Source organism: Actinoplanes solisilvae (assembly GCF_003999975.1).
In the GTDB taxonomy this organism is placed as follows: domain Bacteria; phylum Actinomycetota; class Actinomycetes; order Mycobacteriales; family Micromonosporaceae; genus Actinoplanes; species Actinoplanes solisilvae.
This window is the reverse complement of sequence record NZ_RJAC01000037.1, coordinates 1-57,671: the sequence shown is the minus strand read 5'-3', so window position 1 is coordinate 57,671 and position 57,671 is coordinate 1. Positions and strand designations below refer to the sequence as shown.

Below are 57,671 nucleotides of genomic sequence, written 5' to 3'. Positions count from 1 at the left end.
AATTTGTCCGCTCCGGGAAGGACTGCCTCAAGCCAGCCGAGTCGCGCCGTCGCGTCGGCAAGGATCTCCGTGGCAACCGCGGCACTCATGCCGTCGAGGACGAGCAGAAGCACCGGAACCTTACGGGCGAGCGGCATGACCGCACCGGGCAGCACCTGCTCCAGGTACCAGAGGGTGCCTCCATCGGACGGCAACCCGCGGCCGGAGGGCGTGGGTGCCGACGTAAGCGCCTGCGCGAAGCGCCGTTCCTGCGCGCGCCGCCGGGTTTGGGCCGTCGTGACGACGGCATGCAGGGCGCTCGACAGAGTCGGATCGTCGATGCCACCGAACGCGTCGTTGATCGCCGCGTCGGCCCATGCCGCGTTGTCGAGGTAGTCACGGGCGTGTACCGCGAGCGAGCCGGCGTCGGGCTCAGGATGAGCGTCGGAGAGCCAGCGGACGAGTCGTACTGCGGCCTCGAAGGGAACCCGCAGCGGCGTTGTTGCGCCGAGTCGATGGGACCGGACGGCCGCCCACGCGCTCTCGACCACGTCCGGGTTGTCGACCCGTCCAGATGGAGACACTGTTCGGCGGAGGGCATCGGCAAGGGCGTCAAGACGTGCCCGTAGGCCGCCGGTCAGCAGTTCGGAGTAGCGGGCCAGCGGTTCGGCCTGCAGCTGGGTGAGGATCGCATCGGCCCGGTCGAGGCAGCGTGCGACATCCTCGTCGGCGCGCCGATCGTGGACCAGGTCGGACAGCAGGGAATCGGCTGCCTGTCCGAGCGCGGCCAGCGCGATAGGCGACGGGGTCAGGTCACCCCACCGCGGTTCGAGGCGAACCAGAGCCAGTTGCGCCTGGTGTGCCGTCGCCGACTCATATCCGTCTGACGTCAAGAGGCGCAAAACAAGCCCTAGCGGTACGACGTCGGCAAGTTCACCCCGGGAGAGCAACGCCCGTACCGGTCCGGCGGCGGGCCCCGAGCGCTGAGCAATCCAGTCCAGTGTCGTGTCCGCGAGAAGATCTCCGATGCCACGCCGGAGAGCGCCCAAGGCACCGACGCTCTGGGAGGCGATCGACCAGCGGAGGACGCCGAGGACATCGGCGGTGTCGGTATCGAAGCCGAGATGGATGGCGGCGACGGCGCCGAGCGCGTGGTTGCGGGTCAGCACCCCAGCCGGAGCAGCCGGCCATCCCGCCGCAGGGGTGGCCGCGACCAGGGCGGTGGCCAGTTCCCGGTTGTCCGGACGGCTGGTCAACGCCGGATCGATCCCGGTGGCGGCGAACCGGGTCCGCACCGCTTCCCACGGGTCGGGGCTGCGCAACCGCTGCCAGATGAAGTGGGCGAGGACACCCGCACCCAAGTCCTCGTCGTCGCGATCGGTGACGACGACGAGCCAGTCACCGTCGCGGTGGTCTCCGAGCAGTTCCCGGGCGGCCAACGCCGACTCGGCGGCCCGGATCCGCACCGTCTGGCCCTGGTGCGGCAGGTCCGCAGTGATCGCCTGGTCGGGGATGCCGCGGATGCCGATGACACCGGTGCGGTAGTTCTTGGCGCGGGCCTCGTCCACGATGGCGAGCACCATCGAGGCGCTCACCTGCGTTGCGGCCATGGCGACAGTCACGGCAGCGCTTTCCACGTTATTTCGACGACGGCGTCGGGGTTCTCCTCCAGAAACGCGGTCAGCTGCTTGATGACGCTGCTGTTCTCGGCGCCTCGCAGCCGGTTGGCCTGCCCTTCCTTGATGCCGGGTTTCGCCTTCGGGTCCTGGGGTTGAGGACGAGGAGGCGGAGTGCCGGCGGCCAGCCACGTGAAAATCCCGTTCTCGCAGGCGGCTAGTGCTCGCGCGATGGGGGCGGGCAGCTCGTCCTGCTCCAGGGCCGAGCGCAAGTCGTTGACGATGGCGGCGGCCTCCGTCGCGCGGTTCCCTTCACCCTTCATCGCATCACGCAGTGGTTCCAGCCGGTCCCAATGGAACGCGGTGAGCGCCCGTTCCACCGTCTCGGCCGAGGCCAGCGACTTGCCGGCGGCGACCGGTGTGGCATCCCCCAGGCTCGCCTTGGCCAGCGCCTGGACCAGCTTGACGCCGTCGAGGTGACGCAGTTGCTGGATCAAGGCGGAACTGCCCTTCGCGGTCCGCAGCCGGTTGCCGTCGGCGATCTCCAAGCGGCGGTACGCGGTTTCGACCGCGGCGACCAGGCCCGGCGCCGTCTTGGACAGTTCCGACGCCTTGGTGGTGACCTGAGCCATGAAGTCGGCCACGGCAGGCGCGGTCAGGTAGGTCGCGGCCGTGACACCGAGCATCGCGCCGGCCACGGTTCGCGCCGCTTCCCACTCGTCGGCGGAGGGAAGCTCCTGCGTACGCAGCTCCATCACCGGGCTGAGTGAACCCGGTTCCGGCACGACCGGCAGGGCGATCCCCTGCTGGAACCACGCCCGCTGCCGCAGCGCCGCCCACGCGATGATCACCAGGTCGGCCGCTTCGTCGCGCAAGCCGTGGGCCGGCGAGACGTCCCGGATCCAGCGTCGCAGTTCCGCGACGGTTACCGGCCCGTCGGCTGGCTTGCCTTCCTCGAGCGCCCGGCGACCGAGAGCGCGCTCGATCTCCTGGCCCCACGGCGTGAACCGGTCGTCGCCCAGCAGGTAGTGCATCTCGGTGGCCTTGCCGACGCCGAGCGGCTCCGCGATCCGTCGCACCACCGCCGCGTCGGCCTCAAGCTCCACCCGCTTCTCGCTGTCCGCCACCGTCAGCGCGACGTAGCGGGCGACCGCCTTGAGGTCACGGACCTTCACTTCCACGTCGCCCGGCTCGAACGCCGGATGCGCCGGATACACCGCCTTGAAGGCCTGGTCGAGCAGGTTGCCGAAGGCCTGACCGAGAGTGGCACCGACCGGGTTGGCCGGGGCAAAACGACGCTCGAACGAGAACAGTGTGCGCTCGTGCGACGCATCCTCCAGCAGAACACCCGGGCGCGGCGAAGCAGCACCGTACGCCTGCTGAACGGCGTCCTCCAGGCTGCGCCGCAGCGTGTTGCGCTGTGATTCCAGGATGGACCGGGCCAGGGCGCGATCGGCCTCGTTGAGGTGGTCGGCGTGACCCTGCCAACGCTCGGTGCTGCCGTCGAGCAGCCAGTTGAGGATGACCAGCCGCCGCAACTCGCGGATCTTGTCGTCGGACAGGAACCGCGGCAGCCACACGACCGTGCGCTCCTGCACGCCGCGGGCCACCATCTCGTCCAGCCGCTGCAGATCCTCGGCCGTGGAATGGCCCGGATCGTCGAACGGGTGGTCGACGACGATGCGCCACGTGTCCGGGGCCGCCCGGAAGTGGTCGTCGGACAGCCAGCTGCGGTCGCGGACGTTGCCGAAGAGCACATCGACCTTGCGCTTCGAACCGCGCCAGATGAAGTCGTACGGGTAGGCGCCCTGCAGGTCCTGCGACGCCAGCGTAACCCCGAGGCTCTCACTGACCAGGTCCTTCAGCAGCTCACGGCGCCGGCCCTCGTTGTCCTCGGCCTTGGCCCGTTCCACGATCGACTCGTAGTCGACGTCGGACAGCTGCACCCGGATCGTCGGGTTCCGGTCGTCGCCGTCCAGGTGAATCTCCGGAATGTCCCGGGCCCAGGTTCGCACCTTGGACAGCACCACCGATGCCTCGCCACCGGGCAGCGGCGACACGATCGACCCGTGATTCAACGACGCCAGCCGGGCCGCGGTCAACGCCATCAGAGCCGGCACCTTCGGCGCGACGGCCGACAGCAGAAGGGTCTTGGCCAGCCGGTCGTCCGTACGGAATCCCGGCGGAACCTTCGCCGGCTCCTCCCGCAACGTCCGCTCGTCAATGCCGTGCATCCCGAGCAGCAACGGCCGCAGCTTGTCCGTGTACAGCTTGTTGGCCGACCGGAAAAGAGCCGCCGCCTCGGCGTCCAACGCCTGACCGGTCTGGCCCTGAACAATCAGATCGAACGAGTCCCCGACCGGAATGATCTGGTCGGTCGTCAAGGTGTCCCGCCGGTCCACGAGCATCTGCTGCATGACCTTGAGCGCGGTCCGCTCCCGCTGCATGACACTGGCCAGGCTGCGCAGCGTCGACACCAAGGCTGGCGAGAACGGGTAGGTCAGCCGGAACGCCTTCTCATCGGACCCGCGATGCCGCTCGTCGGTGTTCACCCCGTCGAGCAACACGTCCCAGACCGCCGGCCGCCGATCGATCGCACCGAACGCACCCTCAAGCACCGCAGCCGCGGCCGCGTCCTTCGGTTGCAGCAGACGACGATTCGCGACGTACGGCAGGTTGTCGTCGCCGAGCGGGATGACCCCGAACCGGCCCTCCTGGTGCCGGAAGGCACGATCCAACGCGTCCTGCTCGGCGCCACTCGCCCCGGAATCCGCGAACCAGCGCCGCAGATCCATCTGCCGGGCCACGAACGAGATCAGCGGGATGGGCCGCCCGCCGATGGAGGACTCGACCAGCTTGGTCAGCTTCTGCGACTCCCGGCGGAAGAACTCACGGTCCTGCACCGAGAACGCCAGCCACAGCACCAATTCATCGAGGAACAGAACCACAGCGTCGTACCCGAGGCTCTTGGCATGCGTCGAGATCGCCGCCAGGCCGGTGTCCAGGTCCACGTACTCGGCCTGCTGCGTGTAGGACCGGAAGTACGTGTCGACGAGCGCCGACACCAGCTTCTGCCGGCTCGGACTCGCCGCCGACGCCGCCCGCGCCTCGGCGAACCGCAGAGCATCCCACTCCCCCGCACCCAGCACCGCCGCCCATGGGTCGGCCGCGCCGCCGCCCTCACCTTTGGACTCGCCGTTGAGGCCGGCGAAGAACTGCTGGTCACCGAGCTGCTCCCGGTAACGCTCGGCGTCGTCGAGAAGAGCATCAGACTTGTGTACGGCGGGAAGCGGCGCGCCCGGATGACGTTCGGCGACCTGACGGATGTACCCCTGGAAAAGCGCCTCCTCCATCGTGCGCGCACCGAGCAGGTGGAACGCGAGCGGCAGGATCTTCCGATCGGCCAGCACGGGGTCATGCCGTCCGACCACCGAGTGCAGCTCAGGTTTGTCCCGGGCCGCGGGCTCATGCTGGAGGAGGGCGTGCAGCACGGCCATGAAGTGCGACTTACCCGAACCGAACGAGCCGGTCAGGAACGATCCACGACTCGTACCGGAAGTGATGCCCTCGGCTACCAGCCCCATGGCCGCGTCGAACGCCTCGACCAGCGCATCGGTGACGACGTACTCGTCGAGCGTGCGCTGAACCGCGCTGTGCCCGACCGAGTCGGTGAGGCGCAGAACGTAATCCTCGGCGCCGGCACGCTCGGGGATACGGATGACGTCGCGAAGCGGGGTACTCACGCCTTCTCCTCAAACTGCGTCAACATGACGGTCACGCCTTCGGCCGACGTCCGCGCCCCGCCGGCGGCGGCTTCCAGGCACCAAGCTGTTCGGACGTCATCCCCACCTGGTGAGCACGACTGCGCAACTGCTCGTCAAGGTAGTCCGCCAGGTTGAGCTGATAGGTGTCGTCGGTTTCGTCGTGCCACTGCCGCACCCAGGGTTGAAGCTCGGCGAGGCCGGCAACCAGCGGGACAAGCCTATCGTCAGCCCAGCCTTCAGCCTCGCGCTCGGCGATGACAACATTCAGCGCGAGTGCCTGCTGTGCGTGATCCCAGCCGGCCCACCCGAGCAACTGAGTCGGGTCGGTCTCCCGTCCGGCACCCGGATAGAGGATGAACCGCTCCTTGGGCACGTCCAGCTTGCCCCGATGCTGCCACCAAGAGTGCTTTTGGAAGTCAGCAGACGTGTACTTCGGAGGCACCGGAAGATCCTTAACCTCTTCACCCTTGTCCTCGCGGCGCTGCAGCTCCCAGGTGCGCAACCAAGCCTCACGCTTTCGAAGACCAGAGTCCTTCAGCCGATACGCCGCCAGGAAAGGCTCAACCTCTATCTCCAGCAGCGCAGAAAGCTGCTGCGTGACCGACCGATCTTTACGACCGTCCCAGAGTTGCAATACCGAGACGGTGTCAGCGTCGCGGCTCACCATATCGGCCAACTGGGCAACCGATCGTGCGGTTGGCCGGCCCTGTCCATCGAACCAGTAAGAGCGAGACTCCAACCGGTCGAGCAGCCACGACCGCAACGCCTTATCGACCTGCTTCTCCCACGGCTCGGCAGCCCACCGCCGCTTGTTCTCCGGGCGCTCAAGCAAGTTGATGAACTTGTTCGCCTCAATTAGATTAAGGCGCCGCTGCACCAGATCTCGATAGGGTTGGGGCCAATGCGTAGGAATTTCCGTCACCGGGTTCGACCCGTGACGAGCAAACCATGCGGTTGACTCCGTACCCGCCGCGACCCGGCGCGCAAGGGCGATCTCGAAGGCTCGCTCACCTAGCCGCAGTTCCGGCAAATTTTCTGATGAGAAAGTCAGATCCTCATCCATCAGCCCATAAAGCCGGTAGGTGTGCCAGTCCAGCTCCTCCTGCACCGCGATCATCCGGGCCTTGGTCGCGCCGATTGCCGCGCCCGCCTCGTCGACTCGCTGCGATGTTGGCACGACCGAGTCCGTACTGAACGTCGCGTGAAACTTCACGGCGACACCACGGGCCAATTGATCGAGCAAACGAGCTCGGCCCAATTCGAGGGAACTCGGCAAGGGAAATTCTTGAAGAGTGGTGCCAGTGAAATCATACCGCTCGACCCACGGCTCAGCTGACCACCGATTACCACCACCACTGGTATTGTCAGCGCCGCCCTTGGCTTGGCTTTGCTGCTTGAGCCAGAAGCAGGCCGTCGAAGAGTTCAGCACTCCGAGAAGCGCGAGGTGATCGTCCTCCGCCGCTCCCTCCGGCAACTTAATCACCGGCGCCGACTGTTTGAAAACTTTCCCACCCCGATCCAACACAAAATGGTTATGTGTCGCCACACTAGCAAACGCAATGGAAAGGGGCCGCCGAAAACGCTGCGGGAAGAACATGGAGTGGTCGAACCAGCGTAGACCACGCTCTACCTTGGTCTGACCGAAGTCGAGCTGAGTTTCGAGCGAACGTCTAGTCCGCCAAAGGTGCCTCATCGCCGGAAAACTTAGGCCTTTGGCGATTCCCGCCTCATCATTGGGGAGAATCGTAACGTTCGCAGGCGTTAATCCATAATCGCGAACCTCCTCCCCGAGGACAACTGGAACCACATCGGATTCCAGCCGCAGAACCCTTACCGACTCGATGGGTACAAAAAACGCCTCATCGTTTCCGGTATGAGTCGTGCGACCGATCGCCTCCACCCTCGCGGCTAGACTTGCCCGCGAGGATTTCTCGATTTGAGCCGACAAAGCCGCAGCAGCACCGCCACTCAGGCTCCACGGATGCCTTGCAAATACTTTACGTTGCAAGCCCGCAACGGATACGAAGTCCCCGTCAAATTCCGACTTGCCTATGTTCAACACAATCTCTCGCCAGACAAGGCCGTCCGCTGGAACGTCCGGCTGCCCCGGCTCGCCACGAACTCCGAGCACGGCCTTGATCGTGTCGGTGGCCGGAGTCTGCCGTCTACCGACCAGGATGACCGTTGGTGTCCCGTGACCGGGAATGAAGGCGCCGGAGGTGTCAACTACCAGCCGTAGGTCCTGGCGGCTTAGAAACTCCTCAATCAATCGAGATCCGAACTCACGCTTCATGAAAGAGTTCGATGTGATCTGACCGCTCCAGCCGGCTGGGCGATCGCCGGCGGCGGACTTCGCGAGCTGGAAGAACCGCTCCATGAACGGGACCGTCAGGGCATAGGTTCCCTTGCAGGTCGGGTAGCGGTCGCGATAGGCCGCATTCAGCTTCGTATCCTTGACGGTGATGTATGGCGGGTTCCCCACCACGACGTCGTACCTGCCCGGCTCCAGAATCGAACGCAGCGCCGATAGGTCTTCCGAAGAATAGGCGAAGCCACTCAGACCTGCGTCGTAGTCCTCCACGCCGGGCAGCTCCAGTGCTAGCTGCGACCGGCCATGCAGCAACGAGTCACCAGCCGCGAGGTGGAACTCGAATGCGGGTGCCTGCTCCAGAGATTGCAAATCGGCTGCCTGGATCACGGCGAGCATGAGGCGGAAGCGGGCGATAGCGACGGCGAACGGGTTGAGGTCGACGCCGTGGATGGCGTTCAGTGCCTCCTGCACTCGCGCCTGCACCTCCATGCCCGGCGCGTGCACAGCCCAGCGGTCGTTTAGCCGCTTGAAGGCGCCCAACAGGAAGTGGCCCGACCCGCAGGTGGGGTCGATGAGCTTGAAGCCTTCGAGTGGCCGTTCGGCGAGCGCCGGCTCCATCGTCTGGTCGAGGATGAACTCCTCGACGAACTCCGGCGTCTGCAGCAGCGCGAACGTCTTCTTGGCGTACTCAGAAAGGTCTTGATACAGGTCACCAAGGAATCGGGTCGACAGGTCGGGATCTGCGAGGTCCCAGACGAGGTCGCCGTCGGCGGTGCGCTCGCGCCAGAAGGCAACCAGCTTCTTGGCGGCCTGGCCCGACGGCGACACCGTCCACAGCGGCGAGTGCGATTCGACCAGGTCCCGGGTCGCTTTAGTTTTTCGCAGATACTCGACTGCCTGGAGAACCCATTCCCGGTCGGTGTCCTCGGGGTGGGCGCGGAAGTAGGCGAGCTCCGCGTCCAGCGCCTCCTGTCGGCGGTCGGCCGGGCCGGCGATCCATACCGGCTTAAGCAGCCGGTTGTCTTCGCAGAAGCGCACGAAGACTGTGGTCAGCACCCACGCGACCGCGGCCTGCGTCACCCGGTCGTCGCGCCACTCCTGCCACGACATGGCCGTCCGCTCGCGGCCTACCGCGCTCTTCCACTCGAGGTCCCACGCCTTCGCGACGTCCGGCTGCGAGGCGACGCGTTCGCGGAGGTCGTCCTCCAGGTCAAGGACCACCTTCTTGAGCGCTGCCGTCAACCCCGTCGAGACCGCCATTGCCTACTGCTCCTTCTCGGTGGCTGCGCTGAGGGCAGCCGTACTGTCGATCCACTCGTTGTCGAGGTTGACGAACTGGTTAGGTGCGGCAAGCGGGACCGGCCGGCCGTCGACCACCGGGCCGTGGTTGCCGTTGAGCTGTGGCACCAGCAACCACACCGCACGCCGGCGCGGGGCGGCCAGGTCGGTCCAGCGGGTGAGCAGCGCCATGTTGTCGTACCGGGCCAGCGGTGAGGCTTCGGTGAGCAGCACCGGCGCGTCCTCCCGGCCTGCGGCGAGCGCCCGTTCGACGGCGGCCTCGACCTCGGACCACGACCGGCGGACCAGCTCCTCCAAGCCACGGCGGGGACGGCTCGACTCCCGTTCGGCGTCGGCCGCCCGTACCAGGTCCCACGGCATGTTGGCCGCGGCCGCCACCGAGCGCAGCGCGTCCAGCAGTGCGCCGGTCAGGTCGACCGCCGTCCCTCCGAAGTGGGCCTCGACGGCGTCCAGCAGTCGGCCTTGGCGGTCGGCTCGGACACCGAGCGCCAGGAACGACCGGCTACTGATCGAGGTTTCCAACCGGGCCCCCAACGCGCCCGTGGCACCCACCGGGGAGGTGGTCGCCGCAAGGCTGGTGGCCGAGCGGGACTCCAGCCCGGTGGTGGCCGCACCGGTCTGCAGGGCCCGATAGACACGCAGCCGATCGTCGAACGTGAGGCCGAGACCCGCGTCGTTGACCAAGCGGTCGAGGGCCGGCCGCTGCGGGAGGCCCGGCACGGCGGGGAAACGGACTCGTACGCGTTCGCGAATCTCGTCCGGGGTCAGTTGCTGCCCGCCGAAGTCCGCGAATGTCTGGGCCAACGCCGCGATCGTCGTGAGATCGCGATGGTGCAGGTCACCGGCGCCGGACGCGGCCGCATGGGTGGAGGCAGCTGCGGCCAGGGTGACGCGGCGCAGGGGTTCGCGCAGCACTGCCGGCCAACCTTCTTCGATGGGCACGGCGGCGTCGAGCCGGGCCCGCACCCGCTGAGCCGGGATGATCGCGTTCGCCGGGTCCCCGGTCGCGCTGACCAGGCGGTCGGCCTCGGCGGCCAGCGACTCGGCGACGTCGCAGAACGTCTGATCCTCGGCCAGCAGCGTGACCACGCCGCCGCGCCGGCGGAGCCAGACAGCCGACTGGGATCCGTCGGCCTTGTTCATGGCTTTGCGGCGCTCGAGCGCGAAGCGGAGCAGGCCGCGAGCCCGGCGTTCGTCCGGGTGGTCGTCGGGCGCGAGCGTTTCCAGGATCGTACGGGTCAGTTCGGCGACGGTGGCGACGGAGCCGAGCTCGGTCAGGCGGGCGGAGACCGCCGCGGCCAGTCGGTCGAGCAGGGCACGCGCTTCCTGGTCGCCGGCCCACCGTTCCTGCAGGGCCGCGAGGACCTGCGTGACGCGGGCCTGTTGCACCGGCTCGTCGAGGTTCGCGCCGAGCTGGGCATGGGTCGCAAAAGCGTCGAGCCGCGTGTCGACCCCGAGGATTAGGCGGACGACGCCGCCGCGCGACGGCGAACGCGGTGTGGCGACGACACTCAGTAGGAGGTCTGCGGCTGCGCCGGGAGTCAGCGCGGGACCGGTCCGCACCGTCGGGCGGACGTCCGGGCCGAGCCGGGCTTTCCACTCCTTGATGCGCGACGTGATCTGCAGACGGGTGGAGTTCTTGACACCCTGTAAGCGGGACAGTCGGACCGGGTCGACGGTGAGCAGCTCGCCGACGGTGTCGACGGCGTACGGTTCCAGCGCCGACAACGCACGGCCGGTCAGACCGGAGGTACGCAACGGCGTGGTCAGCGTCGCTTGCGCCGCCAGCTGGTCGTACGTCTCATCCGGCTCTGTCGTGGCGTCCTGCGAGAAGATCGTCAGCCAGGCGGTCCGCATGCCCTCAGCGGTGTGGTGCCGCGCCCCGGCGTCGCTGGCCAGCGCCTTGCGGAAGAAGGCGACGAGGTCGTCGGCCAGCGAAGGGTCGAACATCTCCGGCGTGATGGTCGCCTCGTCCGGAATGCTTCCCGGATCGCCTTGGCCGTCGCCGTAGACCGGCACGCTTCCGGTCGCCATCTCGAACAGGACGACGGCGGCGGCATACCGCTCGGCGGCCGAGTCGTACCGGTCTCGCGTGCCGGTGAGAAACGGGTCGAGGTACGGCGGGGTGCCTGCGTGAGTGGCGGAGGCTGCGGCGCGCGTCAGGGAGAAGTCGAACAGGATCAGGTGCTTGGTACGGTCGCCGCGGCTCTCCCGTACGCCCAGGTTGGAAGGTTTGATGTCGCGGTGATCGATGCCGGCCTTGTCCAGGGCGACGAGGCTGTCGAGCAGGTCGGTGCCGTACCGGTCCAGAAGGTCGATCGACAGCCGCGAGCGTGCTCGCAGCGCCGCAGTAAGAGTCTCCGGGCCGGCGCTTTCGAGCAGCAGCGACTGCCGTCCCCCGACGACGAGCCGTCCCGGTGGAAGAACCTTGACGATGCGGGGGGCGTCGAGTCGCCGCAGCGCCTCCACCTCGTCGTCGAGCCGGGCAGCGGCGGAATCGTTGAGGGCGACCTTGAGGACGCACTCCGTCTCGCCGTCGGCGAGCAGGTCCTGCACGAGCAGACCCACCGCGGTCGAGCCTTGTCCGAGACGCTGGATCAGCTTGAACCGTCCGTCGAAGACGGTGCCGGGGGCGGTGGCCTCGAGCGGGTCGGTCTCGTCGCTCGCGGTCGCCGCGTCACGTTCGGCCGCGGCGAGCTGGGACAGGAAGGTGGTGACGTCGGCCGTCCGCCGGCTGGGCGCCGGATCGGTTGCCTTGAGGACCAGCGACCGCAGCGTCGACGGGACCTGCGGCAGCTCGATGGCCAGGTCGAGACCCTGCTGCTCGCGCAGACGCTGTTTCAGGGCTCCTCGGCTCGACGCCGGCGACAGGCCGGTCAACAGATAGAAGGTGAGAGCACCCAGACCGAACACATCCAGTCGTACGCGGTCGGCGCCCGCGCTCCAGGTGCCCTCCGGCGCGCCGAACACCTCGGTCGCTCCCTGATCAGCCAGGGCAACACCGACCAAGGAGGTCACGCCCTCGACGGTGCCGCCGGAAGCCGAAGCGCTCTGGACGCTGCCGGAACTCTGCCAGTCACCGACCCGAACCTTCACGTCGCTTTGCGTCCCAGGAACCGGACGCACCCAGACCGCCGGAGGGGTCAGACCACGGTGGACGACCCGGTTGTTGTGGGCGTACTGCAAAGCCTCGCCGATCTGCCGGATCATCGACAGCTGCGTGGCCAGCGAAACGCCCTGTTCCTGACCGGCCAGCCACAGGTCGAGCCGCTGCCACTGCTGGTCGTACGGGTAGACCAGGCCGATGCCGAGCTCGGATTCGACCAGGTCCCGAGGGCGCAGCAGCCCGTCGTGCTGCAACCGGGACATGACACGGAACTCGTGTTCGGCGATCTGCCGGGCCGCGCCGCGCTCGTGCTGACTGGCGGTCGGCGGCAGCACACGGAACCGGATCCGGGCCCGGTCCTGCTGGACCACCCGGTGGTAGGCGAGCCAGTCCTGCCAGCCCTCATCGGAGTCGATGGCCTGGTCCTCGATGACCCACGAGCCGGCTTCCCGTTCGCGTCGCTGCACGAGGCCGATGCGTTCCAGCAGCTTGACCAGGATGTGCTCCTGGTTCGGGCCGATCGCCCGCCGTCCCGCGGGTTCCCCGACGAGCTCGGAGATGCCGGTGAGATGGCTCTCCGCTACCCGGTTGTCGAGACCGTACAGGTTGATGGCGCTCGACGAGCTGAGCAGGCACCTCAGGTCGGGGTGGTGGAGAAACACCGCTTCCTGGACGAAGGGAACGACGTCCCGGTCGTCGGCGATCTGGACACCCTGTTCCTGTGCCCACAGCCGCAGCTCGTCCCTCAACTTGCTGGCGAAGTACTGCGCTTTACGCCGAGCCAGCTTGAGCGGCGAGTCCTCTGACCGTCGGCCGTCACGGGCCCAGCGCTGATCGTCGCCTCGAAGCGTGCCGGAGTAGTACTTGAGCTCGATGAGGTGCAGCTGCTTACGGCCGAGCAGAAGGAGGTCGACCTCGTGCCACCGGCCGCGCGAGTCGCGGAACTCGAAGTTCGACCAGGCCCGATACGGCGTCTCGTCCGGCATGATCGCTCGGACCAGAGCCAGGCCCTCGGCCTCGTGCGTGAACTGTGACGGCGAGACCTCGATCCACCGGTCCTGCCCGTCCGCTACCACCGTTCGCCCCCTAGCCGCCGCGCCGGGTTTGTCCCCGAACCTACCGCTCCGGCCGCAGCAGCATAGCCGCCCGGCTGCCAGAGGTTGTCGTGTCTTCTCAGTAAGTCGCTGCAACTGTAAGAGATGTACCTTCGGTGGCCTGCTCTCAGCCGATCAGCCTTGGCGAACCAAACGCTTGGCCGAGCGCCCAAGCGCGCATTCTAGAAGCGCTTGCCCTTGGCCGGAGCCGGCCGGTGGAACCTGATCGAGGACTTACTTCTGTTTGGTCGGAAACCGGCACGCCGAACGACCATGCCTGCCGGAGGACTGACGCTGGTACAGTCGAGGTGCGGAAGGCCCACGGGCTGCCCGCACTGCCTTAGGGCCCGCTAGCCAATGCGGGCCCTTCGTGCGTCTACGTTATGTCGCGCCCCCAAGACTCCTGCTGCCCGTTCACGGCGGGAAACCAGCAGAGCTGGTGCGCCACTCGTGACTCCAGCCGCTTCCACATGCCGATCTTGACCTTTCGCGCCCGCGCGTCGGTTTCCTGATGCGTGAACGTTCGGCGATAGAGGAAGGCCACCACGTCGACCGCCTGGACGAGCCTGCTCGCGTTGCTGGGAGCGAAGTGCAACGTATCGACAATGCGGGTGAGCCGTCGGTTTCGGTAACCGTTCGTGCCGGCCTCCCGGTACGTGAAGAAGTCGGCACGGTGCTTCGCTTGGCCATCCACCTCGTCTGCGATCACAAGCGCGTAGTCGTCAACCGCGGTGGCGCATTCATCGACCCGCTCCAAGAGGTGCTTCAACACCACGGAGTGGGGGGCATCAGGGACCGGGTAGCGGGCTTTCTGGCCGATCACGTCCATGCCGCGAGCGATGATGTGAACCGGCTGGGCCGCCACTGCCTCCACTACGTCGTCGAAGACGCCGATCCGCGCCCGGGGCGGAACTCCCTTCCACGACTTCGCCGCGTGGAAGATTTCATGTCCATGTAGTTCGACCTCGGGACCTGTAGGCAGCCCGTAGGCACGTGCGGCGTCCGCTGCAACCTGATCCAGCTGCGCGGTCAGCGCCGCCGCGGCCGGGCCGTCAAGCAGCAGAGCCGCCATCGTGTACCAGTCATCAGTGAAGGACTCATCGACGTATGTGAGAAGCAATGCGTCTCTACCCCCGCAGGAGAACTGACGCGGATCGAGCGTTATGCACTCTTCCTCCAAGGACGCCGCCGGAGCAGACGACAGCCGAGTCCAATGTCGAGCCCCACCGTAGACCGAAGCCATCGGGATGGACCACCCGTGGCAAGACTTGACCCGCGGCCCTTTTCTCGAATGGACCAGCCGACACGAACCGTCAGCAGCCGACTTTCGTCGCACTTGCGAGGTGGTCAAGTACGGCGAGCGCAAAAGTAGACCAACGGACATAAGGTCACGACTGAGAACCGTTATGCCTGCTTAACGGGCTTTCGATGTGACCATGGCAAGCCGCGGCCGTGACCGCGCCTGTGACCACAAGATCCACTAGAGCGATCTTGGTCATGCGACGTTCGTCCATTGAAAAAGCCGTTGACCAGGACTTTCGTCCTCGTCAACGGCTTGAAAAAGCTGGTCGGGCTGACAGGATTTGAACCTGCGACCCCTTGACCCCCAGTCAAGTGCGCTACCAAGCTGCGCTACAGCCCGCCGCCGCCCGGTTTTGCACCGCGCGGCAACTCGTACAGCCTAGCAAGACCTAACCGTGGGCCTTGCCCCGACCCCCCGGTCCTACCTTCTTGCGGGGCTTGACCGAGACCTCGATGGGGGAACCCTCGAAGCCGAACTCTTCGCGGAGTTTGCGCTCGATGAAGCGCAGGTACCCGGCGTCCAGCGGCTGGGTCGTGAAGAGGACGAAGCGTGGCGGGGCGACCCCGGCCTGGGTGGCGAAGAGGATGCGTGGCGCGCGCCCCCCTCGTACGGGGTGGGGGGTGGCCTGGGTCAGGGCGGTGAGCCACTGGTTCAGGGCGCCGGTGGGGATGCGCTGTTCCCAGGAGTTGAGGGCTCGACGCAGGGCGGGGGCCAGCTTGTCGACGGCTCGGCCGGTTTTGGCGGAGATGTTGACTCGGATGGCCCACGGGATGCGCTTGAGCTCGCGGTCGATCTCTTTGTCGAGATGGAGCCTGCGGTCCTCGTCGACCAGGTCCCACTTGTTGAAGGCGATCACCAGGCCGCGGCCGGCTTCGGTGACCTGGCTCAGGACGCGCTGGTCCTGCTCGGAGATGACCTCGGACGCGTCGAGGAGAACCACGGCGACCTCGGCCGCTTCGACCGCGCCCGCCGTACGCAGCGACGCGTAGTACTCCGTACCGGAGGCCTGGTTCACTCTTTTGCGCAGGCCGGCCGTGTCTACGAACTGCCAGGTGTCGCCGTCCATCTGGACGAGGCTGTCGACCGGGTCGACGGTGGTGCCGGCGACGGAGTCGACGACGGCGCGTTCTTCCTTGGACACCCGGTTGAGCAGGGACGACTTGCCTACGTTGGGGCGGCCGACGAGGGCTACCCGGCGGGGGCCGCGCGGGCCGTCCTCGATGATCGGCGGGGGTTCGGGCAGGGCCGACAGGATGTCGTCGAGCAGGTCGCCGGAGCCGCGGCCGTGCAGGGCCGAGATGGGGTGGGGCTCGCCCAGGCCGAGGGACCAGAGCGACACTGCTTCCATCTCGAGGGTCTGGTTGTCGGCCTTGTTGGCGACCAGGATGACCGGTTTGTGCGAGCGGCGCAGCATTTTGACCGCGGCCTCGTCGACGTCGGTGGCGCCTACGGACACGTCGACGACGAAGATGACCACGTCGGCGGTCTGTACGGCGATCTCGGCCTGGTTGGCGATGGCGGCGGCGCGGTCCTTGGCGTCCGGCTCCCAGCCGCCGGTGTCGACGACCGTGAAGCGCCGGCCGTTCCATTGAGCGTCGTAGGGAACCCGGTCGCGGGTCACCCCGGGCACGTCCTCAACCACCGCCTGGCGACGGCCGATGATGCGGTTGACCAGGGTTGATTTGCCGACGTTGGGGCGGCCGACGACGGCCACGACGGGCGCCGGACCGGCGTCCGGGTCCGCGGCGGACAGGAGGTCCGCGGACAGGAGGTCCGCGGGGAGCTCACTCACGATTTCACCTTGCTGTTCAGAAGATTCAAGAGGTAGGCGACGACCTCGTCGATGCCGATTCCGGTCGTGTCGACCTCGACGGCGTCGGAGGCCTGGCGCAGCGGGTCGACCGCGCGTGACGAGTCAAGCTTGTCACGCCGGGCCAGGTCGGCCTCGGTCGCGGCGACGTCGACGGCGTCCTCGGCGCTGCGGCGCTGGGCGCGGGCGGCCGACGACGCGGTCAGATAGACCTTGAGGTCGGCGCCGGGCGCGACGACGGAGGCGATGTCGCGGCCTTCGACGATGATGCGCGGGTGGGCGGCGATGATCGCCTGCTGGAGCGCGACCAGGTGTTTCCGCACGGAGGGCACGGCTGCGACGGCCGACACCGCCTGGGTGATCTCGGCGCCGCGGATGGGGGCGTCGACGTTCACGCCGTTGGCCGCGAAGTGGGGACCCGTGGGGTCGGTGCCGATCGACAGCTCGGTCTCCAGCGCGATCTTGGCGATCGCGGCGGGGTCGGTGAGGTCGACCTCGGCCTGGAGAACGGCCCAGGTCACGGCGCGGTACATCGCGCCGGTGTCGAGGTAGACGCCGTCGATCCTGGTGGCGAGCCGCCGGGACACGGTGGACTTGCCGGACCCGGAGGGGCCGTCGACCGCGACCACACACTTCTCCGGCCGTACTTCTTCCGCCACCGTTCCTCCTGAGTTTGCCCGCCCGACCAACCCTCCCATTGTGCCCGTCTCCCCGAACAGCGGCGAACTAGGGTATGTTACCGGTCAGTAGCCACGGAGGGAGTCGTCCATGCCCACCCTCGAGCGCCACGACGCCGTGTTCGTCCTCGATCTCGGCGACGGCGAGAACCGCTTCCACCCCGACTGGCTCACCGAGATCGAATCGCTGATCGACGAGATCCAGCTCAAGGACGAGCCGCGCGCACTGGTCACCAAGGCGACCGGCAAGTTCTGGTCGAACGGGCTCGATCTCGAATGGCTCTTCGCTCATCCCGAGCAGTACACCGCGTACGGCGTACGCGTGCAGGCTCTTCTCTCTCGCGTGCTGACCCTGCCGTTCGTGACCGTCGCCGCACTTCAGGGGCATACGTTCGCCGCCGGCGCCATGCTGTCGCTCGCCCACGACCTGCGAATAATGCGCGTCGACCGCGGATTCTGGTGCCTGCCCGAGGCCGACATCAACATCCCGTTCACGCCCGGAATGTCGGCCCTGATCCAGTCGCGACTGACCCCGCAGACCGCGCACGAAGCCATGATCACGGCCCGTCGCTTCGGCGGCGAAGAGGCGCGATCCCGGCAGATCGTCGATCAGGACGTCCCCGAAGCCGACGTCCTCAGCACGGCGATCGCCCTGGCCGCGGCCCACGTCGCCAAGGCCGGCCCCACCCTCGAAACGATCAAGAGCCGCCTCTACGCCCCGGTCATCGAAGCGTTGACCAGTCTCGATTGAACAGCGAACGTACGCCTCGTCGGGCCGGACAACCGCAATGGCGCGAACTCCGCCTTCGGCGGCTGCCGCGGCGACCCGGGTGCGACACCGGGCCGTAGCGCCCGACCGGCCCGGATCGTGGTCAGACCGCCGGGGACGGATGCGCCAGCGGGTGGGCACCCTCGGGCCGCAGGCCGTCGAAGATGATGCCCAGATAGCGGCGCCACAGATCCGGGTCGGCGTCGGGGACGAAGCTGACGACGTGGTTCGGCGCGCACATCAGCAGGATCACGTCCATGCCGGCGACGTCCTGGCGTACGGCTCCGGCCGCTTTCGCGCGATCGACCAGGGCGATGATGGCCGTGAAGAGCTCGGACCGCGCGCCGTCGAGCCGCTCGTTCACGCCGGCGGCGTCGCGCAGGAATGACAGGTCGAGTTGCTGCTGGTGACCGGCGGCCGCGTCCATGAACTCGAGCAGCGCCAGCCCGGGGTCGTCCGCGTCGAGCAGCGAGACGGCGAGCGCGGCCAGGCCTTCGACGCGGTCGTGGACGATCGCCGCGATCAGGTCGTCCTTGCTCGGGAAGTGCCGGAACACCGTGCCTTTGCCGATGCCGGCGCGATGCGCGATGTCGGCCACGGACGCGTCGAGGCCCCGCTCGGCGAACTCGGCGGCGGCCGCTTCCAGCAACGCCCTGCGGTTGCGGGCGGCGTCGGCGCGCAGGGGGCGATCGAGGGTCACGAGAACAAGATTAACAAGTTGACCGCCCGGTCCGGTTAGCACTAACATGACCGCACGGTCCGCTTGGAAGGAACAGCCCATGAGAACGTGGATGGAACGCTCATGAGGGCAGTCGCCGCCTCCGGTTACGGCCCACCCGAGAGCTTCACCCTCGCCGACCTGCCCGTGCCCGAGCCGGGTCCCGGTCAGATTCAGGTACGCATCAGGGCCGCCTCGATCAACCCCGGCGACCTCGTCATCCCGAGCGGCGCCTACCGCGCGCAGGCCCCGCTGACGTTCCCCCACGTCCCCGGCAACGACTTCGCCGGCACCGTCACCGCCGTCGGCGACGACGTCACCGCGTTCCGCACAGGCGACGAGATCTTCGGTCACGCGGTCCCTCGTGCCCTCGAAGCGATGGCCGGCGCTCATCCGTCGATGACCACGGGCACCCTGGCCGAGTTCGCCGTCTTCGAGGCCGCCACGCCGTTCCTGGCCCACCGCCCGCCGGGCCTGAGCCCCACCGACGCGGCCGCCCTGCCCACCGCTGGGCTCACCGCGCGGGCCCTGCTGGCCACCACCCAGCCCCAGCCGAGCGAGAGAGTCCTCGTCATCGGGGCTACCGGCGGCGTCGGCACCACGGTGCTGCCCCTGCTGAAACACGCCGACGTCATCGCTACCGGCCGCCCCGCCGACGAAGACCTGCTCCGCCGGCTGGGCGCGACCACGGTGATCGACTACGACGACTACCCCACCGGCGTCGATCTCGCGATCAATCTGGTCCTGCCCAGCGACCAGCTCAAGGCAGTGGCGGCCGCGGTGAGGCCCGGCGGCCGCCTGTTCACGATCACGTTCCCGCCGCCGCGTCCCGAGATGATCGACCGTGACGACATCCGCTTCGAGCTGGTTCTCGACCTCGACGGCCGTTTCGGTGGCATGGCTGAGGTGGCCGGCTTGAGCCCGACGATCGCCGCGATCTACCCGCTCGACGACGCCGTTCAGGCCCTCACCGACTTCGCTCGCCGGCACACCGTCGGCAAGCTGGTTGTGACGATGTCCTGAGCAGTCGGTCCTGGTGCGAGAGCGGGCGGTCGCACGATCAGAAACGACGAACGGCTTCGGGCGCGCGCCCAAAGCCGTTCGTCACAGCAAGAGAAGATCAGTCGCCGGCGGCCTTGAACAGCGCCGCGACCTCGGCGTTCGACAGGTGCCGGAAGCCGCCGGGGCGCAGGTCGCCGAGGCGGACCGGGCCGACCGCGGTGCGGATCAGGCGCGTCACCGGGTGGCCGACCTCTTCCATCATGCGGCGCACGATGTGCTTGCGGCCCTCGTGCAGCACGATCTCGACCTGGGCGGTCTTGCCCAGCGCGCCGACCATCTTGAACGAGTCGGCCTTGGCCGGGCCGTCCTCGAGCTCGACGCCGCCGAGCAGTTGGCGGCCGACGTTGCGCGGGAGCGGGCCGTTGATGACCTCGGCCAGATAGGTCTTCTGAATCTCGTAGCGCGGGTGGGTGAGCTTGTTGGTCAGCTCCCCGTCGTTGGTGATCAGCAGCAGGCCCTCGGAGTCGGCGTCGAGCCGGCCCACGTGGTAGAGCCGCTGACCGAACTGGCCCACGAAGTCGGCGAGTTCCGTGCGGCCCTTCTCGTCGTCGAGCGTCGACACGACACCGCGCGGCTTGTTCAGCGCGATGTAGACCAGTTTGGTGTCGGTGATGACCCGCTGCCCGTCCACGAGGATCTCGGCACTGGTGGGGTCGACCTTGTCGCCCAGCTTGGCGATCTTGCCGTTGACCGTCACGCGCCGCTTGAAGATCAGGTCTTCGCAGGCGCGGCGGGATCCAACACCGGCCGCCGCCAGGACTTTCTGGAGGCGTTCGGCGGTGTCAGCCTGAGGCATCGAGTACTTCTTCCACGTCGTCGGGCAGGAACGGGGCCAGCGGGGGCAACTGGTCGACCGAATTGAGGCCGAGCTTCTCGAGGAACAGGCCCGTCGTGCGATACAGGTGTGCCCCGGTTTCGCTCTCGGTGCCGCATTCCTCGATGAGGCCGCGAGTGACAAGCGTACGCATGACCCCGTCGCAGTTCACACCGCGGATGGCGCTGATCCTCGACCGGGTCACCGGCTGCTTGTAGGCGACTACGGCCAGTGTCTCCAGCGCCGCCTGGGTCAGCCGCACAGACTGCCCGTCGAGAACGAACCGTTCGACGTAGGCCGCGTATTCCGGACGCGTGTAGAGACGCCAGCCACCCGCGACCCGCCGCAGGTCGAAGCCGTGCCCGGCCGCCGTGTAGCGGGCCGACAGATCGTCGAGCATGTCGGCGACGCGCTCGGTCGGCTGCTCGAGGATCTGCGCGAGCTGCAGCTCGGCGACCGGCTCGTCGACCACCAGCATGATCGCCTCGAGCGCACCCGCGAGCTCGGCGTCGTCGGTCAACCCCGGCAGATCAATTTCCGCCGCACGGGTCTCCGCCTCGGCAACCGCGACGGCGGGCTGGGCGGCCCGGCGCGTCTGCCCGGGCACGGCCGCCTCGGGCGTGACGAGAGCGGCGAAGGCGGGCGCGTCAGCGGCGAAGGCGGGCACGTCGGCGGTAGCGAAGGCCGGCACCTCGGCGGCGGAGAGCCCGGGGTCGTCCGGGATGTCGGGCACGTCCGGGTCGTCGGGCTGGAGCGGGTCGTCGTTGTCGTCGGCGATCCTCTCCAGTTCGTCCTCGTCGATGTCGTCGTCCTCGGTGCTGTCGGCGCCGTCCTGCGAGCGCGACACCGGCACCTCGGCGGCGACCGGCAGGTCCATCTCGCCGTCGTCGCTGACGTCGTCGTCGGCGGCCTGATCGAAGACGTCACCGGCGTCGTCGCCGTCGGGTGGCAGCGGCGCGTCGACCGGCGACCCCGGCTCGTCCTCGTCGGCGGCCTCGACCGCGTCCTCGATGGCGTCGGGCAGCGGCAGCTCAGGCCCCGGCGCGACGTCGACCGGGTTCTGCTCGGCCGGGTCGACCGGCTCGTCGACCCCCGCGGGCTCCGGGTCAGCCGCATCGACCGGCTCCTCGACCCCTGCGGGCTCCGGGTCAGCCGCGTCGACCGGCTCGTCCGCCTCCGCGGGTTCGGGGTTGGGCCCTTCGAACGCGGGGTCGAAGTCGTCATCGTCGTCCGACAGTCCCGACTCGTCGATCGACTCGGTGTCGGACGGCGCGTCGTAGGCCGGACCCGAGTCGGCCGCTCCCCCGCCGGCGCGTGCCTCCTCTTCGGCCGCGGCCTGAAAATCGCGGTCGGGCGTACGCGGCGCCCGCTCCCACGGTGGCACCCACGCAGCCGCCTGCGCCGCCAGCGAATCGGCCCGCTCGTCGTTGCTCACGATCGTTCCTCCGCGTCGTCTTCCTCGCCAAGTTCTTCGGCCGCGTCGTCATCGGCCCGGGCGGCCGGCTCTGTAATACCCTGCTCAGCCTCTTCGGCACCCTCGTCGTCGGGCTCCGCCGGTTCGGCCGGTTCCGGGGCGTCGGGGTCGGCGGCCGGGTCGGGCTTGGAGCCCTCGTAGTCGTCGATGTCGAGGTCGGCGTCGGGGGTGTCGCCGCCGATCCAGCGGACGGTCAGCTCGTCGAGGGAGACGGGCTGTTCGAAGTCGATCAGGCCCTCGCGGTAGAGCTCGAGCAGGGCCAGGAAGCGCGCGACCACTTCGAGGGTGTTGTCGCAGTCGGCGACCAGCAGGCTGAACGTGGCCTGGCCGGCGCGGCGCAGGCGGTCGCGCAGCAGGGCCGCGTGTTCGCGCACGCTGACCCGCACCTGGTGGATGTGCGCGATCGACACCTGCGGCGGGCCGGGCTTGGGGGCGAACTGCTTGAGCGCCAGCTTGAACAGCCGTTCGGGCCCGACACCGAGCACCAGGTCGGGCAGCGCCTCGGCGTACCGCGGCTCCATCGACACGGCCCGCGGCCAGCGGCGCATGCCGGTGCTTTCGAGATCCATGATGTGGGCGGCGGCCTCTTTGTAGGCCTTGTATTGCAGCAGCCGGGCGAAGAGCAGGTCGCGCGCCTCGAGGAGAGCGAGGTCTTCCTCGTCTTCGACGTCGGCGGCGGGCAGCAGCCGGGCCGCCTTGAGGTCGAGCAGCGTGGCCGCGACCAGCAGGAACTCGCTGGCCTCGTCGAGATCCCAGTCGTCGCCCATCGCGCGGATGTAGGCGATGAAATCGTCGGTCACCTGGTGGAGCGCGACCTCGGTGACGTCGAGCTTGTGTTTGCCGATGAGCTGCAGCAGCAGGTCGAACGGGCCGGTGAAGTTGTCGAGCCGCACGAGGAACTTGCTGTCGTCGATCGGGTTGCCCTCGGCGTCGACCGCCACCCCGTCGACGGGGACCGGAGCCGCAGCGGGATCGGCGTCGTCGAGAGTGCCCGCAGCCTCGGCCGAGGCGGGCGCTGCGGGCGCGGCGTCGTCGGCGGGGGCCTGCGCGGACGCGGACGCCCCGGCGGGCGGGTGGGTCGACTCTTCGGGCACGAACTGACCGTAGACCACGGCTCCGACAACCTGCTCCCGCCTCACAGGTCACTCCCATCGCTCTGATGATCAACGCCGGAGTGGGGCCGGGGTGACTGGCAGAAACCGTCATTTTGCCGGATGTGCGAGCACCAGAAGGGCGGTTGCGGGAGCGGTGGAAACGATGGCACCGGAAGCGGCGCGTCTCAGGGGCGGCGAGACCGGTCACCGTCCACGGTAGGTATTTTCACCGTCAACTAGTGTTCTGATCATGGCATCGTTCAATGACACGATCATCGAGAACTTCCGGGCCAACGCCGGCGTGCTCGGCGGCCACTGGGAGAACAAGGAAACCCTCCTGCTGCACACGCCCGGCCGCAAGACCGGCAAGGTCACCATCAACCCGCTCGTCGCGGCCCCCGACGGCACCTCGTACGTCCTCTGCGGCAGCGCGGGCGGCGCCGACAAGGAGCCGGCGTGGCTCACCAACCTCGAGGCGCTCGAGGGCCCGGTCACGATCGAGCTGGGCACGGAGACCCTGAAGGCCGACCACAAGGTCGTCCGCCCCGGCGACGCCGACTGGGACCGTCTCTACGGCCTGTGGCGCGCCTACTGGCCCGACGCGGCCGACTACGAGACCAAGACCGACCGTAAGTTCCCGGTCGCGGTCATCACCGTCGCCTGACGAGCACGAAGCACGAGGAACACGAAGCACGAGGAACACGGAAGAAAGACCGAGGAGCGGCCCGAGAACGGGCCGCTCCTCCCCCGAACACGGTCCCGATCAGGCCGCGAGAGCCAGAGCGACCGGAGTAGAGGCCGGCGTGGAAACCGGCGACAGGACGGACGAGCGGTCGTACACGCTCAGAACCACGCTGCGAGCCCAGCGCATCCGCACGACGGCGGTCTCCGGATAATCTCCGTACGCCGCGGCGAGCTCGGCGACGCATCCCCGGGTGCCGCCGCGGGTGCGGACGGCCGCGGCGATGGCGGTTTCCACGAGGGCGACGCTGGGCCGGCTTCCGGCGGGCAGGTCGCTGACGAAAAGGGCGGCGGCGCGGGCGGCGAGCATCTGGCTTCGCATCTCGATCATCTCCGGTGGCGGGACGATGCTGGTGGTTGAGAAACGTCGAATCAGCGGAACGAGTTCAGAGTGCGCCCTGGCGGCCACAGATCGCCTCCAGGTTTCCACCGGAGGCACGAATCCGGGATTTCCCCGAGTCCGCCCGAGATCAGCCCCAGACGCGGACGAAGACGAGGCCGAGCAGGTTGAGGATCTGCAGCAGGAACGGGTAGCCGAACGGGAAGATGCAGAGGATCAGCAGCACGAGGACGCCGATGTTCTTGTCCTCGAACCACAGTCGCATCCACTGCATGCCGCGGCCGGGCCTGGTCAGCGCGTTGTGGAGGATGCCGAAGCCGTCGAGCGGCGGGATCGGGATCAGCGCGAGCAGTCCGAAGCAGAGCAGCCCGACGGCCAGCGAGAGCAGGATCTGTTCGCCGGCCGGCAGCGCGACGCCGAGGAGCACGTCGGCCGGTCCGATGAGCGACAGAAGATTGTCCGGGTACGCCAGCCGGTAGATCAGCAGCAGCACCTGCGAGGCGACGATGCACAGCACCGGGCCGGCCGCGAAGACCGCGATGGCCTTGCCGCGGCCGTGGTAGCGGGGCACGTCGTCGACCGTGAGCATCTTGCCCCAGCCCATGCCGCCGATCGCCGCGGCGACGGCGCCGAACGGGTCGACGTCTTCGCGCAGCCGCGGGACGACCGACTCGCGCCGGTCGGACAGGCGCAGGGTGCGGGAGGTCAGCCGGATGGCGACGGCGCGCAGCACGAGCGCGAGCAGGAACGAGAGGACCAGGGCGACGAAGGCCACCGGTTCACCGAGGGCGTAGAGCACAGGGTCAGCCGCGCTCGACCTTGGCGGCGATGACCTCGCGGGCCAGCTGCCGATAGTTGCGGGCGCCCGAGGAGGCCGGGTCGAGGCTGGTGATCGGGGAGCCGGCCACGGTGGACTCGGGGAACTTGACCGTCTTGGTGATGACCGTCTGGTAGACCTTGTCGCCGAACGCCTCGACCACGCGCTGCAGCACCTGGCGGCAGTGGGTGGTGCGGGAGTCGTACATGGTGGCGAGGATGCCTTCGAGCTCGAGGTCGAAGTTGAGCCGTTCGCGCACCTTGTCGATCGTGTCGAGCAGCAGGGCCACGCCGCGCAGGGAGAAGAACTCGCACTCGAGCGGGATGAGCACGCCGTGGGCGATGGTGAGCGCGTTGATCGCGAGCAGGCCCAGCGAGGGCTGGCAGTCGATCAGGATGAAGTCGTATTCCTTGCGCACCGAGCGCAGCGCCCGGGCCAGGGCCATCTCGCGGGCGACCTCGTTGACCAGCTGGATCTCGGCCGCCGACAGGTCGATGTTGGCCGGCAGCAGGTGCAGGCCGGCGACGTCGGTCTTGATGATGACGTCTTCGGTGGCGACGTCGTCCTGCATGAGCAGGTTGTAGACGCTCAGGTCGAGGTTGTGCGGGTTGACGCCGAGGCCGACCGAGCAGGCGCCTTGCGGGTCGAAGTCGACGAGCAGGACCTTGCGACCGTATTCGGCCAGCGCGGCGCCGAGGTTGATCGTCGTGGTCGTCTTGCCGACGCCGCCCTTCTGGTTGGCCAGGGCGATGATGCGCGCGGGACCGTGCCGGTCGGTGGGCATCGGCTCGGGGATCGGGCGGCGCATCGTGTAGGCCGTGGGGTCGGCGGGGCCGAGGTCGGCGCCCAGGTCGAGGGAGCCCTGCTGCTCGCGGAGCGCGCTGGTCCAGGCTTCCGCCCGATCGTTGACCGCCATGACCTTTTTTCGCCCCCTCCCGACCCGTCAGCTTCCCCCGGTGATTTTTGTTTTCCGCCGCGGGATTGCTCAGTCGATGCCCGACTGTACGCCACGCCTGCCGCACTTCCGGGGTCAGCCATCGGCGTGTCGCGCCTATGGGTGCGCAGCTTCTTAACGAGCGCGGGGGTGCGCGGTCGCGTAGACCTCGCGAAGTCGGTCGACGGTGACCAGCGTGTACACCTGCGTGGTGGTCACCGACGCGTGCCCCAGCAACTCCTGCACGACCCGCACGTCGGCGCCCCCGTCGAGCAGGTGGGTGGCGTACGAGTGCCGCAAAGTGTGCGGGCTCACCGCGTGCGGCCCTTCGACCGGGAGCCCGGCCGACGAAGCGGCGCGGTGCAGGATCGTCCACGCGCTCTGCCGCGACAGCCGGCCGCCCCGCGCGTTGAGGAAGATCGCGGGCGTCCCCTTCCCCTTGGCCGCGAGCGCGGGCCTCCCCCGTACGAGATAGGCCCCTAACGCGGCCTTGGCGTAGCCCCCGACGGGAACGAGCCGGGTGCGGCCGCCTTTGCCGTGCAAGATCGCGGCGGGGTCGTCACCGAGTTCGAGGTCGTCGATCGCGGCGCCGACGGCCTCGGAGATGCGCGCGCCGGTGCCGTACAGGAATTCGAGCAGTGCCTTGTCGCGCAGGCCCAGCGGGCTGTCTTCGGCGACGGCCAGCAGGCGGGTCACCTGGTCGACGTCGAGGGCCTTGGGCAGGCGTTTGGGGGGCGCGGGCGGGCGTACCGCGGCGGCCACGTCGACGGCGACCAGGCCCTCCCGCGTCGCGAAACGGTGGAGACCTCGTACGGCGCTGATCGCCCGGGCCGCCGTGGCCGAGGCCAGACCGTCGGCGCGCAGGGCCGCCAGGTGGCCGCTGACCTGGGCGGCGCTCACCGCGGCGAGATCGTCGATCCCGTCCTCGGCGAGCGCCTGCGCGTAACGGTCGAGGTCGCGGCGGTAGGACATGAGGGTGTTGCGCGACAGCCCACGCTCGACGGTGAGATGGTCGAGATAGGCCTGGATGACGCGCCGCACCGTCAGTTCACCACGTCGGCCAGGTCGAGTGTCCGCATGCCGTGCGCCTCCGCGACCGGTCCGTAGGTGACGTGCCCGTCGAACGTGTTCAGACCCAGACCGAGCGCGTGGTCGGATCTCAGGGCGTCGCGCCAGCCCAGGTTGGCCAGTTCCAGAGCGTACGGCAGGGTGACGTTCGTCAGTGCGTAGGTGCTCGTGTGCGGCACCGCGCCCGGCATGTTCGCCACGCAGTAGAACAGCGACTGGTGCACCTGGTAGACGGGGTCGGCGTGGGTGGTGGGACGCGAGTCCTCGAAGCAGCCGCCCTGGTCGATGGAGATGTCGACGAGCACGCTGCCCGGTTTCATGCGCGACACGAGCTCGTTGGAGACCAGGTTGGGCGCCTTGGCCCCGGGCACGAGCACGGCCCCGATGACCAGGTCGGCGTCGAGGACGGCCTTCTCGATCTCGTACGCGTTCGAGGCGACGGTCTGTAGGTGTCCGCGGTAGTCGGCGTCGGCGGCGCGCAGCCGGGCGATGTTGCGGTCGAGCACCAGGATCTCGGCCTGCATGCCCAGCGCGATCGCGGCGGCGTTCATGCCCGAGACGCCGGCGCCGATGACCACGACCTTGGCCGCGTAGACCCCCGGCACGCCGCCCATGAGCACGCCGCGCCCGCCCCCCGACCGCATCAGGTGGTACGCCCCCACCTGTGGGGCGAGGCGGCCGGCGACCTCACTCATCGGCGCCAGCAGCGGCAGTGAGCGGTCGGGCAGTTCGACCGTCTCGTACGCGATGCCGGTGACCCGGCGGTCGAGGAGCGCGTCGGTGCACTCCTTGGACGCGGCCAGGTGCAGGTAGGTGAAGAGCACCTGGCCGGGGCGCATGCGCGGGTACTCCTCGGCGATCGGTTCCTTGACCTTGAGGATGAGCTCGGCCGCGGCCCACACGTCGTCGGCCGTGGCGAGGATGGTCGCGCCGGCCGCGACGTAGTCACCATCGGTTATCGACGACCCGGTGCCCGCGCCCGCCTGCACGAACACCTCGTGCCCGGCCCGGCGGAACTCGTACACCCCCGCGGGCGTGATGGCCACGCGGAACTCGTTGTTCTTGACCTCGCTGGGAATGCCGACCTTCATGGCAGCCGACACCGTCCTTTCTCAACGCTGAGTGACGATCCCAGGCCGCCCGCGGGCCGCCCTGCCGAAGACTACTCCGCGAGCTATACCTATTGACCGGTTTGTCGGCGAAGGGCGGTTCAGGAGATCGCGGCGGCGAAGCGGGCGGCCACCTCGGCGACGGCCTCGCGCAGCTCGGGGCCCTCCTCGACGGTGAACGGGATCGGGATGGCGGCCAGCCACTCGGCGGCGTACATGCGGGGGTTGCTCGTCGCCCCGACCAGAACGCACCGGTCGTCCTCGAGTGAAAGGCGGCCCATCGGCGGACGGATCCACGGGGCGACCCGCTCGGGCGGAGCGTGGAAGACGACGCGTGTCGGGTAGCGCCAGCCTGCCCCGAGGTTCTGTTCGAGGGCGGCGACCGGGTCGAGATCGCCGGGCGGGGTGAAGCTGTGCGGGGTCGTCCGGACGGCGCGGATACGGTCGATGCGGTACGTGCGGATCGCGTCGGCGCGGTGCGAATGGCACAGCAGGTACCAGCGGCCGAACCGCACGACGACGGCCCACGGGTCGACCTCGGCGTCCCACTGCTCGCCGCCTTCGCTGCGATAGGTGACCACGACCCGGCGGTGCTCGGCGCACGCGGCGACCAGCGAGCTGGTGGTGGCCGGGTCGGCACGCGCGGCCTTGCGGTCGGGGGCGGCCGACGCGTTCGCCCGCAGCGCCGCCGCCTGCCGGCCGATCCCCTCGGGCAACGCGCGGATGACCTTGCTGAGCGCGGCCCCGACCAGGTCGTCGGCGTCGATCGCGGCGGGCTGGCCGTCGAGCACGGCCATGACCAGGCCGAGCGCCTGCTCCTCGGTGAACACGACCGGGGGCAGCCGCGTGCCGCGGCCCAGGCGATAGCCCCCGTACGGCCCGCGGACCGCCTCGACCGGGACGCCGGCCTCGCGCAGGATGCCGACGTAGCGCCGCGCGGCGCGCTCGGTCACGCCGAGCTGCTCGGCGAGCTGGGCGGCGGTGGTGCCGGGGCGGGCCTGCAGGATCTCGAGCGTACGCAGGGCGCGGGCCGTCGGACTCAGAGGCACATCGATCACCGTACCGGAAGCGGAACGTCCGGAATGGGTTCTAGGTTGTTGGCCATGACTGCAGAACAGATCGTGCTCGCGGGCGGGCTGTGGCTCGACGATTCGGTGTGGGACGCCGTGGTGTCCGAACTGGACGGGCTGGGCCGGACGGCGGTGCCGGTGGCCCTGCCCGCCGGCGCGACGGCGACACTGGACGACCAGGTGGCCGCGGTGCTGGCCGCCGTCGACGCGAGCCCCGGGAAGTCGGTCGTGGTGGGGCACTCGGCGGCCTGCACGCTGGCCTGGCTGGCGGCCGACGCGCGACCCGAGCGGGTGTCCACGGTGGTGCTGATCGGCGGCTTCCCGAACGGCGACGGGCAGGCGTACGCCGACTTCTTCCCGATCGAGGACGGCGCCATGCCGTGGCCGGGGTGGGAGCCGTTCGAGGGGCCCGACTCGGCCGACCTCGACGAGCAGGCGCGCGCGGAGTTCACGCGCCGGGCCGTCCCGGTGCCGGAGGGCGTCGCGAAAGGCGTCGTCCGGCTGCGCGACGAGCGGCGGTACGACGTACCCGTCGTCTTAATCTGCCCCGAATTCACGCCCGCGCAGGCCCGCGAGTGGATCGCGTCGGGCGACCTGCCCGAGCTGGCCGGGGTCAAGCAGCTCGACCTGGTCGACCTCGACTCGGGCCACTGGCCGATGCTGACCAGGCCGGCCGAGCTGGCCGCCCTGCTCGCGAAGCTCTGATCAGCCGGCCGCCCAGCGCACGATCTCGGAGCGTGAGGTGGTCGTGCGGTCCTCGAGCACCTCGCCGTCGCGGACGACCGTCCAGTGGTAGAGGCCGTCGGCGTCGACCGTGATGAACGGGCGGCCGGTGTCGTCCGGCTCGAAGCCGACGTCGGCGCCGAGCCGGGCCAGCTCGGCGCGCAGCACGTCGAGGCCCGCCTCGGACTGGCCGGGGCCCGCGTCGCGGCGGAAGAGCTTCACGTCGTCAACGGTAGATCGGAACACCGAGCCGGGCCAGCTCGGGATCGTCCTCGGGCACGTCGGTGATCACGCCGGCCACCTCGGCCAGCGGCAGCACCACGTACGGCGAGGCGGCGCCGATCTTCTCGGAGCTGGCCATCACGTACGTCTCGGCGGCGCGCGACGCGAGGGTGCGCTTCATCGCGGCCTCGTCGGCGTCGCCGGTGGTCAGCCCGGCCTCGTGGTGCACTCCGGTGACGCCGAGCAGGAACAGGTCGGCGCTGACCAGCCGGGCGGCCTCGGCGGCGGCCGCTCCGCTGGTGACGGCCGAGTGCTTGAAGAGGCGGCCGCCGAGCACGAGCACCTCGACGCTCGGATGGCTCACCAGGGCGGCGGCGACGGTCACGCTGTGGGTGACGATCGTGGCCGGCAGGTCGGCGGGCAGCGCGCCGGCCACGGCGAGCGCGGTCGTGCCGCCGTCGAGCAGCACCGTCATGCCGGGGCGGATCAGCGACGCGGCCACCAGCGCGACCCGCTTCTTGCTGTCGGGGGCCACCGCGGTGCGCGTCGCGTAGTCGGCGGCCGCCGGTGCGGCGGGCAGCGCTCCGCCGTACACCCGCTGGCACAGGCCGGCCGCGGCCATCTCGCGCAGATCGCGGCGGATCGTGTCTTCGGCGATGCCGAGCTCGAACGCGAAGTCCTTGGCCACGATCTTGCCCTCGGCACTCAACCGACCCAGCAGAAGATCACGACGTTCGGCCGGCAGCATCCGCGTTTCTCCTTGTTGTTGTCGACTCTTGCACGTTTCGTGGGTAGCGTAGCGCAGCATGACCGATCTCGCCCGCCCCGGAATCGACCACCCTTCTCGCCCCGGCCTGGATGCCCCCGACCACCGTGGCCGCACCGGCCTCGACCAGGCCGGACGTGACCTCACCGGCAATCCCGACGTGGTGATCCGCGACGTCGAACTGCTCGCCGCCGCGTGGCACGTGCTGCGCCGCACGACCTATGACTACCGGCATCGCGACGGCCGCTGGACGACCGAGCAGCGGGAGACATACGACCGGGGTGACGGCGCGACGATCCTGCTCTACAACGCGGAAAACCGGACAGTCCTGTTGACCCGGCAGTTCCGCTACCCGGTCTACGTCAACGGCCACCCCGACGGGATGCTCGTCGAGGCCGCAGCCGGGCTGCTCGACGACGACGATCCGGCCAGCGCGATCCGGCGCGAGGCGACCGAGGAACTGGGGGTGACGGTCGGCGAGCTGCAGCCCGTGTTCGGTGTGTGGATGAGCCCGGGTTCGGTCACCGAACGTCTGCACTTCTACGCCGCGCCCTACACGGCGGCCGACCGTACGGGTCCTGGCGGCGGCGTGGCCGACGAGGGCGAGGACATCGAGGCGGTCGAGCTCGACTTCGACGATGCCCTGCGCCGGACCCTCGACGGCCGCATCGCCGACGCCAAGACGATCATGCTGCTGCAGTGGGCCGCCCTGCACGGCCCGTTTCGCGATTGCTGATATGTATCGATTGGGATGAGTGCACGGGTCGTCTCCGCTGACATGCTCGCGAGCACCGCCACCGCATCCGGTGACGGGCCCCTCGAGCTACACGGAGGACCTTCGTGCGAGCACCTCTCGTCCTCGGCGCGGCCGCGCTGACTCTGGGGCTGGCCGCGGTGCCGGCCCGTGCGGTTCCCGTCGCGTCCGCCCCCGCCGCCCTGGCCGCCGCGCCCGACATCTCGCTGACCAACGTCAAGGCGCACCTGACCCAGCTTCAGAGCATCGCCACGGCCAACGGCGGCAACCGCGCTCACGGGCGGCCCGGCTATCTGGCCTCGGTCACGTACGTCAAGAACCTGCTCGACGCGGCCGGCTTCACGACCCGGCAACAGTCGTTCACGTACAACGGCGCGACCGGCTACAACCTGATCGCCGACTGGCCCGGCGGCGACACCGCGAACACCCTGATGGTCGGCGGCCACCTCGACAGCGTCACGGCCGGGCCCGGCATCAACGACAACGGGTCGGGGTCGGCCGGCATCCTCGAGGTCGCACTGGCCGTCTCGCGCGCGAGCTTCCAGCCCGACCGCCACCTGCGTTTCGCCTGGTGGGGCGCCGAGGAGCTGGGGCTGCGCGGATCGACGGCCTATGTGAACTCGCTGACCGCCGCCCAGCGTCGCGAGATCACCGGCTATCTCAACTTCGACATGATCGGGTCCCCCAACCCCGGCTACTTCCTGTACGACGGTGACAACTCCGACGGCACCGGCGCGGGACCCGGTCCGGCGGGCTCGGCGCAGATCGAACAGACCCTCGCCGCGTACTTCACCTCGATCGGCGTGCCGACCCGGGGCACCGACTTCGACGGGCGCAGCGACTACGGCCCGTTCATCGCGAACGGGATCCCGGCCGGGGGCATCTTCACCGGGGCCGAGGGACGCAAGACGGCGGCGCAGGTGCAGCTCTGGGGTGGCACGGCCTCGACGTTCGACCCTTGCTACCACGCGTCCTGCGACACGACGGCCAACATCAATGACACGGCGCTCGACCGTAACAGCGACGCCATCGCGTACGCCGTCTGGAACCTCGCCGCCGCTCCGCCCGCCGGGACCACGGTGTGGGAGGACGACTTCGAGACGGTCAAGGGCTGGACGGCCGGCACGTCGGACACCGCCACCGCGGGACGCTTCGAACGCGGCGACCCGGGCGCGACGACCTCGCAACTCGGCACGACCGTCAGCGGCACCTTCGACCTGGTGACCGGGGCGGCCGCGGGCAGCAGCGCCGGCGCGAACGACGTCGACGGCGGCGTGACCACGATCCTGTCGCCGTCGATCACCTTGCCGACCGGCACGCTGACGCTGAGCTTCAGCTGGTACCTGTCGCACCTCAACAACGCGAGCAGCGCCGACTACTTCCGGGTGCGGGTCGTCTCGGGCAGCACGACGACCACCGTGTTCACCCAGCCGGCCTCCGCGACCGACCGGGCCGCCGCCTGGGCCAGCGGATCAGCGAATCTGTCGTCCTTCGCCGGTCAGACCGTACGGCTGAGCGTCGAGGCGGCCGACGCCTCGACCGCGTCCCTGGTCGAGGCGGCTGTCGACAACGTCAAAATCACGAGGAGCTGAGATGTACGCGGGGTGACAGCACTCGCTGTCACCCGCAACCGAGATCCAGCCCATAGCGCGATCTCCTTCACATCTGCATCATGCGCTGATGATTACCGAATCCTTGGCCGCCTGGTCCCGCGGCGCCCAGGCCGTGGCGCTGCTCAGCGCGGCCAACGAGAGCGGCTACCTGGCCTACCTCGCGACGCCGCGCACCCTCGACGAATTCGCCCAGTTCGCGGGGCTGCCCGACGGCACGGCCGCCGACCTGCTGGCCGCGCTGGCCGCCCACGACGTGATCTCGTCATCCGACGGGCAGTTCCAGCTCACCGAGGACACGGCGGCCGCGTTCGACGGGATCCGCGACATCGGCGCCAAGATCGAAGAAGCCGCGCTCGCCGTCCGGCGGGTCGCCGAGGTGACCCGCACCGGCTCGGCGCCGTTGACCGACAGCGACGCGCTGCTCGTGGCCAAGGCGTCAGCCCTGCGCCCCAGCGGCAGCCCGGCGTCTCAGGCGATCATCACCAAGGTTCTCGACGCGACACCGGAGATCCGGGACATCCTGGCCGCGGGCGGACGGCTGCTCGACGTCGGCAGTGGAGTCAGCGGCTTCGTCGTCAACGCGCTCAGCCTCCTGCCGTCGATGCGGGCCACGACCGTCGAGCTCGTCGGGGAGGTCGCGGCCGTGCCCGCGGCGAAGGCGAAGGAACTCGGCATCGACGACCGTCTCGACGTACGGGTCATGGACGCCCGCGACTTCGACGAGCCCGCCGCCTACGACGCGGCGTTCTGGGCGCAGCCGTTCTTCTCGAACTCGACCCGCGCCGCGGCCCTGGCGATGATCCTGCGCAGCCTGCGGCCGGGCGGCCTGCTGATGGTGCAGCAGATCGCGGCCGAGCCGGCCGAGTCCGCCGCGCACGCCGAGTTCCTGCTGCGCCGCCTCGTGGCGCATGCACACGACGTGCCGTACGCCCGGCCGATCGACTCGGTCGCGGAGGAGGTTTCGTTGGCCGGGTTCGAGATCGTGCGCGTCACTGTCACACCGTTCGGGCCGATCGCGCTGGCCCGGCGGCCGCTCCCAGCGCTTCAGGGCAGCGCCACCAGATAGCCCGCGCCGCCGCCCGCGAGGATCAGGCCGGCGAGGCCGAAGCCGGCCACCAGCTTCGCGCCGAGCTTGATGCTCTCCTCGCGGGCGGCGATCATGCGTTCGCGGCTGTCGGTCGTGAACACGGTCAGGCCGGCCAGGCTCTGCTTGAACTCGCCGCCCCGAGCGACCCGGCCCAGCGCGAAGACGTCGACGCCCCGCGGCACCCGGCTCTCGGTCAATGTCAGCTTCTCGCCCTTGCGCAGGTCGTCGACGAATTCGCGCGCGACCACGGGCGGCAGAGGATCAGGCCGGTGTACGAGGGTCATGTGCACCGGCACGGGCGCGCCCTCGCGATTCGGATGGTCGAGGATCCCGGGGTCGACGGGCAGCCGACCGCTGGGCGCGGCGATCGAGAACCCGCCGGGTGACTCGACGTCGAGCAGGACGTCGTGGTCGGGGTCGTCGCTGCTGGGCCAGCCGCGCCGGGGCTCACGGATGAGCCGCACGTGGTACCAGGCGCAATCGGCGCCGCTGACCGGGGCGGTCTGGCGGCCCGCGGTGCCGTACTCGGTGCCCCCCTCGAGAGCGACCCGGCCGCCGGTTGCCGCCCCGATCGGCGTGGGGGTGATGCGGCGCAGGGTCCGCAGTGCCTTGTAGTCCGACAGATTCAACAGCAGGAAGATCCCGGCCCCGCCCACGAGGCAGGCCCCGACGCAGAACGCCACAGTCGCGACGACCATCACGCCCGCCAAGGTAGGGCAGGCGCTCCACTATGTCCTTCCCTGCCCCTGCCTTCTCCGCCCCTGCCTTCTCCGCGATGAAAGCACGCGGGCCCGGTCGCGGAGTCCGCCCAACGCTGTGTGCGGACTCCGCCGAGCCCTCGCTACTTCTTCGCTGCCGGGGCTGCGTCTCCGGCCTCATCGCCGGCACCGGCCTCTTCACCCGCGCCCGCTTCCTCACCGGCACCGGCCTCTTCGCCCTGGCCGGCTTCCTCGCCGGCACCCGCGTCGTCACCCGCGCCGGCGACGACGGCCTTGGCGTCGGCGAGAGTCAGGCAGGCCTGCAGCAGGCTCTGCTGAGCCGAGGCGACCGCCTTGGCCGCAGCGTCCGCTGCCGCGTCGCCCTCTTCACCGGCACCCGCTTCCTCACCAGCGCCCGCTTCTTCGCCCGCACCGGCTTCCGCACCAGCACCAGCCTCTTCACCAGCACCGGCTTCCTTGCCCGCGCCCGCCTTCCCGGCCGCCTTTTCCGCGGCGCGGGCCTTGGCCGCCTTCAGCGTCTTGGCCCACTTCTTGGCCGTCGCCTTGTTCTCGGCCTTGGCGGCCGCCGATCCGGGGGCCGCTTCCTCACCGGCACCGGCTTCCTCCCCACCGGCCGCCGCCGCGTCGGCCGCGAACGTGTCGCAGGACGCTTCCAGAGCCGCCGCCGCACCCGCCGCCGCGTCACCCGGTGCCTGCTCCTCGACCGGAGCCAGCTCCTCCCCGTCGCAGACGACCGCCCCGGCGTTGACCTGCACGTCCGCACACTGCGAGACGTCGAACTGCTGACCGTCCACGGTGACCAGATCGACGGCCTTGGTCTCGGTGCCCGCGGAGGCCAACTGGATCCCGGTCACCCCCATCGCGACAACAACTCCCGCGACAACCACCGCGCCGATGGTCTTCCGCCGGTTGCCGTCACCTTGCCGTCGATACGTGCGGGACCTCATGACCACTCCTCGTCGTAGGACGTTCGCTGTCACCGGTGTTGGGGGCCAGTACGGTCCTCCCCCACCGCCCGGTTCAACACAGTCCGTCGACAATCCCCCGAAAACCCGCCTACGCCGCAGCAAAACCGCAGCTCAGAGACGTACAAGAAAATCTTGAGAATAACTACCGATTGACCACTATCGAATGACGGAACGACGGCTGGTCGATCACGTGGACGCGGCCCGGCTCGAGAGGTTGCCGTCTCAGCGCGAACTCACGGCCGCCGCGCCGCGGGAACAACAGGTGGGCGCGGAGGTGGATGTGGGCAAGGTCGCTCGGCGCCCGACGTTCACGACGACGCGTTGAACAGCTTCCAGCGGCCCTCGGAGACGACCTCGACGATGCCGTCGTTCACCTTGATCGCGGTCTGCGCGTCGATGGCGTACGCCGGGTTCTTGACCTCGGTGGCCCATCGTTGCGCGCCGTCCAGGGTCTGGGTCGGCAGGTTCGGGTCGTCGAGGTGCGGGAAAATGGAGAAGTCGACGAATCCGAGGGCGGTATCGTCGGCGGAGGTCACCACCCCGGTGACGTCGGCGAAGTCCCGGCCGACGCGGGAAGTCATCACCATGCTGCCGGCGCTGATTCCTACGTAGACAGATTGTAGCGACGGCAGCAGATCGGCCAGCCCGGTCTCCCGCATCCAGTGGCACAGGTACATGGTGTCGCCGCCGTTGACCAGCAGGACGTCGGCCTCGCGAACCCACGAGACCCAGCGTTCCCTGTCAATGCTGGGCAGTGCGGTAAGTTCGAGCACCCCCACCGATTTCCATCCGAGCTCGGTCATCGGACTGGGGCTACGACCGGCGATGAACCGCCACGGCCCGCCCGGCTCTCCCCACGAGCCGCCATACCCGGCGGTGGGGATGCACAGGGCGCTGGCCTCGCCGATCGGTTTGCCCAGCAGATCGAGCAGCGCCCGCTCGATGCTCGCGTTCCGGACACCGGAATCGGTAAGAAGTAGCTTCATCACGCCCCCGCGCTCGACTGAGTCCGGCGACGCTAACACAGCCGATGCGGGAGAATGGGTGGGTGGAACGCGGCGAGATCTGGTGGGCCCTGGTCGATGAGGAGCGGCCCGTGGTGCTGCTCTCCGGCGGTTCGGGCCCCGAGTTCCAGGCCGTGCAGATCGTCGAGCCGGCCACCCCGGCGCAGAGTGCCGGGTTCGTCCTGATCTCCGGCGAACAGGCAATCGACGTCGACGAGCGTCGCCGGATCATCGAGGCGGCGGGGCCGGCCACCCGGGCCATCGGCATCGAGGTCCGGCTCGGCCCCGAGGAGGGCCTGCGAAAGGACGGCGTAGTTCGGGTGGCGCTGCCCCAGGACGGAACGATCTTCTGCACCTGGTCCCTGACCGTCGACACCGAGTCCCTGATCAGGCGGCTCGGCACCCTGTCCCCGGCCAAGCAGCACGAGCTCGACGTCGCCCTCACTCTCGCCGAATCGCGATGACGCCGACGGCGTACGTCTCTAGGATCGCGTCGCGTGGGAACCGACATCTATGGCGTGATTGAGGTCTGCGACCCGGCTCGCGTGGCGGCCTTCGACTATGTGGACGGGCTCTGGGTCCGCTGCATGGACCTCTACCCGCTCTACCCGGGCTCCGACTACTCGGCTTTCGGCTGCCTGTTCGGCATCCGGAACTGGAACCGGTGGGAGCCGGTAGCCGAGGGGCGCGGCCTTCCGTCCGACGTGTCACAGGTGGTTCGCACCGAATACGAGGAGGACGCCCGCCTCGACGGGGCGATCCACGGCAGCACCTGGGTGTCCTGGTCCGAGCTGCGCGACCTCGACATGAAGGCCGGGCCCGACGCTCGCGGCACCCTCACGATCAACGAGGAGTCCTCGGCGCTGTGGCGCTACTACCGCATCGACGATCACTGGCCCGACGAGGTGCGCGAGGAGTTCGGCCCGATGGAGAGGCCGCCAGCCGAAACACCGTACGGCGGTTGGCAGCGCGGCAAGACCACGTTCGGCTACACGGCGACGACCCGGCTCGACGTCCTCGGTCCGGGAACCGGGTGGGAGCACGTCTTCGCCGTCCTACGCGCTCTCGGGCAGCGGTTCGGAGATGACGGCGTACGGCTTGTCGTCTGGTTCGACTGACAGCCACAGCACCGGTGCCGCGGCCCTCCCCCGATCGGCCGGATCCGGCGGACGGCAGGCGGGGCGGGGAACCCCGAAAGGTAGCTTGCCGCAATCAGGAACGCGCGGGATCATGATTGCCGTCGGTCCACAGTGGTGCCTGGAGAGGCCGACGCTTCCGCCGGCGCCCATCTGGGGGTGCGCCGGCATCTGCGGCAAGCGCGGGCCGGTGGCGGCCGGTCCGCGCTTGCCCAGAAGCGCCCGGGCAATGCGCTCGAACTAAACGCCCGGATCAGATCGCCCGGACGTAACGCCCGCACGAAACGCCCGGATCAGATCGCCGGAGTGTCAGCCGGTCGCAGCGTCGCCCAGCCCTCGTCCCGAGCACGCGCCGCCGCGAGCAGCCCGCCCACCGCGGCCGCGTTCGTGATCTCCCCGCGGAAGACCATCGCCACCGCCTCGTCGAGGTCGATCCACGCGATCTCGAGGTCGGCCTCCTCGTCGGTGCGCTCATAGCGCTCCGCCTCGGGGACCGGCGTCAGATCGCGGGCCAGGAAGATCCTGATCGTCTCGTCGGCGAAGCCCGGCGACGTGTAGAGGTCGATCAGCAGGTGGAAGCTTCCCGCCCGCAGGTCGGCCTCCTCGGCCAGCTCGCGCGCGGCCGTGACGGCCAGGCCTTCGCCGCTGACGTCGCGTAGCCCGGCGGGCAGCTCCCACAGGCGCTGCCCGACCGCGTGCCGGTACTGCTTGATCAGTACGACGCGGCCGACCTCGTCGAGCGCGACCACGCCGACCGCGCCCTTGTTGTGCACCACGTCGCGCCGGGCCGTGCCGCCGGACGACATGGTCACCTCGTCGGTGACGACGCTGAAGATCGGCCCCTCGTAGCGCGAGACGCTCGACCGGGTTTCATGCACAAAAGCCGTCATGCCGGGTCCACGGGCAGCTCGTCGGCTGCCGCGTACTCGATGGCCGCCTTGACCAGGCCGTCGAAGAGCGGGTGCGGCCGGGTGGGCCGGCTCTTCAGTTCGGGGTGCGCCTGCGTCGCCACGAAGTAGGGGTGGACCTCGCGGTCGAGCTCGATGAATTCGACCAGCCGGCCGTCGGGCGAGGTGCCCGAGAAGACCAGGCCCGACTCGGCCAGCTTGGCGCGGTAGTCGTTGTTGACCTCGTAGCGGTGCCGGTGACGCTCGGAGATGTCGGTCGAGCCGTAGACCTCGGCGACGATCGAACCCTCGGTGAGCGCGGCCGGGTAGGCGCCGAGCCGCATCGTGCCGCCCAGGTCGCCCTTGCCTGCGACGATGTCCTCCTGGTCGAGCATGGTCGAGATGACCGGGTAGGGTGCCTGCTCGTCGAACTCGAGCGAGTTGGCCCCGGCCAGACCGGCGAGGTGGCGTGCGGCGTCGATGGTCATGCATTGCAGGCCGAGGCAGATGCCCAGGATCGGAATGCGGTTCTCACGGGCGTACCGGGAAGTGTTGATCTTGCCCTCGATGCCGCGGACACCGAACCCGCCGGGGATGACGATGCCGTCGACGCCCTTCAGCGCCGCCGCCGCACCCGCCGTGGTCTCGCAGTCGTCGCTCGGCACCCAGCGGAGCTGGATCTTCACGTTGTTGCCGAAGCCCGCCGCCCGGATCGCCTCGCTGACCGACAGGTAGGCGTCGGGCAGGTCGACGTACTTGCCGACGAGCGCGATCGTGATGGTCCGCTTCGGGTGGTGCACGCGGTGCAGCAGGTCGTCCCAGGTCTCCCAGTTCACGTCCCGGAAGGACAGACCCAGACGGCGTACGACGTACGCGTCCAAGCCCTCGCGGTGCAGCACCTTCGGGATGTCGTAGATGCTCGGCGCGTCGGGCGCGGCGACCACGGCTTCACGGTCGACGTCGCAGTAGAGCGCGAGCTTGTGCTTGAGCTTCTCGGGGATCTCGCGGTCGCTGCGGCAGACCAGCGCGTCGGGCTGGATGCCGATGTTGCGCAGCGCCGCCACCGAGTGCTGGGTCGGCTTGGTCTTGAGCTCGCCGGACGGCGCCAGGTAGGGCACCAGCGAGACGTGCAGGTAGAACACGTGGTCACGGCCGACCTCGTGGCGCACCTGGCGGATCGCTTCGAGGAACGGCAGCGACTCCATGTCACCGACGGTGCCGCCGACCTCGGTGATGACGACGTCGGGCCGGCGGCCGGACTCGTCGGGGTCGGCCATCGCGAAGATCCGGCTCTTGATCTCGTTCGTGATGTGCGGGATGACCTGGACGGTGTCGCCGAGGTATTCGCCGCGCCGCTCGCGCGCGATGACCGTCGAGTAGACCTGGCCGGTGGTGACGTTCGCCTTGCCGGACAGTGACCGGTCGAGGAACCGCTCGTAGTGGCCGACGTCGAGGTCGGTCTCGGCGCCGTCCTCGGTGACGAAGACCTCGCCGTGCTGGAACGGGTTCATCGTTCCGGGGTCGACGTTCAGGTAGGGGTCGAGCTTCTGCATGACGACCCGGAGCCCGCGCGCGGTCAGAAGATTACCGAGGCTGGAGGCGGTGAGGCCCTTGCCCAGCGAGGAGGCGACGCCCCCGGTGACGAAGATGTGCCGCGTGTCGCGCACTGATGAGGCCAAGGCCCTGCTCCCGTGGGTCGTCTGATGGTGACTTGCAGACCGGGGCGCAGCCCCATCCACGGGAGTCCACCGTAACACCTATGGCGACGCTTGCGCGTTCGGGCTGGTGGTGACGCGTGTCAACGAACGCAGTCCGGGACCGCCGGGCCCGTCGGTCTCGCCCTCGGGCCGGGTGCGGTCGGCCGCGTGCAGCAGCACCCGCAGCGCGGTCAGCACGGCGATCGGCACGGCGGTCGCGGCGGCCGCGCCAGCCACGGTCAGCGCCGAGCCGTTGAGCACCCCGGCGATCAGCGTCGCCACGGTCACCCCGGCCCCGGCCGCCCGCAGCGCCGGATGCAGCCCGAAGAGCCGCTGAAGGCCGCCCCAGGGCGAGAACTGGCAGAAGGCCAGCATGAGGACCCCGGCGACGGCCAGCAGCGTCAGCGGGCTGTTCAGCAGGGCCTGACCGTTGGCCGCGGCGGCGCGCTGCACGGCCGGGCCGGCGGTGCCGTTGGCCAGTTCGGTCAGCAGTCGCCCGACGAGGCCCTGGTCGGCGGCGGGCCGGCGCAGGTCGACGGCCGCGAAGCCGATCGTGACGGCCAGCCCGGCCAGCCCCGACCAGGCGACGCGTGGGAAGGTCAGCCAGCCGCCGGTGGTGATGGCGGCGGCCACGCAGACCCCGGCGGTGACGGCGATCGCCCCGACCGGGTCGGCGCCCAGGTAGGGGCTGCCGACCATGACGACGCCGATGCCGCCGAGCAGCACGACCACGACCGGGCGCCAGTGCCGGGCGACCCACTGGGCCAGCACACCGGCCAGCACGAGCAGCCCGGCCACGAACACGCCCAGGCCGACCCCGCCCACCCCGGCATAGCGGCCACCGAAGACGGCCGAGTAGCCGGCGACGCCGTTGAGCTGCAGCTGCGAGCCGGTGAGCAGGTCGAGCCCGACGACCACGGCGCCGATGCCGGCCACCGCGCCCATCGGCCACAGCGTGCGGCCGTACCGGGGGGCGAACCGGACCAGCGCGGTGCCGACCGCGATGAACAGGCCGGTGACCGTACCGAAGACCCAGGCCGGATGGCCGTAACGCCACCACGGTGTCGCGTCGGCCAGCAGCGCGGCCGGGATGGCCAGGGCCCCGGCGATCAGCGCGAGTTCCAGCGCCGACACCAGCCGGGGCGAGGGCAGGGCCGGGCCGCGCGGCCCGGCATGCCGGCGGGCCCGCACCAGCACGGGCACGGCCAGCAGGAAGAGCAGGATCTGCAGGCCGGCGAGGACGGTGAAGAAGATCTCGGCGACGGCCCGCTGGGCGTTGGCGCGCTGGTCGGCGTTGTGCACACCCAGCATCGCCTCGGCGACGTCGCGGGGGCGGCCCTCGACCATCGTGGCCGCGCGCCCGGCGAACAGCTTCTCGGGGGCGGGCCGGCCCAGCGCGGTCAGCACGGTCGGGGCCAGGTCGATGAGCTGCAGGTAGCCGTCGCGGCCGGTGCCGGCCGAGGTGAGCCAGCCACCCTCCCAGCCCTCGCCCTCGGCGATCGCGACGTGCAGCCGCGACGACCGTTCGGTGTCGGACACGCCGGCGACCATCAGCAGCGAGCGCTGCGGGCGCGCGGCGACGACCCGGGCCAGCACGGCGTCGACGGCCTGGGCCTGCTGCTGCCGTTCGGCGCCGCTGCCCGAGACCGTGCCGAGGTCGACGATGCTCAGGTTGCACTGCGAGAGCAGGCCCTGGGCGTCGGCGGGCAGGGTGGGCTGGTATTTGTCGACCCGGCCGAACGGGCGCGCGGCCGCGATCGCCGCGGGCGGCCCGAATGCGTAGGTGCAGCGCACCGACTCGGCCAGGGCCCCGGGCACCGCCCCGTACGGGAGACGGTCTTGATTGTCCTGGACCACGCCGCGCTGGTCGGTGAGGTTGGCGCCGATGTTGTCGGGTTCGGTGAGAGCGGGGGCGGCGGGCTCGCAACTGCTGCCGGTGGTGTGCCGGGGCCAGGCCGCGTAGTTGCCCGCGCCGAGGGTCAGCCACCCGTCGGAGGGGCAGGTGACCTTCATCGCCGATCGCACCGACAGCCAGCCGATCGACCCCTTCGTCGCCTCCTGCCAGAGGGTGGGCGTACGCGCGGGGTCGAGGTCGTCCCAGCGCAGACCGGCCGCGCCGGCCACGATCACATAGTCGGCGCTGCCCGGGTTGGTGTCGGCGGCCGGGCGGAGGGTCAGTCCGGCCAGGCTGGCCACCGCGATCAGCGCCACCATCAGGTAGGGCACCCACCTGGCGGGCCGTCGTTTCCCGGAGGCGGGCACCCGGCGCAACCGGTCGAGCAGTCTCACTGAAAACCCGTCACTTCCGCGTACGCCGCCAGCACGTCGACGACCGTGTCGGCCTCCCGCGGCCAGGTGGCGGCCTGCTCGGGGCCGCGGGCGGCATAGTCGGCGCGCAGCACGGGGTCGTCGAGCAGCGCGCGCACCGCGTTGTCGAGAGCGTCGACGTCGTCGGGCGGGATCAGCAGGGCCGCATCGCCGACCAGGCCGGGCAGTCCGCCCACGGCGGTGCTGATCAGCGGCGTGCCGGCGCCGAGCGCCTCCTGGGCGAACAGCTGCCGCGCCTCCCAGTCGCTGGTGATCACGGCGAGGTCGGCGCCGAGCAGCAGATCGGCCACGTCGGTGCGGTGCCCGAGCAGGTGGAGCGGCGCCCGCTCGCGCGACGCCTGCTGGGCCAGCCCCATGTAGCTGGGGCCGGACCCGGCCACCACGACGACCGGCGCCGGGTCGAGGCCGCGCCACCGGGCTGACGCCTCGACCAGCAGGTCGTAGCGCTTCTGCGGGTGCAGCCGGCCGACCGACAGGATCAGCGGGGTCTCGGGGCGCAGCCGGAACTCGGCTCGCACGGCCGCGCGGGTGCGCCGGGGCTGGGGCAGCGCGGGCGCGGCGACGGCGCCGAGCCGCGCGTTGCGGGCGCCCAGCGCGGTGGCCCGCTCGACCAGGTCGTCGGAGGCGCCGAGGGTGAGCGTGGCGCCGCGCGCGACGACCCGCTCGACCAGCAGGGACGCCTGACCGCGCAGGCCCTTGCGGGTCAGCACGGCGTTGTGCCAGGTGACGACGAGCGGCACGCCGGAGCGGGCCAGCTGGGCGACGAAGGCGGCCCGGAAGCCGTGGGCGTGCACGACGTCGGGACGGCGGGCGGCCAGGGCGCCACGAAGCTGGCGGATGGCTCCCGCGTCCTGCGGGCCGGGGCTGGCCGGGATCTCGACCGGGACGAAGGTGGCGCCGGACGCGGAGAAGCCGAACTGCTCGTCGGTGGCCTCGGGCCCGCCGACCAGGACCTCGCAGCCGGCCGCGACCAGGCCGCGGGCCAGGGAGGCGACGTGCTGGCCGACCCCGCCCGTGCTGGAGGCCAGCACCAGAGCCACCGATCCACGCCAGTCGCCCACGAAGTATCTCTCCCTGTCTCTATTTGTTCCGCAGCCTGCGCGCCAAGGGTGCCAGGTCGCGCCGGGCCGCCGGATAAGCGACGCCGCCGAACACGACGAGCACCGCGAGCCCACCCAATATGCCTTGAACGATGCTGGGAAGCACCTGCGGGGTCGGACCGTTCAGGCCCATCACGACGCCCCACCCGGCGAGCGCGGCCAAGCCTCCGGCCAGCACAGCGACCAGCGTGGTGCGGCCGAGCCCGGCCAGAGCCGCGGGACCGGCGTGCCGCCGTACGGCCACGACCAGCAGAAGTCCGATGACCGACATGGCGACGGCATTGGCCACGCTGAGCACGAACACCTCGTCACCGACCAGCGACAAGGTCAGCGCCACTCCGGCCCCGACGATCCAGCCGACGCCGGTCGAGGCAGCCGCGGCCACCGTCGCGCCGCGCGCGTAGAGCGCCCTGGAGAGCAGGGCGAAAAGTGCATAGCCCAGCAGGCCGGGCGCGAATCCGGCGATCGCGTCGGCGGCCGGGGCCGCACCGATCAGGTACGCCAACGGGCCGGCCAGGGCGATCAGGGCGGCCGCGCCGAGCCCGGCGAGCAACATCACCGTTCGCGAGGTGGCCGACAGAGCTTTCCCGTACGCCTCCTCGTCGCCCTGGGCTGCGGCGGCCGACAGCGACGGGTAGACCGCGGTCGCGACCGGCACCGCGAGCACGGCCCACGGCAGCAGGAAGACGGTCTGCGCGGCGGTGTAGAGCGCGAGCCCGTTCTTGGCCGTGAGCGCGATCGCCACCACGACCATCACCTGCTGGGAGCCGACGGTGACCGCTCCCGCCCAGCCCAGCCGCACGGCCTGCCGGCCCTCGTCGCCGCCGAACCGAAGGCTGGGCCGCAGCCGCAACCGCAGCCGCCGCAGCGGGATCAGCAGGCAGAGCGCGAGCACGACGACGCCGCAGGTCGTTCCGATCGACAGGATCAGCTCACCGGTGCGGGTCAGGCCGGCGAAGTCGGTCTCGGCGCCGTCGACGGAGGCGTACGTCAAATAGGCGGCCATCACCGTCACGCTGGACAGCAGCGGCGCGATGACCGGCCACGCGAACCGGTGGTGGGCCTGCAGCACGCCGGTCAGCACGATGCCGACGCCGTAGAGCGGCAGCTGGGGCGCGAAGACCCGCAGCATGCTCGCCGCCGTCTCCTGATGATCGACCGGCACGCCCGGCAGCAGCCCGGCGATCGGGCCGGCCAGCAGCGCGACCAGCACGGCCAGCGGCACGAGCAGCACGAGCACCCAGGTGAGCAGGGCCGAGGAGACCCGGTTCACCCGCTCGCGGTCGCCGGCCGCGACCGCGCCGGCCAGCAGCGGCACGACGAGACTGGCCAGAGCACCACCGGCGACCAGCTCGAAGACGATGTTGGGGATCGTGTTGGCGGCGTTGTAGATGTCGGCCAGGTCTTCGTGACCGACCGTGTGCAGGAAGACGAAGGTGCGCCCGAACCCGGCGACGCGCGCCACCACCGTCAGCACGGTGATCAGCGCGGCCGCCCCGGCGATTCGCGCGGCGGGGGCCGTTGTCACGAGGGGCGACGGCCCAGCTCGTCGAGGTATTTCAGCCACGGAGTGTCGTTGATGACCTTGGTGAAGCTGACCTTCTCGCTCGCCGCGGTCAGCGCGCCGAGGACGCTCAGCGCGGCCAGCCGGCCGGCCGGGCCGCTGCGGGCCACCAGGGCCACGCCGATCAGGGCGCCGAGCGCGTTGGCCCCGGAGTCGCCCAGCATGATCTCTTCGCCCAGGTCGTCCGGGAGCAGCGCCGCCGACGCGCCGAGGGTGCCCGCCGCCATGCCACCGCGGCGGCCCACCGCCAGCGGCGCGGCGATGATCGCGCCCGCCTTGATGGCCCGGCCCGGACGCAGATCGAGCAGGTTGAGCAGGTTGGCCGTGCCGGCGATGACGCCCGCGCCGAGCAGCACGTCGACCGCGCGACCGATGCGGCTCGACCGCCGGCTGCCGATCAGCGCGCTGGCCACGAACCCGGCCGCGCCGACCCCGGCGATCTTCACCAGGCCGCTGGTGACCCGGCCCTCGCGCAGCGCGCCCAGGTGCCCGGCGAAGCCCTTCGCGGACTTCTGCTCGGGCCGGTTGCCGGCGATGTCGTCGTAGAGCCCGACCGCGCCGGACACCGCCCCGGCCGTGACTGCCGCCGCGGCCAGCCGCCCGCCGGGCGCGCCGAGCGCGGCCGCCACGGTTGCGCCCGCGGCGAGCGCCGGGCCGCCGGCGAGGGTGACCGAGCGTCCGTGGAAGTTCGTGCGTTCCAGGGCGCCGGCGAGCTGGTCGCGACGGATCCAGGCGAGCGCGGCGCGGGCGAGCACGGCGCCGGCGCCGAAGGACCGGAGGATGGGCATGTCTGGGAAGTTTAGAGACCGGACGCTACGACGAGGCCTTCGGCACCAGCCCGGCGTTTCCGGCGGCCAGACCGTATTGGCCGACCTTGTTGTCGACCACGCGCTCGGCGGTGGTCATCGCGGTGGCGACCTGACCGTCGACCGTGCTCGCGTTGTCCACCGTGGAGATCTTCTTGACCAGGATCGGGTCGGCCCGCACGGCGGAGATCAGGTTGCCGTCGCCCACGCCGTCACCGGCCACCACGAGGGGCCGCGCGTTGCTGAACTGGGTGGCCATCTGGACCAGCGACTGCGCCTTCTTGGCGGCGTCCTTGTCGATGGCCGGCGCGCCGGTGATCATCACGACGCCCTCGGCGCCGCCCACCGCCTTGTCGTCGACCTCGATGTAGCCCTGCTTCGTGTACGCCGTGAGGACCGCCGTCACGTCACCGGCGGCCGGCTGCGCGGCGGGCGCGCCGGCCCGCTGCAGCAGCGCGAGCGCGATCTGGGCGCTGGCCGTCTCAACGCCGTCGCTGTTGAGCGGCACGTCGCTGATCTGGATCGTCGGCTGCGACGACTGGCTGGCCAGGTCGAGCAGTTCGAGCTCGACCGCCGGGTCGAAGAACTTGTCCTGCACGCTCACCTTGGCCGTGACGGTCGCGCCGGCGATGGTCAGCATCGAGATGACCTTGTCGGCGTACGGGTCGGTGCCCGGCAGTGCCAGCACGGCGAGCTTGCGACCGGCGAGCCGCCCGTCGAGCAGGGTCGGCGCGATCTGGGCCGCGAACTCCTGGCTGCGGTTGATCTCCTCGCGGTACTGGTTGATCTGGTCGCGCTTGTTGCCGAGGTCTTTATTCAGCGCGCTGATCTGGCCCTTGAGGCTGTCGGCGACCGGGCCGTTGAGCGACGCGGTGCCCACGACCAGGCCGATGGCCAGCGCGAGGAAGACCGCGGTGAGCGACACCACGTGGTACCGAAAGTTGATCACAACAAAGCCCGCTTCAGAAAAGGTGCCCCAGCTGGAAGACCAGATTGTCCCACCACTCGGAGACCAGGGTGAGGTACGCCTTCCCGACCGTGGACACGGCGACCGCCGCCGCCATCGCCGCCGTGGCCGAGAGCACGAGCAGCAGCAGCGCCGAGCCGGAGATGTTCTGCTTGTAGAGCCGGCTGACGCCCTTGGCGTCGACCAGTTTGCCGCCGACCTTGAGCCGGGTCAGGAACGTCGAGGCCATGCCGCCGCGGCCCTTGTCGAGGAACTCGACCAGGTTGGCGTGCGTGCCGACCGCGACGATCAGGGTGGCGCCCTTGTCGTCGGCCAGCAGCATCGCCAGGTCTTCGCTGGTCGCCGCGGCCGGGAAGGTCAGCGCGGGCACGTCGAGGTTGTGCACCCGTTCGAGACCCGGGGCACGGCCGTCGGGATAGGCGTGCACGACGACCTCGGCCCCGCAGCGGAGCACGTCGTCGGTGACCGAGTCCATGTCCCCGATGATCATGTCGGGGGTGTAGCCCGACTCGACCAGCGCGTCGGCGCCGCCGTCGACCCCGATCAGCACGGGCTTGTACTCGTGGATGTAGGGCCGCAGGACGTCGAGGTCGTCCTTGTAGTCGTAGCCGCGCACCACGATCAGCACGTGCCGCCCGGCGATGCGGGTCTGCACCTCGGGCACGCCCACGCCGTCGAGCAGCAGGTCGCGTTCCTGCTTGAGGTAGTCCATCGTGTTGGCCGCGAACGCCTCGAGCTGCACCGACAGGCCCTCGCGGGCGTCGGCCATCGAGCGGGCCACGGTCTCGGCGTCCTGCCGCACGCCGGTGGCGATCGCCTCGCCGTCGAGCAGCACGGTGTCGCCCTCGATGGCCACCGGGTCGCCCTCGCTGAGGCGTCCGAAGATCTCGTCACCGAGATCGTCGATGAGCACGACGCCGTTCTTGATCAGCACTTCGGGGCCGAGGTTGGGATAGCGGCCCGAGATCGACGGTTTCGCGTTGAGCACGGCGGCCACCCCGACGGCGACCAGCGCGTCGGCGGCCACCCGGTCGATGTCGACGTGGTCGATGACGGCGATCTCGCCGGGACGCAGCCGACCGGTCAGACGCTTGGTCCGACGGTCGAGGCGGGCGGTGCCGGCGAGCGCATCGGGGTCGGTGCTCCGCGCGCGGCGCAAGGTGGGAAGTCGCATTACGGCCATCCTGACATGCCGAATCACGCGCTTGGCACGCGACATGCGCGATCTCACCCACAAAAGGGGCATTCGCCCCGCTAGTCCCTATCGGCCGGGCTCCCCGGACGAATCTGCTGGTCAGGCCCGCTTTTCGCGGCTCGCCACGGCAAGCAACTCTTCCGCATGCGCGATTCCCAGATCGGAGTCGGGCAATCCGGCGAGCATGCGGGACAGTTCGCGGGCCCGCTCGGTCTCCTCGACGATGCGAACCCCACTGGTGGTGATCGCTCCCCCGGTGTCCTTCTGCACGACCAGGTGACGGTCGGCGAACGCGGCCACCTGGGGCAGGTGGGTCACGACCAGCACCTGGTGGGTGCGCGCGAGCCGAGCCAGCCGCCGGCCGATCTCGACCGCGGCCGTGCCGCCCACGCCGGAGTCGACCTCGTCGAAGACCAGGGTCGGCGGGCCGCCCGCACCGGCGAAGACCACCTCGATCGCGAGCATCACCCGGGACAGCTCACCACCGGACGCGCCCTTCTGCAGCGGCAGCGACGGCGCGCCCGGGTGGGCCAGCAACCGCAACTCGACCTCGTCGGCGCCGTCGGGGCCCACGCCGACCTCGGCACCGTCGACCGTCACGGACGGCTCGTCCTTGCCGACCGGGCGCGGCACGACGGCCACCTCGACACGGGCGTGCGGCATGGCCAGCCCGGCCAGCTCGACGCTGACCGCCTGACTGAACCGGCCGGACGCCTCGACCCGCGCGGCGGTGAGCCGGCCCGCGAACTCGGCCACCTGGCCGGCCAGCCGTTGACGTTCCTTGTCGAGCTCGTCGAGCAGCTCGTCGGACGAGTCGAGCGCGGCCAGCCTGGTGCGGGCGTTCTCGGCCCAGGCGATGACGCCCTCGACGTCGTCGGCGTATTTGCGGGTCAGCCCGCGCAGCTCGGCGCGGCGCTCGTAGATCTGCTCGAGACGGGCCGGGTCGGCGTCGAGCGCGCTCAGGTAGGCCGACAGCTCGGCGGACACGTCACCCACCAGGGTGGCCGCCTCTTCGATGCGCGCGGCCAGCTCGCCCAGCATCGGGTCGACCGGGGCCTGCGCCTCGAGCGTGCGCCGGGCCGTGCCGAGCAACTCGGTGGCGTCGGGTGTCTCGTCGGTGACCTCGACCCCACCGGCCAGCGCGGCGGCGGCCAGCGCGGCCGCGACCCGAAGACCCTCGGCGTGCTCGAGGCGCTGCACCTCGGCGCGCAGATCGTCGTCTTCCCCAGGCTGGGGGTCGACCCGGGTGATCTCGTCGAGGCCGAGCTTGAGCAGGTCGGCCTCCTGCGAGCGGGCGCGGGCGTTGCGGCGGCGGTCGGCCAGGTCGTCGACCACGGCCCGCCAGCGGCCGAACGCCTCACGGTAGGTCTCGAGCAGCTTCTCGAGCTCGGGGCCGGCGAAGCGGTCGAGGGCGCCGCGCTGCTCGGCCGGGCGCAGCAGCCGCAACTGGTCGGACTGGCCGTGCACGGCCAGCACCCTCTCGCCCAGGTCGCTGAGCATGGCCACCGGCATGCTGCGGCCGCCGACGTGGGCGCGGGACCGGCCCTCGATCGTCACCGTGCGGCTCAGCAGCACCGAGCCGTCGTCGTCGATCTCGGCGCCCGCCTCGCTGATGCGGGTCGAGACCTCGTCGGCCAGGCGGCCGGTGAGCCGCAGGCGGCCCTCGACGACCGCCCGGCCCGGGTCGGCCCGCACCCGACCGGCGTCGGCCCGGCCCCCGAACAGCAGGCCGAGGCCGGTCACGACCATGGTCTTTCCGGCTCCGGTCTCACCGGTGATGACGTTCATGCCCGCCGTCAGCCTCAGCGTCGTGTCGTCGATGACGCCGAGCCCGGTGATACGCAACTCCTCCAGCACACGGCAGACAGTATCGGTGCCCCCCGACATTTGCCCACCGCCCTAGCTCTACCTATCCGCGGCGGAAAACAGAAAGCCAAACCGTTATCAACGACGGTTGCCGCGCCAACCCTCCACGGGAAGCGCGAACTTGGCCACCAGGACGTCGGTGAACGGCCTCGGAGCCAGACGGACCAGCCGTACGGGAAGCTGACCGCGCTCGACGGTGACCTTGGCTCCCGGGGGAAGGTCCCAAGTGCGTCGACCGTCACAGCAGAGAACGGCGAAAGAGGTGTACGGGTCGACGGTCAGCGCGAAGGTCGACGTCGGCGCGGTCACCAGCGGCTTGCTGAACAGCGCGTGCGCACTGATCGGCACCAGCAGCAGCGCCTCGACCTCGGGCCACACCACGGGACCACCGGCCGAGAAGGCGTACGCGGTCGAACCGGTCGGCGTCGCACACACGACACCGTCGCACCCGTAACGGGCCAGCGGGCGGCCGTCCACGTCGACCAGGAGCTCGAGCATCTGGGCCCGCTGCCCCTTCTCGACGCTCACCTCGTTCAGCGCCCACGACTCGGCGATGACGCGACCGCCGTACTCGGCCCGCACGTCGAGGGTGAGCCGCTCGTCCACCTTGTACGCACCGGCGACGACGTCCTTGACGGCCTGGTCGAGGTGGTCGATCTCGGCCTCGGCGAGGAAGCCGACCTTGCCGAGATTGATGCCCAGCAGCGGCGCCTTCACCGGACGGGCCAGCTCGGCGGCGCGCAGGAACGTGCCGTCGCCGCCCATCGCCAGCACGATCTCGACGCCTTCGGCGGCCGCGGGCCCCTCCACCGTTCGCACCTCGGGCGGCAGGTCGACCTCGGCCACCTCTTCGGCGATCACCCGCACCTCGAAACCCGCGGCCAGCAGGTCGCGGGCCACGGTGCGGGCGTGCTGCGTGCTCTGCCTCCGGCCGGTGTGCGTGACCAGCAGGGCTGAGCGCGTCATGAGTCCTCCGTCGATTGCTCCGGCGCTTTGTCCGGCGCCTGCTCCGGCTCCGACGCGGGCGAAGCTACCTTGGGCGAGGGTCCCGCGGCGACCACTTCTTCGATCTCGGCGCGGTCGGCCGGTGGGGCGTCGCGGCGGAACCACACGAAGAACTCGACGTTGCCGCTCGGGCCGGGCAGCGGGCTCGCGGTCACCCCGGCCACCCCCAGACCCAGCTCAGCAGCCGCGGCGGCGACATCGAGCACGGCCTCGGCCCGCAACTTCCAATCCCGTACGACCCCGCCCGCGCCGACCCGTTCCTTGCCCACCTCGAACTGGGGTTTGACCATCAGCGCGAGATCGCCGTCCGCGGCCGTGCAGGCCGCGAGCGCGGGCAGGACGAGCCGCAGCGAAATGAAGGAGAGATCCGCCACAGTCAGGTCGACGAGGCCGCCGATCGACTCGGGAGTGATGGAGCGCACATTCGTACGCTCGAAGACGACGACCCTCTCGTCGGTGCGGATCGGCCAGGCGAGCTGGCCGTAACCGACGTCGACGGCGACGACCTGACGCGCGCCGGCCCGCAGCAACACGTCGGTGAACCCGCCGGTGGACGCGCCCGCGTCGAGGCAGCGGCGCCCGGTCACCTTCAGACCGCGCGGGCCGAACGCCTCAAGCGCGCCGAAGAGCTTGTGGCCGCCACGGGACACATATTCGGTCGCCGGGTCCTCCCCGGTGACGAGCACCGGGTCGGCCGGGTCGATCATCGCGGCCACCTTGCGCGCGACCGTTCCGCGCACCTGCACGCGACCGGCCTCGACCAGGGTGGCCGCCTGCTCACGCGAACGGGCCAGCTTGCGCCGCACCAGCTCGGCGTCGAGACGGGCACGACGAGCCATCAGCGCCTCACCGGTCGATGCTCGCCAGGGTCTCCTGGAGAACCTGGTGCGCTGCTTCGTATTCGGCGATCTGCTCGGCCGGGGCCAGCCGGGCGGCGTTGGTGAGCGACCGCAGCACCTCGTCGACCGCCGGGTGGCCGGTCTGGTCGACGATCTGGCCGGTGGCCGCGTCGACCGCCTGGGGCACGCTGACGGCGGGCTGGGCCGACGGCGGCGGTCCCGGCCGGAAGCCGCCGGGTGGCGGGGCGGGCCTGGGGAAGGTCATCACGCCTCCGGGGTCTGTGGCTCGACGAACGACGGCGGGGTGGCCTTCCTGACCGGGGCCCGCTTCGCTGCCTTCTTGGCCGGAGGCAGCTCGGTGGCGGCCGCGGCTTCCCGCACGGCGGCGGTGGGCGCGTCGGCGGTGCCGGCCGGTGCGGCTTTCTTCGCAACCGCCTTCTTAGCCACCGCTTTCTTGGCCGGCGTCGCCTTCTTCTCCGCCTCCACCGTGGCCGGTGCGACCTTCGCGGTGGCCCGCTTCTCGGCCGGGATCACCTCGTCCGGCGGGGGCACGGCCTTCTTGGCGACCGCCTTCTTCGCGACCGCCTTCTTCGCGACCGCCTTCTTGGCCGGGGCCTCCGCGCCGGGCGCGATGTTGGCCTTCGGCGCCGTCGGCGTGGTGCCCGCGGACGGCATCGCGTTCGGCACGGCCTTCTTCGCCACCGCCTTCTTGGCCGGGCGCCGCGGCATCGGGGCGGGCTCGTCGAGCCGGGTGCCGCCGATATGCGCCTCGGGCGACCCGTCGTCGGGCACCGCGCGCGACCGGGCGTCGCGCAGCTGCCGCTCGAGGTCGTGAACGCGGTTGGTCAGCTCGGTGACCTCTTCGGCGGTGGCCAGACCGACCACGCCGAGTGCCCTGTCCACCTCGAGCCGCACGATGTTCGTGATCGCCTCACGGTTGGCCGTGCCCGCCGACATCAGATCGTCGACCAGGCCCTGCAACTGCGCGGCCGTGGCCCCGCCACGGTTGACCAACTCGCCCGCAACCTTCTGGGCGCGCTTGCGCGGTGCTTCGGTCAGACCGAGCGCCATCTCCAGATACGCCCGCCATGCGTCCGGCATGTTCCGCTCCTCTCGCGGCTCGTCGGGTGTCACGCTACCGGGCGGTCGGCAATACTTCGTTAGGTACGGGGCGGTCTGCGGACCGGGGTGTCGCGAAGAGGGGGTCCGATGGCGACCGTGGACGAGTGCCGGCAGGCGCTGCACGAACTGGCGGATAGGTTGGCTCGGCACGCGGAGACCCGCGGCAAGCTCGACTTCGACCGTACGATCGCATGCCGGATCACCGACCTGGAGACCGCTTTCCACGCGCGTCTGGCCGGGGGGCTGCTCACCGACATAACCGACGGCGACGACCCCAAGGCCAAGATCGCGCTCATCGCGAGCAGCGACGACCTGGTCTCCATGATCGCCGGGCGGCTCGACCTCACGCGGGCGATCGCCACACGTCAGGTCCAGATCAAGGCAAACCCCTTCGACCTGCTGAAACTGCGCAAACTGATCTGACCGCGTCCGAGGTGACCCTCTTCAGAGGTCCCAGGTCTTCAACAGGCCGGCGGCGGCGCCCGAGGCAGGGTGGATCTTCGAAGGCGCGACGCCGTCCCACGTGACCGCGCAGAGCAGGCGCAGGGCGACCACCGGATCCCCGGCGCCGTCCAGCGTCGCCCCGTCGCCGTCGCGGGTGACCGTCCAGCCGTCGGCCGTCCTCAGCGGGACGACGGCCTCCCCCGCGGGGCGGAACAGGGCGGAAAGGTCGGCGGCCACGAACGTGGGGCGACAGGCCGGATCGGCTGCCAGCAGATCGGTGGGGCTGCTCACACCGGTCAGCACCAGCAGGCTGTCCACGCCCGCGGTCACCGCGCCCTGAATGTCGGTGTCGAGGCGGTCACCGACGACCAGCGGGCGTACGGCTCCCGCTCGCGACGCGGCCGAGGTGAACAGGCCGGGCTCGGGTTTGCCGACCACCAGGTCCGGATCGCGGTCCAGGGCGGTACGCAGCACGGCCACGAGCGAACCGTTGCCGGGCAGGGGACCGCGAGGGCTGGGCAGCGTACGGTCGGTGTTGGTGGCGACCCAGATCGCGCCGGCCCGTACGGCCAGCGAGGCCTCGGCCAGAATCCGCCAGCCGACCTCGGGGCCATACCCCTGCACGACCGCGACCGGCTCGTCGGCCACGGCGCCGACCGGGGTCAGGCCCGCGTCCTTCACCTCGTCCCGCAGGGCGTCGGCCCCGACCACCAGCACCTTCGCGCCCGCCGGCAGTTTCTCGGCGAGCACGGCGGCCGCGGCGCCGGCCGAGGTGAGAACCTCAGCCGGCTCCGCGGGCACACCCATGCCGGTGAGCAGGCTCGCGACCTGCGGGGCGCGACGCGACGCGTTGTTGGTCGCGTACGCCACCGGGGTGTCCCGGGCACGGAGGCGTTCGATCGCCTCGACCGCGCCCGGGATCGGTTTGTCGATCAGGTAGACGACGCCGTCCAGATCAAAAATGACCAGGTCATAGCCGCCTGCCAGATCGACGGTCACTCCTTCGGCTGCTTCCCGGCCGGGTTCTCCGCCTTTTCGTCAGCCAGTTCCTCGGCGTCCGCCTCGAGCTCCTCGGCGACGTCCTCGCGGGCGACGGGGTCGGTGTTGACGTCGGTGTCCGCCACGGCGACCACCTCGTCCTCGTCTTCGTCGTCGTCCTCGTCTTCGTCGTCGTCCTCGAACTCGTCGTCTTCGTCTTCGTCGAGGGCGGCCCGCTCGTCGCGGTCGTCCTCGTCTTCGTCGTCTTCGTCGTCTTCGTCTTCTTCGTCGTCGAGGGCGGCGCGCTCGCCATCCTCCGCGTCGTCGGCCGGCTCGTCCTCGACGGTCACGCCGTCGAGCTCGAGCAGGCGCTCGGCCGCGTCGGTGAGGTCCTCGTCGTCGGCCGCGGCGGCGCGGGCGAACCACTCCCGGGCGTCCTCGCGCTTACCTGCGGCGAGCAGCGCATCGGCGTACGCGTAACGCAGGCGGGCGGCCCAGTCAGCGTCCTCATCGGTGTTCAGCTCGCGAACCTGCAGCATCGACACGGCTGCCTCGTGCTGACCGAGGTCACCGCGCGCGCCGGCCGCCACGATCAGCAGCTCGATCGCGCCGGACTTGTCCATCTTCTCGACGTCGGCCCCGCGGAACAGGTCGATCGCCCGCTCGGGACGACCCAGCGCCCGCTCGCAGTCGGCCAGCTCGGCCAGGTGCGTCTGCCGACCGGTCATCCGGTGGTAGGTGCGCAGCTCGGCGATGGCGGTCGTCCAGTCCCCCGCAGCGTACGCGGCCAGGCCGACGGCCTCACGCACCACGGCGATACGGGACGCGAGACGCCGCGCGGCGATCGCGTGCTGGAGGGCAAGCTCGGCGTCCTCGTCGATGACCTGTCCGGCCGCGACCAGGTGACGGGCAACCTTGTCGGCGATGTCCCGGGCCAGCGACAGCAGCTCGGAACGCACCTCTTTGTCGAGGTCGGCCGCCTCGATCTCCTCGGGGATCTCGGGCACCCGGAAGCCCTGCGGCTGCTCGTCGCGGCCCTCGTCCTCGCGGGCGGGGTGGCCACGCTCGTCGCGGTCGTCACGGGCCCGCGGGAAACGCTCCTCGCGGTCCCGGTAGCCGCCCTCGCGCGGGGCACGGTCGTCCCGGTTCTGCCCACGGTCCTGGAAGCCGCCGCGGTCGCGGTCGCCCCGGTAGCCGCCGCGGTCACCCTGAGGGCGGTCACCCTGGGGACGATCGCCCTGGGGACGATCGCCCTGGGGACGATCGCGGTAGGGACGGTCGCCTTGCGGGCGATCGCGGAAGCCGCTGCCGCCACGGTTGCCCGGACGGTCGCCCTGAGGCCGGTCACGGAAGCCACCCTCACGGGGGCCACGGTCCTGGAAGCCGCCACGGTCGCGGTCGCCCCGGTAGCCGCCGGAGCCACCCTGGTAGCCGCTCCGCGCGCCGCCGGCGTCACGGTCTCCACCTCGGTAGCCGCCGCTCTGCGGACGGTCGCCGCCCCGGTAGCCGCCACGGTCGTCACGGTTCTGGTAGCCGCCGCGGTCACGGAAGCCGCCACCCTGAGGACGGTCACCACGGTCCTGGTAGCCGCCACCCTGAGGACGGTCGCCACGGTCCTGGTAGCCGCCACCCTGAGGACGGTCGCCACGGTCCTGGTAGCCGCCACCCTGGGGACGGTCGCCGCCACGGTAGCCGCCGCTCTGCGGACGGTCGCCGCCGCGGAAGCCGCCGCTCTGCGGACGGTCGCCACCCCGGTAACCGCCACGGTCGTCACGGTTCTGGCCACGGTCCTGGTAGCCGCCGCGGTCGCGGAAGCCGCCACCCTGGGGACGGTCACCACGGTCCTGGAAGCCGCCGCGGTCACGGTCCTGGAAGCCGCCGCGGTCACGGTCCTGGTAGCCGCCCTGCGGGCGGTCGCCACCCCGGTATCCACCGCTCTGCGGACGATCGCCGCCACGGAACCCGCCGCTCTGCGGACGGTCGCCGCCCCGGTAGCCGCCGCCCTGGGGACGGTCGCCACCGCGGTAGCCGCCGCTCTGGGGGCGGTCGCCGCGGTCCTGGAAGCCGCCGCGGTCACGGTCCTGGTAGCCGCCCTGCGGGCGGTCGCCGCCACGGAAGCCGCCACCCTGCGGACGATCGCCGCCACGGAAGCCGCCAGTCTGCGGACGGTCACCGCGGTAGCCACCACCCTGGGGACGGTCACCGCCACGGAACCCGCCGGTCTGCGGACGGTCGCCCCGGTAGCCGCCACCCTGCGGACGGTCGCCGCCGGTCACGCCACGGCGGTCGCCGCCCTGATAGCCGCCACCCTGGTAACCACCACGGTCGCGGTCGCCGCCGCGGAAGCCGCCACCCTGGGGACGGTCGCCCCCACGGTAGCCACCGCTCTGCGGACGGTCGCCGCCACGGAACCCGCCGCGGTCACCGCCGGAGGAGCCGCCCCGGTAACCGCCACGGTCGCCACCGGAGGAACCACGGTCCCGGTCGCCGCCACGGAAACCACCGCGGTCGCCACCGGACGAACCGCGGTCACGGTCGCCGCCACGGAAGCCGCCCCGGTCACTCCGGTCGCCCCGGAAGCCGCCCCGGTCGCCCTCGCGACCACGGCCGCCTCGGCGCTCGTCATCGCGAGGCGCGGAGCCGCCCTCGTCCTGGGGTCCAGTAGTCACGGATCAATCCTTCCGGTACGGCCGGCCCTCGACTTAGCGGGCTTGCCTCGACGTTCAAAGCTACTCGGGGGGTGAACATAGAAAAGCAGCCGAGGGCCGACCCCGTCATCGGGGCGGCCCTCGGCTGTCACGTTGAGTCCGGCGGCGTCCTACTCTCCCACACCCTCCCGAGTGCAGTACCATCGGCGCTGGAGGGCTTAGCTTCCGGGTTCGGAATGAGACCGGGCGTTTCCCCTCCGCTAT

General features: G+C 70.3%; 49 protein-coding genes, 1 tRNA gene and 1 rRNA gene (1 of these 51 running past the window's edge). 12 read left to right on the top strand and 39 right to left on the bottom strand.

Features of this window, described 5'->3' with window-relative positions; all coding sequences use genetic code 11:
* From pglZ to cmk, 8 genes are all read right to left on the bottom strand, one after another.
* Positions 1-1,589 carry the 5' portion of a BREX-2 system phosphatase PglZ gene (gene pglZ / locus EER30_RS43475; RefSeq protein WP_127508175.1) on the bottom strand. It extends 1,156 nt beyond the left edge of the window, so the window shows 1,589 of its 2,745 coding nt (coding positions 1-1,589); its start codon is at positions 1,587-1,589; its stop codon lies beyond the left edge, outside the window.
* 8 nt (positions 1,590-1,597) lie between these two features.
* Positions 1,598-5,338 (bottom strand): DUF6079 family protein, encoded by a 3,741-nt coding sequence (locus EER30_RS43470; RefSeq protein ID WP_127508173.1) that lies wholly within the window; start codon positions 5,336-5,338, stop codon positions 1,598-1,600.
* A 31-nt stretch (positions 5,339-5,369) separates the two neighbouring features.
* The gene (gene pglX / locus EER30_RS43465; RefSeq protein ID WP_127508171.1) at positions 5,370-8,930 is read right to left on the bottom strand and encodes a BREX-2 system adenine-specific DNA-methyltransferase PglX; all 3,561 of its coding nucleotides are present in this window, start codon (positions 8,928-8,930) and stop codon (positions 5,370-5,372) included.
* 3 nt (positions 8,931-8,933) lie between these two features.
* Entirely contained in the window at positions 8,934-13,151 is a 4,218-nt protein-coding gene (gene pglW / locus EER30_RS43460) for a BREX system serine/threonine kinase PglW (protein ID WP_164842726.1), read from the bottom strand.
* A 394-nt stretch (positions 13,152-13,545) separates the two neighbouring features.
* Complete coding sequence (locus EER30_RS43455) at positions 13,546-14,289, bottom strand: DUF3800 domain-containing protein (protein WP_164842725.1); 744 nt, start codon at positions 14,287-14,289, stop codon at positions 13,546-13,548.
* 445 nt (positions 14,290-14,734) lie between these two features.
* Positions 14,735-14,811: transfer RNA gene (locus EER30_RS43450), tRNA-Pro, on the bottom strand.
* A gap of 49 nt (positions 14,812-14,860) precedes the next feature.
* Entirely contained in the window at positions 14,861-16,240 is a 1,380-nt protein-coding gene (gene der / locus EER30_RS43445; RefSeq protein WP_205650672.1) for a ribosome biogenesis GTPase Der, read from the bottom strand.
* Positions 16,241-16,260: 20 nt separating this feature from the next.
* Positions 16,261-16,941: a (d)CMP kinase gene (cmk, locus tag EER30_RS43440; protein ID WP_127508164.1), complete on the bottom strand. Its 681-nt coding sequence runs from the start codon at positions 16,939-16,941 to the stop codon at positions 16,261-16,263.
* Between the two features lie 109 nt (positions 16,942-17,050).
* Between cmk and EER30_RS43435 the strand changes: the two genes are divergently transcribed.
* The gene (locus tag EER30_RS43435; protein WP_127508162.1) at positions 17,051-17,710 is read left to right on the top strand and encodes an enoyl-CoA hydratase/isomerase family protein; all 660 of its coding nucleotides are present in this window, start codon (positions 17,051-17,053) and stop codon (positions 17,708-17,710) included.
* 121 nt (positions 17,711-17,831) lie between these two features.
* Here EER30_RS43435 and EER30_RS43430 read toward each other — a convergent pair whose 3' ends face one another.
* Positions 17,832-18,428 (bottom strand): TetR/AcrR family transcriptional regulator, encoded by a 597-nt coding sequence (locus tag EER30_RS43430; RefSeq protein WP_164842724.1) that lies wholly within the window; start codon positions 18,426-18,428, stop codon positions 17,832-17,834.
* A gap of 102 nt (positions 18,429-18,530) precedes the next feature.
* Here EER30_RS43430 and EER30_RS43425 point away from each other — a divergent pair, with 102 nt between their 5' ends.
* Positions 18,531-19,469: an NADP-dependent oxidoreductase gene (locus EER30_RS43425; protein ID WP_127508158.1), complete on the top strand. Its 939-nt coding sequence runs from the start codon at positions 18,531-18,533 to the stop codon at positions 19,467-19,469.
* Positions 19,470-19,566: 97 nt separating this feature from the next.
* Here the strand turns inward: EER30_RS43425 and EER30_RS43420 are convergent, their stop codons facing one another.
* The 3 genes from EER30_RS43420 to EER30_RS43410 are packed head-to-tail and all read right to left on the bottom strand — an operon-like array spanning position 19,567 to position 22,935.
* On the bottom strand, positions 19,567-20,304 hold the full coding sequence (locus EER30_RS43420) for a pseudouridine synthase (RefSeq protein ID WP_127508156.1): 738 nt from the start codon (positions 20,302-20,304) through the stop codon (positions 19,567-19,569).
* Complete coding sequence (scpB, locus tag EER30_RS50135; protein ID WP_127508154.1) at positions 20,291-21,757, bottom strand: SMC-Scp complex subunit ScpB; 1,467 nt, start codon at positions 21,755-21,757, stop codon at positions 20,291-20,293. Before scpB ends, EER30_RS43420 begins: the two co-directional genes overlap by 14 nt.
* Positions 21,754-22,935 (bottom strand): segregation and condensation protein A, encoded by a 1,182-nt coding sequence (locus EER30_RS43410; RefSeq protein WP_432417601.1) that lies wholly within the window; start codon positions 22,933-22,935, stop codon positions 21,754-21,756. The genes scpB and EER30_RS43410 overlap by 4 nt, the downstream gene beginning before the upstream one ends.
* Positions 22,936-23,140: 205 nt before the next feature.
* Here EER30_RS43410 and EER30_RS43405 point away from each other — a divergent pair, with 205 nt between their 5' ends.
* On the top strand, positions 23,141-23,554 hold the full coding sequence (locus EER30_RS43405; protein ID WP_127508152.1) for a nitroreductase/quinone reductase family protein: 414 nt from the start codon (positions 23,141-23,143) through the stop codon (positions 23,552-23,554).
* Positions 23,555-23,653: 99 nt separating this feature from the next.
* Here EER30_RS43405 and EER30_RS43400 read toward each other — a convergent pair whose 3' ends face one another.
* From EER30_RS43400 to EER30_RS43375, 6 genes are all read right to left on the bottom strand, one after another.
* Positions 23,654-23,953, bottom strand: coding sequence for a hypothetical protein (locus EER30_RS43400; protein ID WP_205650669.1), 300 nt, complete (start codon positions 23,951-23,953; stop codon positions 23,654-23,656).
* Positions 23,954-24,101: 148 nt separating this feature from the next.
* Complete coding sequence (locus tag EER30_RS43395; RefSeq protein ID WP_127508150.1) at positions 24,102-24,770, bottom strand: zinc metalloprotease; 669 nt, start codon at positions 24,768-24,770, stop codon at positions 24,102-24,104.
* Between the two features lie 4 nt (positions 24,771-24,774).
* On the bottom strand, positions 24,775-25,704 hold the full coding sequence (locus EER30_RS43390; RefSeq protein ID WP_127508148.1) for a ParA family protein: 930 nt from the start codon (positions 25,702-25,704) through the stop codon (positions 24,775-24,777).
* Between the two features lie 153 nt (positions 25,705-25,857).
* Positions 25,858-26,769, bottom strand: coding sequence for a tyrosine recombinase (locus tag EER30_RS43385; RefSeq protein ID WP_127508146.1), 912 nt, complete (start codon positions 26,767-26,769; stop codon positions 25,858-25,860).
* The gene (gene ald, locus EER30_RS43380) at positions 26,766-27,881 is read right to left on the bottom strand and encodes an alanine dehydrogenase (protein ID WP_127508198.1); all 1,116 of its coding nucleotides are present in this window, start codon (positions 27,879-27,881) and stop codon (positions 26,766-26,768) included. The genes EER30_RS43385 and ald overlap by 4 nt, the downstream gene beginning before the upstream one ends.
* Positions 27,882-28,000: 119 nt before the next feature.
* Positions 28,001-28,942: a helix-turn-helix transcriptional regulator gene (locus tag EER30_RS43375; RefSeq protein ID WP_205650671.1), complete on the bottom strand. Its 942-nt coding sequence runs from the start codon at positions 28,940-28,942 to the stop codon at positions 28,001-28,003.
* Between the two features lie 60 nt (positions 28,943-29,002).
* On the opposite strand from EER30_RS43375, the gene EER30_RS43370 reads away from it, so the two are divergent.
* Positions 29,003-29,674, top strand: coding sequence for an alpha/beta fold hydrolase (locus EER30_RS43370; RefSeq protein WP_127508144.1), 672 nt, complete (start codon positions 29,003-29,005; stop codon positions 29,672-29,674).
* On the opposite strand, the gene EER30_RS43365 is transcribed toward EER30_RS43370, so the two are convergent.
* Both EER30_RS43365 and EER30_RS43360 read right to left on the bottom strand, forming a co-directional pair.
* Complete coding sequence (locus tag EER30_RS43365) at positions 29,675-29,914, bottom strand: hypothetical protein (protein WP_127508142.1); 240 nt, start codon at positions 29,912-29,914, stop codon at positions 29,675-29,677.
* A 4-nt stretch (positions 29,915-29,918) separates the two neighbouring features.
* Positions 29,919-30,662 carry a DeoR/GlpR family DNA-binding transcription regulator gene (locus tag EER30_RS43360; RefSeq protein WP_127508140.1) on the bottom strand — a complete coding sequence of 248 codons (744 nt, stop codon included), beginning with the start codon at positions 30,660-30,662 and terminating at the stop codon, positions 29,919-29,921.
* A gap of 58 nt (positions 30,663-30,720) precedes the next feature.
* On the opposite strand from EER30_RS43360, the gene EER30_RS43355 reads away from it, so the two are divergent.
* The 3 genes from EER30_RS43355 to EER30_RS43345 all read left to right on the top strand — a co-directional run bounded on the left by EER30_RS43355 (position 30,721) and on the right by EER30_RS43345 (position 34,113).
* A complete protein-coding gene (locus EER30_RS43355; RefSeq protein ID WP_127508138.1) occupies positions 30,721-31,416 on the top strand; it encodes an NUDIX domain-containing protein in 696 nt (231 codons plus the stop codon).
* 104 nt (positions 31,417-31,520) lie between these two features.
* Positions 31,521-33,026: a M28 family metallopeptidase gene (locus tag EER30_RS43350; protein WP_164842723.1), complete on the top strand. Its 1,506-nt coding sequence runs from the start codon at positions 31,521-31,523 to the stop codon at positions 33,024-33,026.
* Positions 33,027-33,114: 88 nt separating this feature from the next.
* Positions 33,115-34,113, top strand: coding sequence for an SAM-dependent methyltransferase (locus EER30_RS43345; RefSeq protein WP_127508136.1), 999 nt, complete (start codon positions 33,115-33,117; stop codon positions 34,111-34,113).
* On the opposite strand, the gene EER30_RS43340 is transcribed toward EER30_RS43345, so the two are convergent.
* Together EER30_RS43340 and EER30_RS43335 are read right to left on the bottom strand one after the other, a co-directional pair.
* Positions 34,092-34,835 (bottom strand): hypothetical protein, encoded by a 744-nt coding sequence (locus EER30_RS43340; protein ID WP_127508134.1) that lies wholly within the window; start codon positions 34,833-34,835, stop codon positions 34,092-34,094. The two genes, EER30_RS43345 and EER30_RS43340, sit on opposite strands and share 22 nt — an antisense overlap.
* A gap of 140 nt (positions 34,836-34,975) precedes the next feature.
* Entirely contained in the window at positions 34,976-35,800 is an 825-nt protein-coding gene (locus EER30_RS43335) for a hypothetical protein (RefSeq protein WP_240670685.1), read from the bottom strand.
* A gap of 184 nt (positions 35,801-35,984) precedes the next feature.
* Here EER30_RS43335 and EER30_RS47740 point away from each other — a divergent pair, with 184 nt between their 5' ends.
* Positions 35,985-36,146 carry a hypothetical protein gene (locus EER30_RS47740; protein ID WP_164842722.1) on the top strand — a complete coding sequence of 54 codons (162 nt, stop codon included), beginning with the start codon at positions 35,985-35,987 and terminating at the stop codon, positions 36,144-36,146.
* Here EER30_RS47740 and EER30_RS43330 read toward each other — a convergent pair.
* On the bottom strand, positions 36,130-36,807 hold the full coding sequence (locus tag EER30_RS43330; RefSeq protein ID WP_127508130.1) for a Type 1 glutamine amidotransferase-like domain-containing protein: 678 nt from the start codon (positions 36,805-36,807) through the stop codon (positions 36,130-36,132). The genes EER30_RS47740 and EER30_RS43330 overlap by 17 nt on opposite strands.
* A 62-nt stretch (positions 36,808-36,869) precedes the next feature.
* Here EER30_RS43330 and EER30_RS43325 point away from each other — a divergent pair, with 62 nt between their 5' ends.
* A complete protein-coding gene (locus tag EER30_RS43325; RefSeq protein WP_127508128.1) occupies positions 36,870-37,289 on the top strand; it encodes a putative type II toxin-antitoxin system PemK/MazF family toxin in 420 nt (139 codons plus the stop codon).
* Between the two features lie 33 nt (positions 37,290-37,322).
* A complete protein-coding gene (locus EER30_RS43320; protein WP_127508126.1) occupies positions 37,323-37,943 on the top strand; it encodes a hypothetical protein in 621 nt (206 codons plus the stop codon).
* Positions 37,944-38,254: 311 nt separating this feature from the next.
* On the opposite strand, the gene EER30_RS43315 is transcribed toward EER30_RS43320, so the two are convergent.
* The 13 genes from EER30_RS43315 to EER30_RS43255 all read right to left on the bottom strand — a co-directional run bounded on the left by EER30_RS43315 (position 38,255) and on the right by EER30_RS43255 (position 53,316).
* Positions 38,255-38,851, bottom strand: coding sequence for an NUDIX domain-containing protein (locus tag EER30_RS43315; RefSeq protein WP_127508124.1), 597 nt, complete (start codon positions 38,849-38,851; stop codon positions 38,255-38,257).
* Entirely contained in the window at positions 38,848-40,527 is a 1,680-nt protein-coding gene (pyrG, locus tag EER30_RS43310) for a CTP synthase (RefSeq protein ID WP_127508122.1), read from the bottom strand. Before pyrG ends, EER30_RS43315 begins: the two co-directional genes overlap by 4 nt.
* A gap of 78 nt (positions 40,528-40,605) precedes the next feature.
* Complete coding sequence (locus tag EER30_RS43305) at positions 40,606-42,834, bottom strand: DMT family transporter (RefSeq protein WP_432417600.1); 2,229 nt, start codon at positions 42,832-42,834, stop codon at positions 40,606-40,608.
* Positions 42,831-43,934 (bottom strand): glycosyltransferase family 4 protein, encoded by a 1,104-nt coding sequence (locus EER30_RS43300; RefSeq protein ID WP_127508120.1) that lies wholly within the window; start codon positions 43,932-43,934, stop codon positions 42,831-42,833. The genes EER30_RS43305 and EER30_RS43300 overlap by 4 nt, the downstream gene beginning before the upstream one ends.
* Before the next feature lie 19 nt (positions 43,935-43,953).
* A complete protein-coding gene (gene murJ, locus EER30_RS43295) occupies positions 43,954-45,501 on the bottom strand; it encodes a murein biosynthesis integral membrane protein MurJ (protein WP_127508118.1) in 1,548 nt (515 codons plus the stop codon).
* Positions 45,498-46,325 carry a hypothetical protein gene (locus EER30_RS43290; protein ID WP_127508116.1) on the bottom strand — a complete coding sequence of 276 codons (828 nt, stop codon included), beginning with the start codon at positions 46,323-46,325 and terminating at the stop codon, positions 45,498-45,500. Before EER30_RS43290 ends, murJ begins: the two co-directional genes overlap by 4 nt.
* A gap of 25 nt (positions 46,326-46,350) precedes the next feature.
* Positions 46,351-47,292, bottom strand: coding sequence for a copper transporter (locus EER30_RS43285; protein ID WP_127508114.1), 942 nt, complete (start codon positions 47,290-47,292; stop codon positions 46,351-46,353).
* Positions 47,293-47,305: 13 nt separating this feature from the next.
* Positions 47,306-48,484, bottom strand: coding sequence for a putative cytokinetic ring protein SteA (steA, locus tag EER30_RS43280; RefSeq protein WP_127508113.1), 1,179 nt, complete (start codon positions 48,482-48,484; stop codon positions 47,306-47,308).
* Between the two features lie 120 nt (positions 48,485-48,604).
* Positions 48,605-50,362 carry a DNA repair protein RecN gene (gene recN / locus EER30_RS43275; RefSeq protein WP_127508111.1) on the bottom strand — a complete coding sequence of 586 codons (1,758 nt, stop codon included), beginning with the start codon at positions 50,360-50,362 and terminating at the stop codon, positions 48,605-48,607.
* An 87-nt stretch (positions 50,363-50,449) separates the two neighbouring features.
* Complete coding sequence (locus EER30_RS43270) at positions 50,450-51,337, bottom strand: NAD kinase (protein ID WP_127508109.1); 888 nt, start codon at positions 51,335-51,337, stop codon at positions 50,450-50,452.
* Positions 51,334-52,215, bottom strand: coding sequence for a TlyA family RNA methyltransferase (locus tag EER30_RS43265; protein ID WP_127508107.1), 882 nt, complete (start codon positions 52,213-52,215; stop codon positions 51,334-51,336). The genes EER30_RS43270 and EER30_RS43265 overlap by 4 nt, the downstream gene beginning before the upstream one ends.
* 7 nt (positions 52,216-52,222) lie before the next feature.
* Positions 52,223-52,480 carry a hypothetical protein gene (locus EER30_RS43260; protein WP_127508105.1) on the bottom strand — a complete coding sequence of 86 codons (258 nt, stop codon included), beginning with the start codon at positions 52,478-52,480 and terminating at the stop codon, positions 52,223-52,225.
* The gene (locus EER30_RS43255; RefSeq protein ID WP_127508103.1) at positions 52,480-53,316 is read right to left on the bottom strand and encodes a phasin family protein; all 837 of its coding nucleotides are present in this window, start codon (positions 53,314-53,316) and stop codon (positions 52,480-52,482) included. The genes EER30_RS43260 and EER30_RS43255 overlap by 1 nt, the downstream gene beginning before the upstream one ends.
* Before the next feature lie 108 nt (positions 53,317-53,424).
* Between EER30_RS43255 and EER30_RS43250 the strand changes: the two genes are divergently transcribed.
* On the top strand, positions 53,425-53,760 hold the full coding sequence (locus tag EER30_RS43250; protein WP_127508101.1) for an SCP2 sterol-binding domain-containing protein: 336 nt from the start codon (positions 53,425-53,427) through the stop codon (positions 53,758-53,760).
* Positions 53,761-53,781: 21 nt separating this feature from the next.
* Here the strand turns inward: EER30_RS43250 and EER30_RS43245 are convergent, their stop codons facing one another.
* Complete coding sequence (locus EER30_RS43245; RefSeq protein ID WP_127508099.1) at positions 53,782-54,780, bottom strand: HAD-IIA family hydrolase; 999 nt, start codon at positions 54,778-54,780, stop codon at positions 53,782-53,784.
* On the bottom strand, positions 54,777-55,718 hold the full coding sequence (locus tag EER30_RS43240) for a tetratricopeptide repeat protein (protein WP_127508190.1): 942 nt from the start codon (positions 55,716-55,718) through the stop codon (positions 54,777-54,779). Before EER30_RS43240 ends, EER30_RS43245 begins: the two co-directional genes overlap by 4 nt.
* A gap of 96 nt (positions 55,719-55,814) precedes the next feature.
* Between EER30_RS43240 and EER30_RS43235 the strand changes: the two genes are divergently transcribed.
* Positions 55,815-57,503: a hypothetical protein gene (locus EER30_RS43235; protein ID WP_127508097.1), complete on the top strand. Its 1,689-nt coding sequence runs from the start codon at positions 55,815-55,817 to the stop codon at positions 57,501-57,503.
* A 61-nt stretch (positions 57,504-57,564) separates the two neighbouring features.
* On the opposite strand, the gene rrf is transcribed toward EER30_RS43235, so the two are convergent.
* A 5S ribosomal RNA gene (rrf, locus tag EER30_RS43230) occupies positions 57,565-57,671 on the bottom strand; the annotation flags it as partial.

Bases quoted from the DNA above. Each gene is read 5' to 3' on its own strand.
- pglX (WP_127508171.1), bottom strand. From the start codon at position 8,930: ATGGCGGTCTCGACGGGGTTGACGGCAGCGCTCAAGAAGGTGGTCCTT.
- EER30_RS43435 (WP_127508162.1), top strand. From the start codon at position 17,051: ATGCCCACCCTCGAGCGCCACGACGCCGTGTTCGTCCTCGATCTCGGC.
- EER30_RS43425 (WP_127508158.1), top strand. From the start codon at position 18,531: ATGAGGGCAGTCGCCGCCTCCGGTTACGGCCCACCCGAGAGCTTCACC.
- EER30_RS43420 (WP_127508156.1), bottom strand. From the start codon at position 20,304: ATGCCTCAGGCTGACACCGCCGAACGCCTCCAGAAAGTCCTGGCGGCG.
- EER30_RS43405 (WP_127508152.1), top strand. From the start codon at position 23,141: ATGGCATCGTTCAATGACACGATCATCGAGAACTTCCGGGCCAACGCC.
- EER30_RS43400 (WP_205650669.1), bottom strand. From the start codon at position 23,953: ATGCGAAGCCAGATGCTCGCCGCCCGCGCCGCCGCCCTTTTCGTCAGC.
- EER30_RS43390 (WP_127508148.1), bottom strand. From the start codon at position 25,704: ATGGCGGTCAACGATCGGGCGGAAGCCTGGACCAGCGCGCTCCGCGAG.
- ald (WP_127508198.1), bottom strand. From the start codon at position 27,881: ATGAAGGTCGGCATTCCCAGCGAGGTCAAGAACAACGAGTTCCGCGTG.
- EER30_RS43370 (WP_127508144.1), top strand. From the start codon at position 29,003: ATGACTGCAGAACAGATCGTGCTCGCGGGCGGGCTGTGGCTCGACGAT.
- EER30_RS43360 (WP_127508140.1), bottom strand. From the start codon at position 30,662: ATGCTGCCGGCCGAACGTCGTGATCTTCTGCTGGGTCGGTTGAGTGCC.
- EER30_RS43355 (WP_127508138.1), top strand. From the start codon at position 30,721: ATGACCGATCTCGCCCGCCCCGGAATCGACCACCCTTCTCGCCCCGGC.
- EER30_RS43345 (WP_127508136.1), top strand. From the start codon at position 33,115: ATGATTACCGAATCCTTGGCCGCCTGGTCCCGCGGCGCCCAGGCCGTG.
- EER30_RS43335 (WP_240670685.1), bottom strand. From the start codon at position 35,800: ATGAGGTCCCGCACGTATCGACGGCAAGGTGACGGCAACCGGCGGAAG.
- EER30_RS47740 (WP_164842722.1), top strand. From the start codon at position 35,985: ATGACGGAACGACGGCTGGTCGATCACGTGGACGCGGCCCGGCTCGAG.
- EER30_RS43330 (WP_127508130.1), bottom strand. From the start codon at position 36,807: ATGAAGCTACTTCTTACCGATTCCGGTGTCCGGAACGCGAGCATCGAG.
- EER30_RS43315 (WP_127508124.1), bottom strand. From the start codon at position 38,851: ATGACGGCTTTTGTGCATGAAACCCGGTCGAGCGTCTCGCGCTACGAG.
- EER30_RS43290 (WP_127508116.1), bottom strand. From the start codon at position 46,325: ATGCCCATCCTCCGGTCCTTCGGCGCCGGCGCCGTGCTCGCCCGCGCC.
- steA (WP_127508113.1), bottom strand. From the start codon at position 48,484: ATGCGACTTCCCACCTTGCGCCGCGCGCGGAGCACCGACCCCGATGCG.
- EER30_RS43270 (WP_127508109.1), bottom strand. From the start codon at position 51,337: ATGACGCGCTCAGCCCTGCTGGTCACGCACACCGGCCGGAGGCAGAGC.
- EER30_RS43265 (WP_127508107.1), bottom strand. From the start codon at position 52,215: ATGGCTCGTCGTGCCCGTCTCGACGCCGAGCTGGTGCGGCGCAAGCTG.
- EER30_RS43260 (WP_127508105.1), bottom strand. From the start codon at position 52,480: ATGACCTTCCCCAGGCCCGCCCCGCCACCCGGCGGCTTCCGGCCGGGA.
- EER30_RS43255 (WP_127508103.1), bottom strand. From the start codon at position 53,316: ATGCCGGACGCATGGCGGGCGTATCTGGAGATGGCGCTCGGTCTGACC.
- EER30_RS43250 (WP_127508101.1), top strand. From the start codon at position 53,425: ATGGCGACCGTGGACGAGTGCCGGCAGGCGCTGCACGAACTGGCGGAT.